Origin of the sequence: Pseudomonas sp. 1D4, from assembly GCF_001728925.1 — a bacterium.
In the GTDB taxonomy this organism is placed as follows: Bacteria; Pseudomonadota; Gammaproteobacteria; order Pseudomonadales; family Pseudomonadaceae; genus Metapseudomonas; species Metapseudomonas otitidis.
On sequence record NZ_LXJQ01000012.1, the window covers coordinates 56,187 to 105,404 of the forward strand.

Below are 49,218 nucleotides of genomic sequence, written 5' to 3' on the forward strand. Positions count from 1 at the left end.
CGCGGCCAGGAACGCGCCATCATGCAACTGTGCGTCCGTGACGCCCGCATGCCGCGTGCCGACTTCCTGCGCCTGTTCCCCGGCAACGAAGTCGACCTGACCTGGGCCGAAGACATCGCCAAGGGCAAGGCCAAGTACGCCGAAGCCATCGGCAAGCTGCTGGATGACATCAAGCGCAACCAGCAGAAGCTCGTGGACCTCGAGAAGGAAGTCGACCTCAAGGTCGCCGAGATCAAGGACGTCAACCGTCGCATGTCCATCGGCGAAGCCAAGGCCCGCCGTGCAAAGAAGGAGATGGTCGAGGCCAACCTGCGTCTCGTCATCTCCATCGCCAAGAAGTACACCAACCGTGGCCTGCAGTTCCTCGACCTGATCCAGGAAGGCAACATCGGCCTGATGAAGGCCGTCGACAAGTTCGAATACCGCCGCGGCTACAAGTTCTCGACCTACGCCACCTGGTGGATCCGCCAGGCGATCACCCGCTCGATCGCCGACCAGGCCCGCACCATCCGTATCCCGGTGCACATGATCGAGACCATCAACAAGCTCAACCGCATCTCCCGCCAGATGCTTCAGGAAATGGGCCGTGAGCCCACCCCGGAAGAACTCGGCGAACGCATGGAGATGCCCGAGGACAAGATTCGCAAGGTCCTGAAGATCGCCAAAGAGCCGATCTCCATGGAAACCCCGATTGGTGACGACGAAGATTCGCACCTGGGTGACTTCATCGAGGACAGCACCATGCAGTCCCCGATCGACGTCGCCACGGTCGAAAGCCTCAAGGAAGCCACTCGCGAAGTCCTCGCCGGCCTCACCGCCCGTGAAGCCAAGGTCCTGCGCATGCGTTTCGGCATCGACATGAACACCGACCACACCCTCGAGGAAGTGGGCAAGCAGTTCGACGTCACCCGCGAACGTATCCGCCAGATCGAAGCCAAGGCGCTGCGCAAGCTGCGCCACCCGTCCCGAAGCGAGCATCTGCGCTCCTTCCTCGACGAGTAAAAGACAAGACCCCCGGCCCGCCCGGGGGTTTTTCTTTCCACTACCAAAGCCTCAACTTCCACGACTACACTCTGGCCTGTATCCCCTTTGGAACAGGACTGTCATGGCGCGCCTGTCTGCCATCCTCGTGTTGTGCCTGTCACTCTGGATGCCCAGCGCAGGAGCGCTCACCCTCACGCAGGAAGAACAGGACTGGCTCCAGGCCCACCCGACGCTGCGCATAGGCGTCGACGCCTCCTGGCCCCCCTTCGAATTCCGCGACAGCCAAGGTCGCCACCAGGGCCTCGCCGCTGACTACACCCGGCTCATCCAGGACCGCCTCAACATTCGCCTCGACCCCATCGAACCCGGCAACTGGAGCGAAGTCCTCGAACGTGCCAAGCGCAACGAAGTCGACCTGCTTCCCGGCATCATGTCCACGCCCGAGCGCCAGGCTTACCTCAACTTCACCCGCCCCTACCTCGACTTCCCCATCGTCATCCTCGCCCGCGAAGATGGCGCCAATCCCAGGACACTCGATGACCTGTACGGCCTCAAGGTCGTCGTCGTTGAAAACTACGCCCCCCACGAACTGCTCCACACCCGCAATCCCGACCTCAACCTGCTCACCGCGCCCACCGTCGCCGCCGCCCTCCAGGCCCTCGCCACCGGCAAGGCCGACGCCTTCGTCAGCGACCTCGCCTCCAGCGTCTGGAGCCTCCGCCAGCTAAAGCTCGACGGCCTCTTCATCAGCGGCGAAACGCCCTACCGCTACCAGCTCGCCATGGCCACGCCCAAGAGCGAACCGATCCTCGTCGGCATCCTCGACAAATTCTTCACCGAACTCACACCCGAACAGATGAACGCCATCCAGGACCGCTGGGTCGGCGGCGTCATCGACCGCCGCCCCGTCTGGACCGACCAGCTCATCTACGTCATCCCCGCCCTGCTCGGCGCCTTGCTCGTCCTCGTCTTCGTCCTGCGCATCAACCGCCGCCTGCGTGGCGAAATGAGCCGCCGCGCCCTGCTCGAAGAAGAAATCCGCAACAGCGAACAGCACTACCGCGGCCTCGTCGAAAGCCTCAACGCCATCGCCTGGGAAATGAGCCTCGACAACTACTGCTTCACCTACGTCTCACCCCACGCCGAACGCCTGCTCGGCTACCCCCTCGACGAATGGAAAGAGCCCGGCTTCTGGCAGCGCACCCTCCACCCCGAAGACGCCAAACACGCCCAGCACTTCTGCCGGGAAGAAACCCAGGCCGGCCGCGACCACAGCTTCGACTACCGCATGCTCGCCGCTGACGGCCGCATCCTCTGGATTCGCGACATCGTCACCCTCATCCACCACGGCCACGTCCCCGTCATCCGCGGCCTCATGATCGACATCACCGAAGCCAAGCACACCGAAGAAGCCCTACGCCTCTCCGAACAGAAGTTCGCCACCGTCTTCCACCACTGCCCCGACGTCATCGCCCTCGCCCGACGGAGCGACAGCCGCCTGCTCGAAGTCAACCAGACCTTCGAACAGCAGACCGGGATCAGCGCCGCCCAGGCCATCGGCCACACCGCCACCGAGCTCGGCCTCTGGGCCGACCCTGGCCTCGCCGCCAGCCTGCTCCAGCATCTCCAACACGAAAACCTGCACAACCTCGAAATGGCCTTCCGCCGCAGCGACGGACGATGCTTCACCGGCCTCCTCTCCGCACAGCACACCGAAGTCGAAGGCATCCCCGCCCTCATCATCGTCGTGCGCGACATCACCGTCCTGCAGGAAACCCAACAGCGCCTGCGCCTCTCCGAAGAGAAATTCGCCCGCGCCTTCCACGCCTCCCCCGACGGCCTCCTCATCACCCGTCTTTCCGACGGCTGTCTCATCGAAGCCAACGAAGGCTTCACCCGCATCACCGGCTACGACCTACAGGAAGCCGCCCAGCGCACCACCCTCGACCTCCGCATCTGGGAAAGGCCCAGCGACCGCGACCACATGGTCAAAGCCATTCGCGAAGAAGGCGGCCTGCGTGACTTCACCGCCCCCATCCGGCGCAAGGACGGCAGCCTGCGCGTCTGCGAACTCTCCGCGCAGCCCCTGCCCGTCGGCGGCGAAGCCTGCATCCTCACCATCGCCCGCGACGTCACCGACCGGCAGAAGATGCAGGAAGAGCTCCTCCAGGCCGCCACCGTCTTCGAAAGCACCGCCGAAGGCGTCATGATCACCGACACCCAGCAGCGCATCATCGCCGTCAACCGCGCCTTCACCACCATCACCGGCTACGAACAACACGAAGCCCTCGGCCAGACCCCGCGCCTGCTCGCCTCCAACCACCACGAACGCAGCTTCTATGCCGGCATGTGGGACCAGCTCAACCGCGAAGGTCACTGGCAAGGCGAAATCTGGAACCGCCGCAAGAACGGCGAAACCTTCCCCGAATGGCTCACCATCAACGCCGTCCGCAACCCCGAGGGCCAGATCACCCACTTCGTCGGCGTCTTCGCCGACATCTCACCGCTCAAACAGGCCCAGGCCCGGCTCGACTACCAGGCCCACCACGACCCCCTCACCGGCCTGCCCAACCGTATCCTCTTCGAGAGCCGCCTGCGCCAAGCCCTCGCCGCCTGCGAGCGCGAAGGCCACGAAGGCGCCGTCCTGTTCCTCGACCTCGACCGCTTCAAGCACATCAACGACAGCCTCGGCCACCCCATCGGCGACGTCCTCCTCAAAAGCATCGCCGACCGCCTCGGCAACCAGCTCAGCCGCAACGACACCGTCGCCCGCCTCGGCGGCGACGAATTCATCATCCTCCTGCCCCACCTGCGCCACCCCGAAGACGCCCAGCGCCTGGCCGAAGGCCTGCTCGCCTGCTTCCAGGCCCCCTTCCAAACCCAGGACCACGAATTCTTCATCAGTGCCAGCATCGGCATCAGCCGCTTCCCCGAACACGGCAGCGACACCGCCACCCTCGTCAAGAACGCCGACGCCGCCATGTACCTGGCCAAATCCAAAGGCCGTAACCGCTTCGAGCTCTACACCCGCGACCTCACCTTCCAGGCCACCGAACGCATGGCCCTGGAGAACGAACTGCGCCGCGCACTCGAACGCAACGAACTCTGCCTCTACTACCAACCCAAGCTCTGCCTGCGCAGCGGCCGCCTCATCGGCGCCGAAGCCCTCCTGCGCTGGCAGCACCCCCTCTTCGGCGACATCTCACCCGACCGCTTCATCCCCCTCGCCGAAGAGAACGGCTTCATCCTCACCCTCGGCGACTGGGTCATCAGCGAAGCCTGCCGTCAGATGCGCGAATGGCAGGACCAGCACGCCCCCTTCGGCCCCCTCTCCGTCAACCTCGCCGGCGCCCAACTGCACCAGCCCGGCATCGTCCAGCGCATCGACCAACAGCTCAGGAGCGCCGGCATCCCCGCCGAACGCCTGCAACTGGAAATCACCGAAACCTTCATCATGAGCCAGGCCGAAGAAGCCCTCGCCGTCCTCCACGCCCTCAAGGACCTCGGCCTGCAACTGGCCATCGACGACTTCGGCACCGGCTACTCCTCCCTCAGCTACCTCAAGCGCCTCCCGCTCGACATCATCAAGATCGACAAATCCTTCGTCCGCGGCCTCCCCCACGAACAGGAAGACGCCGCCATCGCCCGCGCCATCATCGCCCTCGGCCACAGCATGCAGCTCACCATCATTGCCGAAGGCGTCGAAACAGCCGACCAGGAAGCCTTCCTCCGCGCCGAAGGCTGCGAACAGATCCAGGGCTACATCGTCAGCCGCCCACTCCCCGCCGACGTCTTCGCCCGACAATTCCTCAGCCCCAGTCAAACGGTTGGCGCCCCCGACAAGGCGCCGGTATAATCCGCCCGCCTTCTGAGGGCCTATAGCTCAGTCGGTTAGAGCAGAGGACTCATAATCCTTTGGTCCACGGTTCGAGTCCGTGTGGGCCCACCAAACAAAAAGCCGCGCAGTGCGCGGCTTTTGCTTATCTATAGTGCGTTACCCATTGGCTTCAAAAAGCTGCAACGGCCACAAAACGTCCACACCGATGTGCGATTACAGCTTGGACAGATACGTCACTATGCTATTTGCCTCTTCCCGGGAAACGGTCAGGGGAAGGCGAGCGCCATCGGTATTAGCGTGGGCGACATACAAAATACCCCCGATGTCATCATCCTCACTTAGCTTAAACGCGACTATGTAATCAGCGTTGACGTAGTACCGAACGTCATCGATCGTGTCCACAGTCAGAAATCGATTTCCACTCATGTCGCTTTTCCTTTGCCGTTGATAAAGGTAATTGGATTCAGGTTTACCACATCAGCCAGGTGGCCTGGGCTGAAGTGGGCGTACTTCTGCGTCATGGCCAGGGTGGCGTGGCCCAGGACGCGCTGTAGGGTCAGGATGTCGCCGCCGTTCATCATGTAGTGACTGGCGAAGGTGTGGCGCAGGACGTGGGTCAGTTGGCCGTCTGGCAGCTCAAGGCCAATCTGCTCCACCACCTTGCGGAAGATGTTGTAGCCAGGCCGGAACGGCAGTGCGGAGTCGAGGCGCTTCTGCAGGTCGTCGCTGATCGGCACCGTGCGGTTCTTGCTGGATTTCGTCTTGCTGTAGTGGATCAGGCGGTTGCGTACCTGGCGCGGCTTCAGCGCTTCGGCTTCGCCCCAGCGGGCGCCGGTCGCCAGGCACACCTCGGCGATCAATGCGGCGTCTGATTCCTCTGCTGCGAGCGCCTGCAGCAGATCCTGGATCTGCTCGGCCGACAGATAAGCCATCTCGGCTTCGTCGAACTTCAGCGCGCGCACCTTGGCCAGGGGGTTGTCCCCCGACCACTCGCCCAGGCGCTCCAACTCATTGAACACCGCCCGCAGGTAGGCCAGTTCGTGGTTCAGCATGTTGGCGCTGATCGGCTTGGGCTTGTGGTCGGCCTTGCTGCGCCCCCGCCCTGGGGTCGCCCTGGTGTGCTTGCCCTCGGCACGCTCGGCCCGGTAGGTGGCAAAGTGGTTCGCGCTGAACTTGTGCGCCTTGGGATCCCCCATGCGCTCGGCCATAGCCAGCAACAGGGAAAGCCGCTGTTCGCCCGTCTTGAGATTCTGGCCGTGCAGCTTGTACCAGAGGTCGATCAACTGGCTGAGCCGGCGCTCGTCCAGCTTCGGCGCCTTCTCGAACTCGCCCCTGGAACCATCGCCCATGATGCGGCGCTCCAGGTGCATGGCTTCGTTCTTCGACTTCACCCGCCGCCGAATGCGGGGGCCAGCACGGCCCTCTGGCCGGCAGTCCACCAACCACTCACCGCTGTCCAGTTTCTTGATTGACATCGGATTACAGAGGGCTGACCTGTTCCCCGGAGTAGGTGGTCTCTCCGGTCAAAAGCCAGAGAGCGTACTTCCGGTAACGGCGATGGGACGTGATCTTTTGCAGTGAGACCAAGCTGATCTCCAGTCGTAGGCTCGCCTCGTACTTTTTCAAGGTACTGAGAGGAAGCCCGACGTCGGCGCTTAGCTGAGCCTGGGTAATCCCCTCCCTGGCCCGCATCGCTTTCAACCTCGCCGCCATGTTCATGGTTGCAGCGGACTGAACTGCCCGCATTCCGGCGCAGTTTCATCGGTTACCAACCACAGAGCGTACTTTTTGAAACGCGGATGCTTGGTGATTTTCAGCAGCTCGATGGAGCTTACCGACTTGCTCTTCCCGTACTCGTAACCCTTCCAGGTCGGCAGGCTGATACCTGCCAGCTCGCATATTTCTCCCTGAGTAAGGCGCTCAGCCAAACGCACCTCCTTGAGCTTCTGACCCATCTCCATCGGTTTCCCCTCTTGACTTCAAGTATGTGTACGGATACTTTACGGATGTATTCGCATACTTTGCTAGGCAATATCACTTGAGAGGTTATCAGAATGCAGATCACCATCGACACGCCGTACGTGACTGTTCAGGAGTTCGCGCGACGCTCGGGACTGTCTGATCGTTCGATCCGCCGTGAGATCGAACAGGGTCACTTCATCATTCGCCCGAAGGAGGGAAAGGGCGAGAAGTCCACCGTCTTCATCAACATGATTCACCTGGCCATGGAGGCCGCCGAACAAGCCGAGCGCGTGCGCGGCCAGCAACGCGCCACTGCCGCCACCCAGGGTTAAGGGGTCGGCATGAACTTCGAGGACATCTACCGGCTCGACGTGATCCAGGCCCTGGAGAACGACCCGCAGCTGGACTTCAAGGACATCGGCGACACCTACCTGCAGAAGGGCCTCTGCCCCAACTGTGGCCACCGCACCCTGTACGTCAGCCGCAAGCAGCCCTTCCAGCTGGCCTGCAACCGGCTGAACGAATGCCGCCACACCGAGAAGACCCGCGAGCGCTACAGCTACCTGTTCGAGAACCTGAGCGAGCGCTTCCCCAGCACCGAGGCCAATCCCACCGCCACCGCGGACGCCTACCTGCAGCGCAATCGGGGCTTCGACATCAGCAAGATGCAGGGCTGGTACACCCAGGCGCGCCGCAAGCTGGCCGATGAAAGCTGGGGGGACACCGTGCGCTTCCCGCTGTGCGATGGCTACTGGGAACGTCTGATCGACGCCCGCGCGGTCGCCCGCAACGACGGCAACAAGGCCGGCATCAAGTGGAAGATGAACTACAAGGGCCAGGGCTGGGTGCCACCGGGGCAGACCTTCGAGAAGGGCGACCGGGTGTATGTGGTGGAAGGGATCTTCCACGCCATCGCCCTGCACCTGGCCGGCTACAAGGCCATCGCGGCCATCAGCTGCAACAACTTCCCCTGGCAGATCATCGAGGATAACAAGGGCAAGCTGATCACCTGGTGCATCGCCCTGGACAACGACAAGGCCGGGCGCGCGGCGGTGCCCAAGTACCTGGCCCAGCTGCGCAAGCTGAAGGAAATCGGCTGGGTAGCGCTGGGCGAGCCCGGCCGCGACTGGGACGACGTGTACCGCGACGGCCAGCTGGACGACGCCTACCTGCAGGAAGCCTGCTACCAGGGCCGCCTGTTCTGCGCCACCTCACCGATGAAGAAGGCCTATCTGCTGTACCTGAAGAAGCGCACCGGCTTCTTCCTGGTGGAGTTCGGCAGCTGCCTGTACGCGGCACGGGTGAACCTGACCGAGCTGCAGAAAGACATCGAGGGCGACGACATCGAGGGCCACCAGCCTGAGTTCGCCAAGCACACCACCATCAGCGAGGTAGCCAACTGCCTGCCGCGCTTCGAGTACATCGAGCGCGATGCCGTCACCGGCGAGCAGCGCTTCTTCTTCAGCTTCGAGTTCCCCAACGCCCGGCGCAGCTGCCGCGAGGCACTGCCGCCCAGCTCGGTGAACGACCCGCGCAACTTCGCCAAGGCCCTGATCGAGAAGACCCCCTTCGGCACCTTCGACGGTGGCGAGAAGGTGCTGGCCATGCTCCGCAAGGAGTGGCAGCGCGACGCCCGCACCGTGCGCACCCTCCCCTACATCGGCTTCGACGACGACACCGCCGCCTACTGCTACCCGACCTTCGGCTACCACAAAGGGCAAGAGATCATGAACAACGAACACGGCTACCTGGACGTGAATGGCGAGGGCCTGAAGACCTCGGTGCGCAGCTTGCCGGTGGTGCGCGGCGGCGACTTCGACCCGGAGTGGTTCGCCGACTTCGTGGCCGTGTTCAGCCTCAACGGCTTGGCCACGTTGTCCTGGTGGACGGGCACGCTGTTCGCCCAGCAGATCCGCGCGGCGCAGGCATCCTGGCCGTTCCTGGAGCTGACCGGCGATGCCGGCGCGGGTAAGTCCAGTCTGCTGCGCTTCCTCTGGATGCTGGTCGGCCGACGCAATGAGGAGGGCATCAAGCCCAGCGGCAGCGGCGCTTCAGCCATCGGCCTGCTGCGCGCCATGGCGGCCGTCAGCAACCTGCCGGTGGTGCTGCTGGAGTCCGACAAGACCACCACCGACGCCATGGGGCGTGAAGTGGTGGTGCAGTACAACTGGGAGGACATCAAGCCGCTGTTCGACTACAACGCCAAGCTGCGCGTGACCGGGGTCAAGAGCACCAACGCGGACACCGAGGCGCTGCTGTTCCGGGGCGGCATCTGCATCTCGCAGAACGCCAAGGTGGAAGGGCACGAGGCGATCATCACCCGCATCGTCTACCAAAACATGACCCGCGCCCACCACAGCCCGGCGCTCAAGCCACTGGCCCAGCGCCTGCGCGGCATGGACGTGGAAGACGTCGCCGGCTTCCTGCGCGCGGTGCTGTGCGACGAACGCGGCTGGCTGGAACGCTACTTCACAGCCTTCGCCCACTACGAACAGCGCTTTCAGGCCATCAAGGGCGTGGAGCACAGCCGGATCGTGCAATGCCATGCCCAGGTGATGGCTGCCGCCAAGGCTACCCAGGCGCTGTTCCCCGCCTGGACGGACAACGACCTCGAGGCCCTGGCCAAGCACATGGAGGGCTGCGCCCTGGAGCGGCAGCAGTGCATCGGCGCCGAGAACCGCAGCGCCGCCCAGTTCTGGCAGATCTATCACTTCCTGAACGAAGACGTGGTGACCATCACGGACGGCGACGGCACCCGCGAAGAGATCCGCGAAACCCTCAACCACAGCAGCGACAAAGAACTGATCGCCATCAACCTGGAGCACTTCCAGCAGGCCTGCCGCCAGGCCGGCATGGAGGTCATCCCCGCCGCGACCCTGCGCCGTGTGCTGCCGCTGAGCACCACCCACCGCTTTATCGAGGTGCGCAAAGTGCGCTCGAAGCTGGAGAAGCGCCCCCTCAACTGCTGGGTGTTCGCCAAGCGGGGGAAAGAGTGATGGAGCGGGGGATGAAGTGCCGTCTGGGTAGGCCTGCAGGCTGTATCAGCAGTTTGTGCGTACTGCCTCATTCTGTCCGGAACATCCGGAACATTAGATTTAATAAGAAAAATCCTCATAAGAATCAGGTAGTTACAAGTAAAAACCTGTTCCACCACTACCGGAACAAACCAGAACCAACCGGAACAAGTTTGTTCCTGCATGTTCCGGTATTTCCAACACAACCGGAACATTTCAAAAACTGCTACAGGCCTAGTGCCACGCGGCTTTCAGAGGGGCGGGGGAAAATCGTGTTCCGGAATGTTCCGGTAGCACCGGAACATTTTCAGAACCCTGAAAGCCCCGAACGGCGCGGGCTCCAGACTTTCACCCCTATGCATGTTCCGGATGTTCCGGACGTTCCGGGGGCATACGCGGGGTTTTGGTTTTTCTCGCCCCTCTGCAGCCCGGCGAGGTGACCGCCATGGCCGAGCTGAGCCCCTCCGAAATCCACCGCCGCGACTGCCTGGCCCGCCACTTTCTCAACCACTGGACGCGCCAGGACATCGTGGACTGGCTGGATCACCCCAAGCGCGGCAAGGCCCTGCGCGACGACATGCGCGCCCGCCTCAACCGACTGAAACAGGAGTACCGCAAGCGATGAACGCCATCACCCAAGCCCCCGAGCGCTGCCCCCTGGACCCAGTACGCGGTCGTGACTTCCCCCGCTGGTGGCAGCGCGCCGCGCAGCTGGTGGAACTGCCGCCGGGCCAGCGCGACCTGGACGTGTCCGGCACCGGCCTCGCACTGCTGCTCAAGCGCCTGCAAGCCCTGGACACACCACGACGCGCCCTGCTGCTGACCATGGCCTGCCTGGCCAACCCACAGCGCGCCGAATGGCTGCAGGCCGAGGTCGGCCTGCACGTCGGCCAACTGACCGCCACCGACCTGGGCGCCGAGGTGTTCCAGGTGCTGGTCGGCCTGCTGGCCACCTTTCACACCACCCCCAGCAACTGAGAACGGAGCCACTCATGAACGAGTTCAACCTGCGCGATCAGATCGCCAAACAGCAGGCCTACCAGGCCCAGCGCCACGCTGTGATCACCAGCGGGATGCAGGCGCTCAACCGGCTGATTCCCGTAGCCGTGCGGCCAACCGGCCAGGGCCGCGCCGTCGGCCGCTTCCTGCTGGGCCTGTACAACGGCCCGGACTACCGCTTCGACCTGACCGAGCTGCGCGGCCTTGACCTGAGCAAGTTCGAGGACTGCCTGCGCGTGCTGATGATGGATTACAGCCCAGAAGTGGAGATCCATGAACGGGTGCCGAACGGGCAGGCCATCTGGGCCGAGCTGGTGGCCATGTGGGGCAGGGAGGTACGGGCGTGATCGTTTACTACGGCGCGAACGGCATCAGCGGCGAGCTGCCCTTGCCTTCGATCTACCTGGAGAACGCCACGGCCACGGATCTGGCCGAGCTGGCCGCCAGCGACTTCTGGCGACACCGCCCAGGCGAACAGCCGTCCCTGGTGACCTTGATTCACCTGATGGACGTGGACGGTAACGATCTGGGGATTTTCGAGGTTCGGCGCGATATGCGCCCGGTATTCACCGCCACGGCACTGCCGGTGGCGTGAAAGAGAAGTGCTGGAGGAGCGGCAACTCCCCCGGCACCAACCACCACTTAGGAGAGACGTGTATGCAAGCACAACACCCACGCGGTAGCGCCGTGAAGGCTACCACACCGGCCATCCACCTGCTGGGCCAGGCCCTGATCGGCTTCCAGGTGAGCCGCAGCCAGGCCTCCCGCGAGCACCTGGAGCAGTTGGCCACCCAGGCACAGCAACGCGGCGAGCTGAGCGCCGCCGACGCACGGGTGATCGCCACCCTGCTGACTGCCCCGAGAAAGCCCCGTCCCGCCACTTTGCGCGCCGTCTGAAGGAGATCCGCATGATCATCACCACCCGACTGAGCGCCGGCAGCTACGTGGCCCGCGCCAAAGGCCAGAAGGCCACCGCCAGCAGCGCCGAGAGTGCGCGCCGTGCTGCCGAAAACCTGGCCACCAAGCTGGGCTTTCACCCCGACCTGGTGGAACTGGAAGACGAAGCCAGCGGCGTCTGCACCTTCTCGCTTCCGGAGGCCGACGATGCGTAACCGTTCCCTGCGCGGCTGCTGTGAAGACGTGAAGCGGCTGGTGAGCTTCGCCGAGGCAGCAGGCTGGATGGTCGCCAAGACCAGGAACCTGCACCTGATGTTCAGTAAGGCTGGGCGTCGTGCGGTGTTTTTCAGCGGCACGCCCGGCGACCGGCGCGCCTGGCTCAACGCCAGATCGCGACTGATCCAGGCCGACAAGCTGGCGAGCTGACCGGCAGCCAAACCCGAATCTGGGGTTTGGGACGCTCAATCCCACCACTTCAACGGGGCGCTTCGGCGCCCCATTTTCTTGCCATAACTCGCTGTCGAGAATGAGTGATCGAGCACAAGCTGTACGGTGCAGTATCGTTATATCGACACTGCAACAGTAAACACCGGTCAATGCGCAACTCCGCGAAAACCCTGGCACCCCCGTTGTCCCTTTGTACTTTTGGCCATTTGCGCCTTTTTACTTTTGTACATTTTCAGACGTGCACTATCACTATATCGAACACGAGAATTCGCGAACTACCGAATTCGGGATTACGTAACTACGTAATTACTTAAGTACGTAAATAAGCACTTACTTAACACCCCGCAAGCCCCGCCAAGCCTAGCTTTCAGGCCCCAATATCGGATATGAGCAAACTTCACGCCCTAACATGGGAAATTAAATAAGCAAGCTGAAAAAAAGTGCTTGACCGCACAAAATTTCTATAAGTAAAGTTCGCCCCACTCACACACACTGAAATGGAGCTGCAACGATGTGCGCCGTAGCTAAGGAATTAAATTCACTGCGTGAAAAATTCGAGGAAAGCCGCAACTACCTTGCGTTTTTCATTGAATTAGCAGCGTCGGGCATTGAACTTTCAGAGCGCGGAAAAGCGGGGCTACTGGATCTAGGGATGTGCCGTTTACGCCACCTCGACGAGGCGGCGAACGGTCAGATTGAAACGGCGGCGCCGAGCTGTGCAAACAGCTCTCGCTGCTGATTCCGGGGCATGTCTCGCAAGCGGTCGAACAGCAACTGGTCGACCGCTTTAGCCCCCGGCCTGGTGGTGTGGGAGTAGGACAGGTTCACAACGAACTGATGGCCACATTCCAGGCACAGGCAATACAGATTCACGAAATCCACCGATAGCTCATTGCGCGAAGCGATTCGAGCCTTCCCGCGACACTCCCTACAGATGATCCGCATTGCCCCTTCCCGAATGGTTCCCAACCAGGAACCATTCTGCCACAACATCTAGTGGTCATCCGCTTCCGCGAACGCTATTCGCCGGTCCTGCCGCAGCACCTGGTTCAGCTCCAGGAAGAGCAACTGGATGGGGCGGATCTCGTTGTTGGTGTACACCCGGTCGATCTTCTCGATATCCCCGAAGCCGCCCACGTTCTCCGGCATGATGCCGGCCAGCGCGGGGTTCATCCGGTGCGCGGCGATCACGTCGTTGCGGGTGATGTTCTTCACCTTCTCCAGTTCGTCCTTCGCCTGGAAGTCGCCCACGGGGATGATCTGAATCGCCTTCTCGGCACCGCCGGGGATGTTCACGAACATCGAGCGGAAATTGCCCACGCCCTTGCTCGCCCCGATCTGCGCCTTCATTTCCTCTTCATCCTCTTCGGTCAGGTCGGGGTCGTTGGTGTAGAAGATGAAGCCCGCGTGGGCGCCGTTGCTGTAGTAGCGGCGCCTGAACAGGGTGGCCGCCTCGTTCAACAGCAGCGCCTGCATGCCGCCCAGGTAGTCGGGCACGCCGTAGATGTTCTGCTCCACGTCGTAGTCCATGACATGAACCACTTCGTCGGCGTCGAACTCCACTTCCTGGCCGTTGGGCAGGAGCATGACGAAGCCGCCATCCACCTTTACCCGCATGTTGATCGCCGGCAGGTGCTGCAGCTCGATCACCTGCCCGAAGGCGTTTTCCAGCCCGAGGAAATAGGCCTCGCCGAACACGATGAAGTCCAGCACCCCGCAGCCCAGGGTGCGCGTGCTGCAGCCCAGCGACGGGATGAAGTCACGCAACAGCAGGTTGCGCTTGAACTTCGGGATGGCGCCGTGGTGCGCGTTGGCGCGCAGCAGCTTGGCCAGCCCGGTGCGCGACACCGGGGGCACGTACAGCCGGCCGTCGTGACTGGGGAAGACGCCCAGGTACTCGCCTATGTTGCCGGTCAGCACCTGCTCCGGCGCTCCGAACGAGAACGCCCGGGTGCTGCGCTGTTGTTCCCGCTTGCTGTGCTGTCTTCTTTGCTTTGCCATGGCTGCCCTGGTCGAGTGTCGAGTAGCGGCTGCGCCGCCGCTTGTTGGTGTTGAGGGGTTCGTGGTGCAGCGCGTGCATCACCGCCCAGGCGATATCCGCGTGGCCGGTGGCATCGGTGCGCGATGCGCTGTAGGTGATCTGGCCGCTGGCCGTGGTGCCGCGCTTGATGGTGAGGAAGGCCTGGGCGACGTCGGTCCAGCCGGCGTCCCACTGGATCCGCCCGGCCTGGATCGTGTCCTGGGCTTTGAGCACCAGGGCGTTCTTCGCTTCCAGGCTGTAGTGGATGGGCGTTGCGCGGGGGAAGAAGTCCCGCACGATGTCGAACACCCCATAGCCGACGCCGGTCACGTCGATGCCGATGTGCTGGACGTTGAAGCGCTCGCAGAGCTTCTTCACCTGGGCGGCCTGGTACGTGAAGGAGTGGCCCCGCCAGCTGTGCTTCTCCAGGATCCGGAAGCGCGCCCCCGGCTCCAAGGGCGGTGCCACGACAACACACGTCGCATCGTCGCGGGTGCGGCTGGGGTCATAGCCCAGCCAGACCGGCGCATTGCCGTAAGGGCGTTCGTCGTCGGGGTCGTAGTCGGTCCACAGGCCAAGGTCGGAGTAGCAGCGTTCGAGGTCCGCCAGGGCGAAGACGCTCTGTGTGCTGTCGATGAATTTGCACATGTAGAGCTGGTCGAAGCGCTCTTCGTCGTTCTCCAGCCTGAGCCGGTCGATGTCGAACAGGGTGCAGCCACCGGCCTGGGCGTCCAGGATGGTGATCACCTTGCGCCATTGGCCGTCCGGGCAAAGCGCCCCCTGGTGGATGGCGGCCTCGCTCGGCCAGTCTTTGGCCAGCTTCTTGCCGCGCTTGCTGTTGCGGAATTCCTCGCCGGTCCAGAACGGATAGGCCTGGTGGGTGACGGCGCTGGGTGTGGAAAAGTAGGTCTTGCGCCACCGCGCGTGGGAGGCCATGGCGCCAGCCAGGCCGTCCAGCTTGGCGAAGTCGCGGATCCAGAAGTATTCGTCGATGTAGACGTGGCCGTGGTGCCCCTGGGCGGTGCTGCTGTTGGTGGAGAGGAAGCGCAGCTCGGCCCATGGCTTGCCGTCTTTCGACAGCTGGATGGGGTTGCCGGTGAGCTGCAGACCGAACCACTCGGCCGCGAAGCCGACGATGTAGCTGCGGAAGATCTCGGCCTGGGCGCGGCTGGCGGACAGGAACATCTGGTTGTCCCCGGTCAGCACTGCATCCATGAAGGCTTCGGCGGCGAAGTAGTAGGTCAGGCCGATCTGTCGGCTTTTGAGAACGTTGCGGATCCGCGCCGTCAGCGGGTTCTTCTTCGCCTCGAACAGCTCCAACTGGTAGCCGAACATCTTGCTGGTGAACTTCTCTAGGAAGTCCACCTCGGTCAGGGCGCTGATGTCGTTCTTCGCCGGCTTCTCGCGGCGCTTGCCGCGTTCCTTGCGCCGCCCTCCCCCGTCGCCCTGGCGCTCGCCCTGAGCCTCGGCCGCTGCCTCCGGGTGGGGCTGCAGCGACGGCTTGGCGGCCTGCTTCTGCAGGCGCTCGCGCACGGCGGTGAGGCGGTCCAGCTCGTTCAGGTCGTCTTTCGAGAGGTTGCCGGGCTTCTCCAGCAGCAGGGTGATGCGGCGGCTGACGGCAGTCAGCGGCTCTTCGTCCGTGAGCATCTCGTCCCAGCCGCCTTTGGCGATCCAGTAGTAGATGATCCGAACGTTCGGCAGGCTGAGCTGTGCCTGAATTTCGCGCGGCTTGGTGCGGCGCAGGTACAGGCGTTTGGCGGTTTCCTTGATTTCGGCTGAGTAGGGCATGGGCCGCAGTCTATGCGGCGAAATGCGCCGAAACGCGCCCTATCGTTCCGATAAACTCCTATTTCTATCAGATAGTTACAGCGCAAAAGCAAAGCGTTTGTTCACGCTTTTCGGGGTGCCTATGGTGGCGGCAACTGAACCGCCACCGAGCTTTGAGCCCATGCCCCGTTCCCTCGTCTCCTACTGGAAGCGCGTCGCCGTCAGCGGCCCAACCGTGGACGGCCGCGAGATCACCCCGCAGGAGCTGCGCGATATCGCAGAGACCTACAAGCCGTCTCGCTATACCGCCGTGATCTGGGCTGAGCATGAGCGCTGGTATGGCTCGCACGGCACCGTATTCGCCGTGCGCCTGGTCGAGGACGACCCGGAGCTGGAGGAAGGCCAGGTTGCCCTCGAAGCCCAGCTCAAGCCCAACGACAAGCTGCTGCAGCTCAACGACCGGGGCGAGAAGCTGTTCACCAGCATCGAGATCTGGCCGAACTTCGCCAACACCGGCAAGGCCTACCTCACCGGCCTGGCCGTCACCGATGAGCCGGCCAGCCTGGGCACCCAGGAACTGTACTTCTCCCGCCGTACCCACAAGGCCACCTATTTCGCAGCTTCCGTCGAGCTGGGCCAGCTGCGCGACGGCGACACCGACAGCACCGATACCAAAGGGCTGATCAACGCACTGACCACTTTCTTCAAGCGCTTCTCAGTCGAGGCCGCGCCCACCCCTCCCCCGCAAACCACAACCGAGAGCACCCCACCAATGGATGAAGCCACCGCGAAAGCGTTGAAGGCCCTCCTCGAGCAGCTGCTGATCGTCGCCGCCGGTATCCAGGCAGTGATCGAACCGGCCGCCGAGGAAGTCGACGACACCGAAAACGAAGACCTGGTCGAAAGCGTCGAGGAGGCCGTGACCGAGATCGTCGAGCAGGCCGAAGCAGATCGCGAGTTCAGCCGTCGCAGGAAGGCAGGAAAGAGCCTGGAAAAGCGCTTCTCGAATCTGGAACAGCAGATGACCAAGCTGCTCAACACCGCCCAAGCCCGCCAGTTGCCGCGCACCACCGGTGCCGTCACCCCGGCCAAGAAGAAGGTGTTCTGACATGGCCCAGCCGCTGAGCACCCAAGGTGCAGAACGCTACGCCCAGCTGCAGGCGGACATCGCCGAGACCTACGGCGTCGAGAACCCCACGCGCCAGTTCGCGGTGGAGCCCAGCATTGCCCAGGAGCTGAACGACGCGATCACCGCCCGCGCCGACTTCCTGGAACGCATCAACATCGTGCCCGTCACCGAGATCAAGGGCGAGAAGGTCTTCATCGGCGTGAATGGGCCGGTCACGGGTCGCACCAACACCAAGGTGAAGGACCGCGAGGCCAAGGATGCATCCGGGCTGGATAACACCCAGTACGAGCTGCAGGACACCCATTCGGACGTGGGCCTGCCCTACGCGAAGATCGATGCATGGGCGAAGTTCCCCGACTTTGCCGACCGCTATTCGGCCGCCGTGCAGAAGCGTATCGCCCAGGACCGCATCATGATCGGCTTCCACGGCACCCATGCGGCTGCCGACACCGACCCGCAGGCCTACCCGAAGCTCCAGGACGTGAACAAGGGCTGGCTGCAGCAAGCCCGTGAGCAGATCCCCGCCCAGGTCCTGCGCGAGGGCAAGGTGGCCGGCAAGGTCACCATCGGCAAGGGTGGCGACTACGCCAACCTCGACGCCGCCGTGCATGACACCAAGCAGATGGTGGATGAAGTCCTGCGCGATGACGGCGACCTGGTGGCGATCATCGGCAGCGACCTGCTGGCCGCCGACAAGGCCAAGCTCTACACCAAGCAGGGCGACACCCCGACCGAGAAAGAGCGCATCGAGCTGGCCCAGGTGATCGCCACCTACGGCGGGCTGCCGGCCTACAGCGTGCCGAACTTTCCGGTGAACGCGATTCTGGTCACCAGCTTCGACAACCTGTCGATCTACTTCCAGGACTCCAGCTGGCGCAAGCAGACCGTCGACAACCCGAAGCGCTCCCGTGTCGAGGACTACAACAGCCGCAACGAAGGCTACGTGATCGAGCAGCTGGAGAAGTTCGCGCTGACCGAGAACATCGAAGTGCTGCCGGAGGCCGCGCCGTGAGCCTCGCCCTGGCCCACAAGCGCCGCGTCCTGGCGGGCAGCGACCCTGCCAGCTCGGCCCCGGCCGCCCAGCCCTACAGCGCCGCCAACGCCCTGAGCAGCCCGGCCAACGCACAGAAGCACCTCAAGCTGATGGAGTCGGCGCTTGCCGTGGACCTGGAGCGCATCAGCCGGATCGACAGCCGCGAGCAGCGTCAGCTGCTCAAGCGCGACGAGCTGCTGCCCAAGTACCTGGAGTACGTGCAGCGCTACCGCGAAAGCGGCCTGAACTACCCCAACCCGGTGCTGGTGTACGTCCTGGTGTGGCTGTTCGACACCGCCCAGTTCGAGCAGGGAATGGAGCTGGCCACCTTCGCCATGGCGCAAGGCCAGGAACTGCCCTTCGACCGCAACATCCCGACCTTTGTAGCGGATGAGGTGATCGACTGGGCCGAAGCCGAGCACAAGGCCGGCCGCAGCCCCGAGCCCTACGTTTCCAACCTGCTGCCCCTGGTGGATGGCGAGTGGAAGCTGTTCGAGCGGATCCCCGCGCGCTTCCACAAGCTGCTGGGCGTGCTGGCCATGGAGCGCGACGAGTGGGCCCCGGCCATCGAGCACTTCACCCGCGCTGAAACCCTTTACCCCGAGATCGGCGTGAAGACCCGCCGCGAGGCCTGCGAGAAAGCACTGCGCAAGGCCGAGCAGGGTAACGCCCCCGAGTAACCGTCTACCCACCCCCAGCGGGGCCTGCCCTGGTGTAACGGCTGCCTGCAGCCAGGACCACCACCGGCATTCACCCCGCCCTATTAACGAAAAAGCCCCGCACTGGGCGGGGCTCTGAGGATTGATGATGGCTTACGCAGCAGACGCATACGCCGCAAATGGATCGCTCGGGTCTAAATCCGGGTCGATGCGTACGGCGATGTATTGCAGGTTGTCGTCGATCAGCGACAGCCAGCGGATCAGCCCGCGCACGGCGCGCTCATCCATCATCAGCACGCCGTCCTCGGTGTGTAGCAGGCTGGTCAGCATGATGAGCTGGTCGCGGGTGTCTTCGGTCATGTCCAGCGCATCCAGGATGTTCTGTGTGCGCCGGCTGACGACGGCCTGGGTGGCGGCTTTGATGTTGGTGCGGCGGGCTTTGATGGTCTTGCGTGCCATGGTGGCAGTCTCCTTGGTGATTTCTTTCAGGGTTCACACCGCATCTGTTTTCAGCAGATGGGTGCCGGGAGCTGAAAAGGCCCACCAAGCGGCCCGGACTTCTTCCCCTTGCGGGTCTTGTATCCGTCGCACTCCCGACATAGAGCATACGCACGCAAAACGCGGGCGCAAAAATACCGCAACTCTCGTGGCGGGGCGACGCTTGGTGGGTGTAGGTGTTTTCAGCACCTGGAGGCGAAGCATAGGGGCTGTTTTTGGCTTTCGCAAGGATATTGGCCGGCAATATTCCCCAATCCGGGGGGCAGCATGAGCTTCTCCGGCAAGCCGACCACCCTGGTGGAACAGGTGATCGAGAACGACGGTTTCTGGCCGGATCTCGGCGTGGCCGAGTTCCAGAGGGGCTACCGCCTGCCGGCGGAGTACCTGGTGGAGCTGCTGGCCGATGGCATCACCGCTGCCATGGGCGAAGTGAACCGCGACCTGGCCAAGCGCAAACGGGCCTGGCTGGCGGCCGGCGTCACCCAGGTGGCGAGCGCCGACCCGCTGCTGCTGCCGGAGCGCGGCTTCTACGTGGCCATCTACAAGCGCGCGGTGTACTGCCGCGCCAAGGCCTACCTGCTGCAGCAGTTCGCCACGGTGAACCGCCGCGCTGAGGCCGCCAACCTGGCCAAGGAAGCCCCGGAGACCCACGAAGCCTTCCTGGCCTACAGCCAGCAGGCCGTGCGCCAGATCCAGGGCCGTGGCCGTGTGACGGCGGTGCTGCTGTGATCAAGCTGCGCGCCCTGACCGCCTTTCTGATCGAGCGCCGCCTGGTCGCTGCCGAGCAGTTGGACAGCTGGACCGAACAGGTCTCCCTGCCGCTGTACTGGAAGCACACCGAGAACGGCCTGCACATGGGCGATATGCGCTACCGCGCGGTGATCGTCCTGGAGCGCTTCGCCGACCATCCGGGCCGCCTGATGGCGCTGGTCGGTTCCTGGCTGGAGCGCAACGACCCCAACCGCGAGGACGACGCCCTGCCGGCCCCGGTGTTCGAGGTTGACCAGCTCGACCCGGACCTGGCCGACGTGGAGCTGCAGCTGGAGTTCATCGAGCCGCAGCACCTGGCCGAGGACGCCGATGGCGAGATCGAGGCCTTCGGCAAGCGCTGGGCGTTCGTGCCCTTTGATCTGTGGATTGCCCACGACGGGAGGGTGACCGATGGCCATACCGACCGTTGATTTCGACGTGCGCGGCCTGCTGGGCGCCGAGCAGCTGCTGGCAGCGCTGGCCCTGCCGCCGACGAAGCGCCGCCGCCTGCTGAACACCATCAGCAAGCGCGTGCGCACCGGCAACCGCAAGCGCATCCGCGAGCAGCGCAACGTCGACGGCACGCCCTACGCGCCCCGGAAGAACGGCAGCAAGCGAAAGATGATGCGCGGCCTGGCCAAGGCGCTGCAGGTGGTCAGCCTGAGTCCTGACGAGGCCGTCCTGGGCTGGGGCAACCGCCTGATGGGCAGCATCGCTGGCGACCACCAGCACGGCCGGCCGCAGTCCATGAGCGCGGCCCGGATGCGCCGTGCCGGCGCGACGCCCGACTACGACGAACCGGCCTCCCGCTTCCAGGCCCGCGCCCTGCTGAAAGCCGGCTACCGGATCCGCGCCGCCAAGCGCTGGAAGCGCCCGAGCCTCGGCTGGATCCAGGCGAACCTCACCAACGGCCGAGCCGGCCTGATTCTTTCCAAGCTGCTCGACGAAACCAAGAAACACCGCTGGCAGATCGAGCTGCCGGCCCGCGCCGTCCTGGGCGCGGATACGCAGGACGTGCGCGAGATCGCCGGCACCGTGCTGCAGCAAACCCTCAACGCACCCCGATAGCGAGGCCTCGCATGGCTCAAGGCAAAGTCAGCGTCAACAACCTGAACCTGGGTCAAGGCCCGGTGACGGAGATCGAGCGCTATTTTCTGTTCATCGGCCCGGCGTCCAAGAACGTCGGCAAGCTGATCCCCCTGAACACCCAGAGCGATCTGGACACCGAGCTGGGCATCCCCGCCAGCGACCTGAAAACCCAGGTGACAGCCGCACGCCTGAACGGCGGCGACCGCTGGGCCTGCATGGCCGCCCCCATCGCTGCAGACGGCAGCTGGCAAGACGCCCTGGACAAGGCCCAGCGCGAAGGCGTGTCGGTGGAAATGGTGGTGGTCACCCAGCCGATCACAACCGGTGCCGAGCTGAGAGCGATGCACGACAAGGCCGTGGCGATCAACAACCAGTATGGCCGTCGCGTGATCTTCATCGCCGCATCCGTGGGCATCACGGCCGTCCAGGACTGGGCGACCTACTTGACCGAGCAGCGTGTGATCACCGCAGACCTCTTGGCGCCGCGCGTGATGGTCGTGCCGCAACTGCATGGCAACGACCTGGGCGTGCTGGCGGGCCGCCTGGCCAATGCGACCGTGAGCATCGCCGACAGCCCCATGCGCGTGGCCACCGGGGCGCTGCTGGGCCTGGGCACCACTCCGGTGGACAAAGACGGCATCCCGCTGCCGTCCGCGATCCTGGCCGAACTGGACAGAGCACGCTTCTCGGTGCCGCAGACCTACCCGGACTACCCCGGCGTGTACTGGGGCGACGGCAACATGCTGGACGCCCCCGGCTCCGACTTTCAGGTGGTGGAGTACCTGCGGATCACCGACAAGGCCGCCCGCCGCGTGCGCATCCTGCTGATTCAGCGCGTGGCCGACCGCAAGCTGAACAACACCCCCAACAGCATGGCGGCCAACAAGTCCGCGCTGATGCGCCCGCTGCGCGAGATGTCGCGCTCGGTGCTGTTCGCCGGCATCCAGTTCCCGGGCGACATCGAGCCGCCGAAGGACGACGCCATCACCCTGGTGTGGATGAGCAAGACCAAGGTGGAGGCCTACATCTCCCTGCGCCCCTACAACTGCCCCAAAGACCTGACCGCAAACATCGCGCTGGACCTGTCCAGCGGCGACGAGGAGTAAGCCATGGCCCGAATCAGCGGCATGAACTTCGACGTGAACCTGGGCGACCTCCTGGTACACGTCGAGAAGGCCACCCTGGACATCACCGACAACAGCGCGGTGGCCCAGACCGGTGGCGTTCCCGATGGCCATGTGGATGGCGACGTGTCCGGCAGCGGTGAACTGGAGCTGGACAGCGCCAACTTCGGCCTGCTGATCGAGGCCGCCAAGCGCGCCGGCAGCTTCCGCGCCATGGAGCCGTTCGACGCGGTGTTCTACGCCAAGGCCGGCGACGACGAACTGCGCGTGGAGGCCTTCGGCCTGAAGCTCAAGGTCTCCAGCCTGCTGGACATCGACCCGAAGGGCGGCAGCAAGTCGGTCCACAAGGTGCCCTACGACGTCACCAGCCCGGACTTCATCCGCATCAACGGCGTGCCGTACCTCGACGCCAGCGAGATCGAAGGCCTGCGCTGATGCCGGACTGGGTAGACCGCGCCGTGGCGCGCGAGGAACTGGAACTGGCGCGCGCCCTGGCCGCCCAGCTCGCCAGCAACCGCCCCGCCGGTCCCAGCCTGGACGACTGCATCGACTGTGGCGACGAGATCCCCGCCGCACGCCGCGCGCTGGGTGGGATCACCCGCTGCGTGCCCTGCCAATCCACTTTCGAGAAAGGACACCGCCGATGACCAGCCCCTGGCCGAACTTCTCGCTGGCTGAACTGCGCTGCAAATGCGGCCGCTGTGGCAGCACGGGCGCCGAGATGGATCCGGCGTTCATGGACCGGCTGCAGCGCCTGCGCACGGCCCACGGCAAGCCTCTGGTGCTGTCCAGCGCATACCGCTGCCCGAAGCACCCGGTGGAGGCGAAGAAGGCCCAGCCCGGTGAGCACTGCACGGGCAAGGCCGTGGACGTGGCGATTCGCGGGCCGGAGGCGTTGCGCGTGCTCCAGCTCGCCCTGGAACTGGGCTTTACCCGCATCGGCGTGAGCCAGAAGGGCACCGCGCGCTTCCTGCACCTGGGCACGTCCGCTGACGGGCGTTTCCCCTCCCCCGCCATCTGGAGCTACTGAGCATGACCAAAGCCGTGATCGTCGCCCTCGCGCTCGCCCTGTCGGGCGCCACCCTGCTGCTCGCCGCCTGCAGCAGCCAGAACCTGGTGGGCAGCACCGCCGCCACCCTGGTGCAGCGCTACTGCGACACGCCGGAGGTCGGCCGCGTGGTGCTGCGCGAGGCCATCGCCACCAGCACCGCCCCGAACCGGATCCGCGTGGAGTGCGCCGCCGATGCCCTTTAAGTCCGACCTGGAACTGCGCTCGCTGCCGGTGGATGACGCCTGGGAGGTGATCCAGCCGCTGGCCTACGTCACCCGCGACGACCGCCTGGTGCTCGTTCCGGTGGGCTATCGCACCGACCTCGCCAGCGTGCCCCGCCTGGCCTGGCGCATCGTGCCGCGCGACCACGCCCTGGCCCGCCGGCCGGCGGTGGTGCATGACTACCTCTACACCCACCAGACCCACCGCTTCACCAAGGCCGAGGCCGACCAGGTCTTTCATCAGGCCTTGCTGGAGGAAGGCATGGGCAAGGCCCTGGCCTGGCTCATGTGGTGCGCCGTGCGCATTGGCGGCCGGGGCAACTGGGGGCGCATCTGATGGAGCTGTCCGCCATGGCTATCAGCGTGCTGCTGATGCTCACCGAGCTGGTGTTAACCGGCGTGGTGGGCTTCCAGGTGTACCTGTTCAAGCAGGTCAGCGCGGCCCGCCGCGAGCACCTGGAGTTCCGCATCGAAGTGGCCGAGCGCTACGTGCGCGCCGAGCACATCGACAAGGCGATGGAGAAGCTGGAGGACCGGCTGGAGCAACGCCTGCAACACCTTTTCACCCAACCCCCGCAGAGGAAAAGAACATGAGCGAGGTCCGCGAGATCACCCTGGAAGTCAGCGAGAAGGAATTCACCTTCACCCTGGATCCGCAGCTGGTCACCAAGTACTTCAACGGCCTGACCGCCACCAACAAGGTGGCGCCGTCGCACAACCTGCTGACCACCGCCGTGAAGCAGGAACAGCTCGCCAGCCTGCGCCCGCTGCTGGTCAATCCGCTGACCACCATGAAGCTGGCCGGCGCGCTGCTGGAAGAGTACGCCCCCGACGTTGAAGTGACCGTAAAAAAGCCCTCGCCCGCGCCGAGCGCCTGACCGAGGACGGCCTGGGCCAACTGATGGCCCTGGTCGAGCGCTGGCTGCCTGGCGCGGCGCCCACGGCTGACAACCTGGGCACCGCCAAGTGGCTGGAGGACGAACACTGGCGCCGCATGGAGATCGCCGTGGCCAACGGCATCGCCAAGGCGCTGAACGGGTGACGAAAAGCCCCGCACAAGGCGGGGCTCGGATGACACGATGATGGCTTACACCGTTACCAACTGCACGGGCGCTGGGTGCTCAGGATCGCTTTCAGGGTCTATGGCCCGGGCAATGCCGAGCAGGTTCGCGTCGACGATGCGTAGGATGCTGCCCAGACCGTCGATGGAGTTCATCGAGAGCTCAAGTCGGTCGCGGTCGGTGGTCAGCACGTCGTCGAGAAATTGCACGATGCCGCGCGTGTCACGGGCTAAATCCATCGCCCAGATGATGGCGGGGGTACGGCGGCTGACGGGTGCTTCGGTGGCTTTGGTGGTGCGGGGCTTGACTGCTTTGCGTGCCATGGTGGCAATCCTCGTTTGGTTTTTTTCGAAGTTGGCGCCTATTTCGATTAGGCGCCGGGAGCTCGAAAGGCCCCAAACGAAGGCCCGGACTTATTTCCCCGAAAGGTCTTGTATTCGTCGCACTCCCGACCTGAAGAACAGGCAGAATACAGGCGCAAAAATACCGCAACTATCGGGGCGGGTCACCGCGTTTGGGATCAATGGGAGTTTCGAGCTCCGCGGGGCAGAGCGTAGCGGCGGGGTGTCAGCAAAGCAAGGATATTGCCACGCAATATTGGCATATATTCCAGAGAGCCTATTCTGCAGCGGCTGCCTGAGCGCACAGCTTCACCATGTTGATAAGCACCGCCTCCTTGGAGCCAGGTGTTTTCGGACGAATGGGGATAAGCCCTCGCTCAATCTCCCTGCGCACAGAGCGGGGGGATTGCCCCGTGCGTTTGGCGTACTCGGTGACGGTCAAGTACGGCGTATCGATCGTGAACGACAGTTCGAGCTTCGGCATGCGGTATTCATCCCTGATGAGAAGGTAGAAAAAACCCCGCGCGGGGCGGGGTTCATTGAGCTACGGGCGGTATTACAGCGCCGGCTCCAGGTCATTCATCTCCTCGATCCGCAACATGCGGATATCACGCACGCTGGCTTTGAACCATTCCAGTTGGCGGCTAACAGCTTGGGCGGCCAGAACACATTTGACCGCCGTCATTTTCTCGTCACCGAAGTAGACGCTGCCCTGCTGCCAGTTGAAACCCAGTGGCTCCAGTACCTTGCGGATATCGCCGTAGGCGTTGTTCCAAGACGGAGTGGGGTAGGCCTGTTTGAGCGTTTCGGTGTCGAGGTCAAAAGCAATTGCGTACATGAGGTGGCCTCAAGAAAGGATCATCGCGCCCAAATATACACAAACCCAAAGTACTTGGCTGCCAACTGCGGCGAGATGAACCATGGCTGATCGTGGCGCCAAACTCGACTTCATCCTGCGCCTGGTCGATCAGGTGACGGCCCCGGCCGCCAACATCGCCAGGCAGTTGCAGGACGTGGCCGAGGTCGGCAAGAACGGCTTCGTGCAGATGGGCGCCGGCATGGCGGGCGTGGTCGGCACCATCGTGGCGTTCAAGGAAGGCCTGCAGCCCGCGCGGGACCAGCTCCGCGCACTGGGCGAGGTGCGTTCCCTGGGTGTGGCCGAAGACGCTCTGGACTCGCTCCAGGCGAAGTCCTTCGAGTTCGCCGTGGCCTACGGCGAGAACGCGACCGCCTTTGTCCAGTCCGCCTACAGCATCGAAGGCGCGGTAAAGGATCTGACCGGCTCGCAGCTGGCCCTGTTCACCAACGCCTCCAACGTGCTGGCCAAGGCCACCAAGACCGACAGCGAGACGATCAGCGCCTACATCGGCACGCTGTACGGCCTGAACAAGGCCCAGGCGGACGCCATGGGCAAAGGCGAGTGGGTGGAGATGCTGGCCGGGCAGAGTGCTCTCGCTGTCCAGCTGTTCCGCACCAGTGGCCAGCAGTTGAACGACGCCTTCAAGGCCACCGGCATTGGCGCTTCGGCGGCCGGGGTGAGCCTGGCCGAGCAGATGGCCGTCCTGGGCACGCTCGGCACCACCCTAGAAGGCGGCGAGGCGGGCGGGCTGTACAAGTCCTTCTTCGAGAACATCGCCGGGGCTTCGGAAAAGCTCGGCATGAAGTTCACCGACAGCAACGGCCGGCTGCTGCCCATGCTGTCGATCCTGGACAAGCTGAAAGGGAAGTTCGGGGACCTGGATACCCAGGCGAAACTCGACGCCATCACCGGCGCCTTCGGCGGCGAGGCCTCCCGCTTGATCGTCACCCTGATGAAGGACACCGACCGGCTGCGCGGTGGCCTGGACAAGCTGGGCAAGGTGAAAGGCATGGAGCAGGCCGAGCAGATGGCCAAGGCCATGGTGGACCCGTTCGATCAGTTCGCCGCCATGCTGCAGAACCTGCGCATCGTGATGGGCCAGGTGCTGATGCCCGTGCTGACGCCGCTGATTCAGCGCATCACCAAGATGGGGACCACCTTCCAGCGCTGGCTGACCATGTTCCCGAACATCGCGCGCTGGCTGGGCTACATCACCCTCGGCCTGCTCGCCCTGGTCGCCGCTGCGGGCCTGCTGACGGTGCTGGGCGGTGTGATGTCGGTGCTGTCGATTCTGATCAGCCCCATCGCGCTGCTGGTCCTGGGCATCGTCCTGCTGATCGTGGCAGTGGGTGCCGCCATCATCTGGTGGGACCAGTTGAAGGCCAAGTTCGGCAACAGCGCGTGGTTCCAGGCGCTGCTGACGATCATCAGCCCCGTGGTGCTGGCGTTCAAGATATGGGTGGCGGTGCTGCAACTGGGCTGGGCTGCCCTGCAGAAGCTGTGGAGCATCGGCGCCAACGTGGTGGGCTGGCTCGCTGAACTGACGGGCGCGACCAGTGGCGCGAACAGCGTGTGGGACACCTTGCTGTGGGCCTTCACCAACCTGTCGCCGTTCGCGCTGCTGGGCAAGGCGCTGAAAGGCCTGATCGAGCTGCTGAACAAAATCCCCGGCGTTTCGATCGATACCAGCTTTGCGGAGCTGCCGAAGGTTCCAGAAGTCCCGGAAGCCACTCAAATGATCCGGAGCGTCGAAACCCTCGAAAGCCCAACAGCCCCGATAGTCCCCGAGGTTCCAACAGTGGCGCGGTTTGCCGAGCCGGCCGGTGCTGAACAGGCCATAGCCACGGTGGACCAAGCCAACGCCGCGCAGAAAGCCCAGCAAACGATTCGGGCAGCTATCCCTAGCCTATCGCCATCTCGTCCGGCATCGGTGCCGCCCGGTGGGCTGCTGACCAGCATCCAAAACACCACCACCCAAAACAAAGGCACCCATGTGGAAAAAGTGGAGATCCACACCGGCAAGGCCATGACCTCGCTGGAACTGGAAAACATGCTGGGGATGGCGGCCGGATGAGCCTCTACATCGATCTGCTGATCCAGGGCAACGACCTGGCGCTGGACCCGTCTCGCCAGCCGCGGCTGGTGGATGACCGCGCGAGCATCGCCCAGGACATCGCCCACATGATCCGCGAGAGCGGTCTGCTGGTGACCCTGGTGGCCGAGCGTGACCGCCTTCGGCAGCGCGACTGCATCCAGCAGTTGGAGCTGCTGGTGGAGGCCGACGAACGCCTGGTACCGGGCACCGCGAAGATCCGCGAAGTGGACGCCGGTCAGTACCTGGTGACCGCGCGCACCGTTGAATTTGGAGTGATTGAGGTGACCCTGTGACCGTAGATTTCAAGCAGGCGCTCCATGACGCCGGCATTCCGACCACCGAGCAAGGGCTGCGCCAGGCCTGGGAAAGTGAAGTGGCGGCCCAGGGCAGTGCGCTGAGCAACACCAGCGCCTATTCGCCGTTCTGGCGGATCGTCACCGCCCTGGTGACCAAGCCCGTGCTGTGGCTGATCACTTTCATCAGCGGCACCGTGCTGCCGAACTTCTTTGTGAAGACCGCCTCCGGCGCCTGGCTGGACATGCTGGCCTGGGCCGTGAACGTGGAGCGCAAGGGCGCAACCAAGGCCAAGGGCCTGCTGCTGTTCACCCGCCTGGCGGCCGGCGGCGCCCTGGAGGTGCCCGCCGGCACAGTGGTGCAGTCCGCTTCGATCAACGGGCACATCTACCAGTTGGTGACTACCGCCGATGGCATGTTCACCGACGGCGTGATGCAACTGGAAATCCCGGCCGAGGCGGTGGATACCGGCGCCGGTTTCAACCTGGCGCCGGGCTACTACGCCATCCTGCCGGAACCCGTACCGGGCATCGTCCAGGTGGTGAACGCCAACGGCTGGCTGGCCTCTCCCGGCGCGGATCCTGAGCCCGACGACGAGCTGCGCCTGCGCGTGCGCAACCAGTTTTCGGCGGTCAACCAGTGGCACACCGATGCCGTCTACCGCGCATTGATTTCGGCTTTCCCTGGGGTGCGCCCCGATGGCGTTTACTTTCTGCACGGTGCGCCGCGTGGCCCTGGCAGCGCCAATGCCTATGTGCTGTTCGAGGCGGACGTGCCGGCAGCCACCTACCTGGAGCAGATCAACGCCCACATCCGCGATCAGGGCAACCATGGCCATGGTGATGACCTGCTGGTGATGGAGATGCCGGAGACTCTGCACGCCATCCAGCTGGACGTCTGGCCCCGTTCGACGCTGACCACCGAACAACGCCAGAGCCTGCTGGCGAACATCGCGCTGTTCGTGCGCGCCGCATTCCGCGAGAGCACCACCACCGACTACCAGCCAACCCTGACCTATCCGCAATCGCGCTTTTCCTTCAGCCGCCTGGGCGAGGAACTGCACCAACAGTTCCCAGGCATCGAGTCGCTGCGCTTCCGGAACGCCGACATCGTGTCGGAGCTGGCCATCCCCCGCATCAAGAGTTTGCAGGTCGTGCAACATGATTAAGCTCGGGCTGCCCTTCTGGCTGGACGGCCCCGAGCTGGCAAAGCTCAAGGCTGCCGCACAGGCCTGGTGGACAAAGGTGGAAGGCTGGCTGCGCTGGCCGCTGCTGCAGATAGACGCCGACACCTGCCACGTCACCATCCTAGATCTGCTGGCATGGCAGCGCGACATCACGCGCTTCAAGGGCGAGCCCGAGGCCCTGTATCGCCTGCGGGTGAAGCACGCCTTCATCAACGCTGTGGACGCCGGCAGCGTCGCCGGCATGAAGCGCATTCTGCAGCGCTTGGGCGTGGGCTATGTGGAGATCGAGGAACGCCACCCCGACCGCGACTGGGACGTGGTGCTGCTGCAACTGAGTAACACCCAGTTGGCCGAGAACCCCGAGCTGCTGCGCGTGCTGATTCAGCAGTACGGCCGCACCTGCCGCCGCTACGACTTCGTGACCATCACCCCGGTGACGCTTGGCCTGGTCGCGGTCGATTTCAACGACGACCAGCAGACGCTGGTCGCCAGCCTGTAGGAGACCCCCATGGGTGCCAGCATTACCCTTGCCGGTGAACGCCTGATCGCGCAGAAGCATGGCGCGCAACAGATCCTCACCGTGTCCCGTTTCATCCTGGCCAACGTGCCCGGCCTCGATCCCAGCGGGCCGGTGGACCGCGCTGCCGGCAAGCCGGCCGCCGAGCAGGTCGTCGGCACCTACGACGTCACCCAGGCCGGCTACGTGAACCCCAATCAGGTGGTCTACAGCCTGATGCTGGGCAGCGATATCGGCGACTTCGACTGGAACTGGATCGGCCTGGAAACCGCCGAGAACGTGCTGCTGATGGTGGCCTACGTACCCACCCAGCAGAAGCGCCGCAACATCCCGCCGCTGCAGGTGGGGAACAACGTCACCCGTAACTTCCTGGTGGTGTTCGACGGCGCCCAGGCGCTGACCGGCCTGACCATCGACGCCAGCACCTGGCAGCACGACTTCACCGTGCGCTTGGCAGGCATCGACGAGCGCGAGCGCCAGAGCAACCGCGACATCTACGGGCGCGCGTGCTTCTTCGGCAGCGCGCTGCAGCTGGAGAAAGTGGGCGGGGTGTATCAGCTCAAGCCGGGCACCGCCTACGTGGAAGGCGTGCGCCTGCAGCGTTCTGCAGCGCTGCCTGTGGTGCCGACGGCATTCCCCACCACCGCCTGGCTGGACGTGGCCCTGACGCGCGAGCTGAACGACGTGGTGGCGTCCTGGAGCGTGGTTTGGGGGACGGGAAAGGTGGACTACGTGGACAGTGCCGGTGTGCAGCACTACTGCGTGGCCCTCGCAGAGCTGCCGAACAGCAACACCGTCACCGATAGCCGCCCGGTGGAGAGCATCGCCGGACCTCTGGTGGCGCACTTCGCCGCCCGCGTGGGCGACTACGCCGGCCTGCGAGCCAGGGCGACCACCAAGGACGACGTGGGGCTGGGCAATCTGCCCAACGCCAAAAGCGACAACCCTTCAAGCGATAGCAGCGAGATCCTCGCAACTACCGCCGCACTCACTTCAGCCATGGCGCAGGTGGTGTACCCATTGACAGGCATGGTCGCAACCTTTGCCCGCAGCACACCGCCTGCTGGCTGGCTCAAGGCCAACGGCGCGGCAGTCAGCCGCACCACCTACGCGGCATTATTTGCCGCTATCGGCACCACCTATGGCGCAGGCGATGGCAGCACATCGTTCAACTTGCCTGACCTGCGAGGCGAGTTCATACGTGGTTGGGACAATGGCAGAGGCGTCGACGCCAATCGGGGCTTCGGCACTGCCCAGGCAGGGCAGAACGAATCACACAGCCACGGTGCCTCAATAGGTGAGGCTGGCGGACATACACACACGGCATCGGCTGCTAGTAATGGCGAGCACACCCACCCGATCAGCGGCGTAACAGCCAGTAACGGGGCGCACGTTCATAGCGTGAGCGGCACCGCTGCGAGCGCAGGGGCGCACACTCACACGCAGCTGGTCCGTGGTACCGGGGCATGGGACGGCACATCAGGCAACCGGGGTTCAGATCAGGCCAACAACTCGGCAGGTGGCGGGCAGACCGGGGTAGATGGTCAACACTCCCACAGCGTCAGCGGTACGGCTGCCCGCGCAGGAGAGCACAACCACACCGTCAGCGGCTCTGCTGCAAACGCCGGGGCACACAGTCACACCCTCACCGTCAACAGCGTGCCCAATCACAGCCACAACATCACAGTCTTCGTCAACGGTGGCATCGAGGCACGCCCGCGCAACATTGCGCTGCTGGCCTGTATCAAGTTCTGAGGTGATCCATGGATTACAAAACTGTCTATCAGACCGACGCCCTCGGTATTTTCACTGGCATAACCACTGCAGACCCGTCACCGCTTGAGGACGGCGTGTGGCTCTTACCCGCAGGCTGCGTCGAAGTCGAGCCACCTGTGCACGGTGAGCATCTGGTTCCTCGCTGGGATGGTCAGAGCTGGCAGTTAATCAGCTCATACAAGGGGCTGACCGCCTACAACACCAGCACCCGCGAGCCGCTGCTGATTGAGCGTTCGGGCACACTCCCGACAGGCTACACCCTGAGCGTCCCGCGCCCAGGGCAAGTGTGGCGCGACGGTGAGTGGGTCGACGACACTCCCGCTACTTTGGCGCGCCTGTATGCCGAACGGACCAAAGAGATCAACGCCGCGTGCGAAGCCGATATCACCGGCGGGTTCTGGTCGGAAGCTCTTGGCGAGCCCCATTCCTACGGCTCTGATCTGGAAGCCCAGCTGAATCTGACCGGGGCCATCCTGCGCGGGCTAGACATGCCGTATGCCTGCCAAGACGAGCAGGGAGCCAAGGCCTTCCGTCTGCACACCGCCGCGCAACTACGCCAGGTGGGCGACGACTTCACACTGTACAAGCTGAAGTTGCTGCAGCGCGCCCACGAACTGAAACAGCAGCTGGATCTGGCACTGGCTGCCGGTGATGTCGAGGCCATGCAAGCCATCAGTTGGGAGGCCGCTGCATCGTGACCTGGGCACCTGTGACCATGCGCTGGCCTGAGCAGGCCACCCAGTGGATGGGTGGCCTGGCGGCGGCCAAGGATCTGGCCGGCGGTGAGCTGGCCAGCACTGCCATGCGCCTGGCAGGTCTGGACGGTATGGCCACCACCAACCCTGGCCCGGTCGGCAGCGCCGCGCAGGCCGCAATCGCCGCCGGGCGTGCTGCGCTTTCCGCGCAGCTGGGCGAGGCGCCGGCCTGCCTGGCGGTGACGCCTTTCCAATCGGGCATCGGCCAGGGCCGTGGCCACCAGCGCTTCCTGTCGGCACCCAACCTGCTGCAGCACCTGGCCGACAAGCTGGTGGACAACACCGATGCCGGCCGCCCCACCGGCCCACAGTTCGCGCTGTCGATACTGTTCCTGGCCACCCGCTACGACCAGTTGGCGAGCACCCTGGCGCGCTTCAACGCGCTGCTGCCGGTGCCGGACCTGGTGCGCACCGAACGGCGCGCCCGACATCTGTCCCAGCTGGAATCGGAAAAGTGGGTGACGCCCTCCGCTGGCCCGCTGCCGCGCTGGGGCACACTGCCCCTGGAGCGCTGCACCATCACCAAGGCTGCCAAGCAGTCCATGGCGGGCCAGTTGGCCGTCCTGGAGGGCTATGCCGCCGACAGCTCGCCCATGGCAGATCTGGTCGCGCTGGCCGGGCGCAAGGCCACCCAGCAAGCGGCACGCGACCAGAAGCTGACCGACCTGCAGGCGCTGCTGGCCGGCGGATCCGCTGACGACAGCATGCGCGCCCGCCTGGTAGGCCCTGGTACGCCGGCCCAACTGCGCGCCGCCATGCTCGACGGCCAGCCACCTGGCCATGAATGGGTGCTGAGTGCCGGCCTGGTGCTGACGGGATCGCTGGATGGGCTGAGCTTTGTGCGTGAGCTGGTGGGCCTATGACGCTGCTACTCGACGGCAAGAAGGTGCGCGGGAAGGGGCTCAAGGTGGCAGCATCGCTGCGCATCGAGAGCGACGACCTGTCGGGACAGACCAGCAACACCGACGCGGCGCACAAGGGCTTCAAGCCCAAGACGCTGACCGTCACCCTGCTGATTCCCTACCGCGACCGCGCGCACCTGGTGGAGCTGATGAGCTGGGCAGAGGCCACAGCAGCCGGTGGCCAGCGCCGCACCTATCGGGTGGTGAACGACACCGCTGAGGCCTTCGGCGTCCGGCAGGTGGAGTTCAGCGACGGCGTAAGCGCCCGCGAGGACGACACGCTGTCGGCGTGGCGTGTCCAGTTCACCCTGGCCGAGAAGCTATCCACAGCCGAGCGCGTGGAGAAACGTCGCCCCGGCAACCCAGTGACGCAGCAGGCAGGCCCTGGCCAGCCTATCGGCGGCACCGACACCAGCGAAGGCGGCGCCCAGCAGGGTGAACTGACCGGCTTTGAAGCCGTTCTGAAACGCCTGGATGACGCCCTCGCATGAAGCTGCACAAGGTCCTGACCATCGCCGGCAAGGTTTACCCCCTGGTGAAAGACGAGGTGCGCCTGGATCTGCGCAGCCCCGGCCGGGCCAGCCTCACCATCAAGGCCGAAGCGCCCGTACGCGGCCTGGTGACCCTGGACCTGGGCTACAACGAGCGCGCGCTACAGCGGCACTTCATCGGCCACGTCGAACGCTGCACCGCCGCCAACAGCCAGCAGCAGGTACTGTTCTGCCGCGAGCTGACCAGCGTGCTGGCCATGCCGCTGCCCATGAACCTGCGCCATGTGGATCTTCGGCAGGTCCTGACCGAGATCAGCACGCGCACCGGCCTGCGCTTTCGCGTGCCGGACCAGCCCTACGCAAAGGTGAAGACACCCTACTTCTACAGCCTCGCCGCCGGGTATCAGGCCATGGACAGCCTCGCCCAGGTGTTCGGCATCCCGGACTTCATCTGGCAGCAGCAGGGCGACGGCGAGGTGTACGTGGGCAGTTGGGCACACAGCTTCTGGGGCGTGCGCGATCCCCTGCCGCTCCCGCCCGAGCTGTTCGACACCTACCAAGGCAACCAGAGCGCCATGGTGGCGGCCCTCCCAGGCCTTCGCCCTGGTGCATCTATCAACCAAGGCGAGAGGATCACGTCCGTGACCCTCGCCGATTCGCAGATGGCCCTCCGATGGAAGACGCAATCCGCCGCGCAGTAGAGCGCCAATTTCCCGAACTGACCGGGGGCTATCACCTGCCCCGCTTGGGCCGTGTGGTCGCCGTCCCGGATGCTCCGGACGCCCCAGGCCTGTGCGACGACTTCCGCCCGCGCTTCGGGGTGGATGTCGAAGTGCTGCGGCCAGACGGCGAGCCGGATCCTGACCTGCCGATTCTCCACAGCCTGCCCCTACCCGCGCCCAATGGCGGCCAGGAAGCGGGCTTCTTCGGCTTCCCCGAAGAGGGTGCCACTGTAGTGGTGTGCTTTGCCTACGGCCTGCCCCACAAGCCCTATATCGCGCAGATACTCCCGCACGGGCTGAGCCTGCCGAAGGTCTCAAAGGGGGATCAGCTGTGGCAGCACAGCGAGGCCAGCCAGCAGCGAGTGGACGCCAATGGCAACTGGACTCGCCAGACGGATGGGCAGATCCGCGATCAGGCCGTAGAGCGCGAGGTGGAGGCCCTGGAGAACACCGAGCACTACCAGATCACCACCGTGGACGTGGACGACCACAGCACCGAAACCGTGGGCGGGGTGAAGAAGCTGCAGGCGCTGGGCGCGCTCAAACTGCTGTCCGGCGGATCCGCGAGCCTCGCCGCCGTGGGCGACCTGCACCAAGCCACCGGGCGCGACCTGAACCTGGTGGTGGGACAGAAGCTGAATGCCACCGTGGGCGGTGACATGACCGAGGCCATCGTGGGGATCCGCCGCAGCATCGCAGCCCAGACCTGGCTGGGCTCCCCAGGCGTCAACGTCCTGCAGGTGCTGCTGGATCTAATCGACCTGGTGGAGCAGATGAACACCCAGCTGGCCGCCCATACCCACGTTCCAGGGCCTGCGCCGAGCTTTGGCGATATCGCAGGCTTCACCACCAAAGCGGCGACCGCTGGGCAGCTAACGGCCAAACTCGCCCCCATCACTGCATGAAAAAAGCCCGCCGATTGCGGGCTTTTCTTCATCAGGAGATCAGTGCGCAGCGGCTAGTTCACGCAATGCCGCAGTGGCCAGAAAGCCCGACCGAGACGCATAGCGGTGGTCACGCTTCACTTTGTCATCAATGCGCTGCAGCAGGTTCTCCGGCAGCGTGGCATTGAAGCGCACCGCCTTGCCCAAGTATGGGGTCACATCAAAGTCAACCACCGCCCACACACCGCCGGCATAGTCCGGATTCTCCATATGGGCATCCACTTCCAACGCCTGGGGCAGTTCCTCACCATCAGCCACCAGCCCCTCGAAATGCAGCGCCAGGGCTTCCTGGACGTTCTCCAGCGCTTCCGCAACGGTGGCTCCGGCAGAGAAGCAGCCGGGCACATCGGGCACGGTCACGCCGTAGTCCGAATCAGCGTCTTTGTGTAGTACGACTGGGAATTTCATCTCTTACAATCTCCGAAAGGGTGAACCGGCAAGCGACCGATTCCGGTGTAGCGACCGGCCTCACTTGAGGCCGGCTTGTTTCAAAATGCTGTGTACGGTTCCCACTGGTAAATCGCTCTTGGGGTGGGGAACCGTTACCCGCCCCTTCTTCGTTGGGTGCTTGAACTGGTGATGGCTGCCCTTCACCTCTACTTCGTACCACCCATCCGCCACGATCAGTTCGATCACCTCTCTACTTCGCATCACCCCCTCCATCGGCCTCTTTATGGTGTGTATCGTACACACCGGATCATCTCCTGTCAACGGTTTTATACATACCATACACACAACTATTTCACGCCTGGGAAATCCAGCTGATCCAAGAAAACGACGGCTAAATCGGACTTATCCCCCTCCCGCCGACGGGCCGTGCATGATTTTTTTGCGCAATCCGGGGTGGGGTGAAAGAGGGGCGCACCGGCAGCGGCAGCGCGGGGTCTGGCGGTTAGGCTCGCTTTTCACGCTGTGAAAGGAATTGTCAGGGTGTGCAAGACGGTACAGTCCTGAGTGTCCACATAGCGTCCACACAGCGACGAGACATTGGCAGAACGTGCCCGGCAATATCCCTAAAAACCTGGCTTCCAGGTAGTTTTCCCAGAAGGAATGGCATCCTTATGCGGGCTCATAATCCTTTGGTCCACGGTTCGAGTCCGTGTGGGCCCACCAAACAAAAAAGCCGCGCATTGCGCGGCTTTTGCGTTTCCGAGATGGCGAATTCCCAGGCACCACACGAGCAGAGCCCCTTCGCCAACTTCAGCCGGGTCAGCACAAGCAGCGCAGGCACCCCGCGTAACATCGGCCCTTACCTGATCAAGGGAAACTCACCATGAGCGAAAATCCGGCGGCTCGATCCCGTGAACTACGCATACCGTTCAAGCTATGCGTGCTCCTAGCAGGAGCTCTGATGCTGTCCGGCTGCGAGGCCATCATGCAGGGCAACGTACTGGTCGGCTGCTCAAGCAGGACACCGCCGGAACTCATGCCCAAAGAGCTGCCAGCAGCCAAAGTGGGGGCGCCTTACATTGCCCGCATCGAAGTGAGAGGGGCTGATACCGCCGTCAGCAAGTTGCTGGTAGCACCGGCTCATCCATTACCCGATGGCCTGGTGCTGAACCACCAGGCACCAGAGCCACTTGGCGTCATTCAGGGCACGCCCACCCGGGCCGGAACCTACGAGGTGCTGCTTTACGGCAACACCTTCGGCACCCAATGCACCGGACAGGACATGGAGCACCTCTACAGACTCGAAGTGAACTGACCGGCACACCGTAGGGACAGAGAACAGCCACCTGCACTGGCATGTGAGCCCACACAACACAAAGCCGCGCACTGCGCGGCTTTTGCGTTTCTGGCCCCAGGCCACCCCCAACCAAAGGAGCCCCCGGCCGGTACGCAATCCCATAGTGCCAGCACGGCCTTTTTCGCTACTATCCGGCCACTCACGACTCATGAGTGACGGAAATGGACTTCACACCGCTCATCACCCAGGTCTGGACCACCCTCGCCTGGTTCATCCCGCTGATGATCCTCATCGGCCTGCTCAAATCCCCACTCGGCAAAGGCTATGTCGGCGAACTCCTCGTCCGGCTCTTCGCCCACTGGCAACTGGACAGACAGACCTACCGCCGCCTGCACAACGTCACCCTCGCCACCCCCGACGGCACCACCCAGATCGACCACGTCTTCCTCTCCCGCTACGGCATCTTCGTGCTGGAGACCAAGAACATGAGCGGCTGGATCTTCGGCAGCGAACAGCAGGCCCAGTGGACGCAGAAGCTCTACAAGCACAGCTACAAGTTCCAGAATCCGCTGCGGCAGAACTACAAACACCTCAAGGCCCTGGAAGCCACCCTCGGTATCGCCCCCGAGCACCTGCACTCCGTCATCACCTTCGTCGGCGGCAGCACCTTCAAGACCGCCATGCCCGCCAACGTCACCCAGGGCATCGGCTTTATCCGCTACATCAAGTCATTCCAGCAGCCGGTGTTCAGCGACGCCCAGGTCGCCACCCTGGTCCGCACCCTGCAAACCGGTCGCCGCGCGCCCACCCTCGCCACCCACCGCGAACATGTGCAGAACCTCCAGCGCCGCAATGACCCGACCGCCGAGCGGCAATGCCCCAAATGCGGCAATGCGCTGGTGATTCGAACGGTGAGGTCGGGGCCGAAGGCGGGGCAGAGGTTTTGGGGGTGTTCGGGGTTTCCGAAGTACAGGACTGTGCAAAGCTGTTAAACAAAATAGGACTTGAGTAATTAAATTAAAAATATAAATAGATTTTTAAGCCCCCCCAAAATTAGCTCCGAGGTAAAAATGTCGACTGCAAAAAGAAAGAATTTTGAACTAGCCGTCAAGAATATTGCCAAATTCGGCGATACTGACATTTTCCCTTACCCGATAGAAAACCATATATTTAATGACATGAGCACAGATGTAATTGACATTCTCGAAAGTATTGACAAAAACTTTGAGGATTCAATAAAAGACATTCCAATGCTCACATCGAAAAACCTATCTGTCGTTGGATACAGTGGTTTTAGATGGGGGGCACAGATCGATCCAATTTGGAACGCCTATCTTTTGGCCCTAGTCATAAGTATCGCAGACGACACGGAAAAGAAGAGAGCCTCACCACAGATAGTGTTCTCATACCGATTCAAAAAAGATCAGAAAACTGGCTCACTCTTCGACAAAAATATTGGATGGCAAAACTTCCAGAGCACTGCACTGGAACACGCAGAAAAATTCCCATATGTCTTGCGCTGTGACATATCAGACTTCTATCCAAGAATCTATCATCACAGACTCGAGAATGCTTTAAAAAAAGCCACCAAAAATGGTGAAGCAATAAAAAGAATCATGGCGATCCTCCAACTGATCTCTGACAACGTTTCATATGGCTTACCTGTAGGCGGCCCTGCATCAAGAATCTTAAGCGAGCTACTATTAAACAGGGTAGACAAACTATTAATCTCCGAGTCAATAACATTCTGCAGATTCGTAGACGATTTCATAATATTCGCCGAAACAAAAGAAAAAGCCTACTCAGCACTTATATTGCTAACAGACCTACTCCTAACAAACGAAGGTCTAGCATTGCAAAAAACCAAAACCAGAATAATGACATCCAAAGAATTCGTATCAACCTCAGACTTCTCCACACCTGAAGAACACGAAAACGCTAGAGATAGTGAAGAGCGTGCATTTCGGAGACTTCGGGTTTACTACGACCCATATTCACAAACTGCCGAAAGTGATTACGAGGCACTAAAGCAAGAACTAGAAAAATTTGACATTGTTGGAATGCTAGGAAGGGAACTGGCTAAAAGCCGAATTGACGAAGGACTTTCTCGCCGTCTAATTTCGGCGCTAAAGCACTTAAAAAGCACAGTTCAAAACGACGCAATAAAATCCATCATAAGCAATCTAGACCTTTTATATCCGATCTTCCCCTCTGTAATGCTTCTCTGCCGTGGCTTATTAAAAAACCTCGAACCCCAAGTAAAGGCAGAACTATTCACAAAGCTAAGAGAGCTAATAACTTCAAACTCCTATATAACACAAGTACCAACCAATCTTGCTTATGCACTAAGAGTTCTTACAGAAGATGACTCAGAGGAAACTGAAATTCTTATCTCCTCCCTTTATAAAACCCAAAGCAGCATGATGATAAAACGTGACATCATATTAATGATGGCTCACAGAGAAGCAGATCACTGGATATCAAATTGCCGAAGAAGTTACTCCACGCTTACAACCTGGGAAAAAAGAGCAATGCTAATTAGCTCATACATCCTTGAAGACGAGGGAAAACATTGGCGAGAGTCCATAAAAAGAGATCTCAACTTATTTGACAAGCTGATCCTGAAGTGGACCTCAGAATCAAAGCAGAAAAATCAAAATAGCTGGAAGGTTCCAGTATGATATCCGAGCAAAATTTCTCCTCAAACTTCGCATCGGTCTGGAACAAAATAACCCCACTAGCGGACACTTATTGGCGAAAAGAAAATCTTAAACTAAAGAGAGAGCTATCACCAATTCAAAATGAAGCCAGCCCAAAGTTACGCGGCTTCATAAATGAACTTTCATTTGAGACCTTCAAAGAAGCAAAGAAAGCCAAAATACAGCCACGCAGCGAATTAATAATACCTATTGCAATAGGGCTAACAGAAAAAATAGGCGATTACATTTTTAGAATAACAAACGACCAAGAATCAATTACAAAAAACTTAGACAACCGCACTCAACGCGAAGTATTTAACCTGACTCATAATTTAATGCTGTTCTTCCCAAAAAATGATGAGATCAACTTCAGACCAAAATTCTCAGGGTGCGGAATAATTTCGGCATGTGAAGGAGACTTAATTTATGAAGACTGCCTCTACGAGGTAAAAGCAGGCGATAGAAAATTTAGAGTCAACGATATAAAACAGCTATTGACGTATACAAGTTTAGCCTTCTCAAAAGGACAGTTGCATTTCTCAAAAGTTGGGCTGTTTAATCCTCGAAATGGTTATCACTGGGAGCGAACTGTAGATCAACTCTGCCTAGAGCTAAGTGGCATGAGGGAAAGCGATGTTCTTTCGAATGTGATAGCGCACATGACACAACTAGCAATATCCAGATAATTAATATTTAAATCTATTCTCAACAGCCACCCAAATAAGTCAGCATATTGAGCACATAAATTCCTGGGGACTTTAGAAACAGTGCTTAACTCCGACAATTCCTACCCTCCCTCGGCATTGCCGTCCTACACACTCGGCTCGTAGCGTCTCCCCCGTCGCAGCGCAGGCTGCGACCGGGAGTGGAATCCCGAAATTGGATGCCAACGCAACATCGCCATAAGCAGGATCAGCAAGTGGAAACTCGACTCGCTGACGCCTGGCAATCTATGGCGGACCGTGCGAGGGGGGCGCGAGCCCACCGGTCTTGGCATTCAAACCGGTATTCCACACCTCGCACGGTCCGCCACCCTCATGCAGTCAGGAACCGGTGGCGGGCTCCCCCTACAAGGAAGGAGTCTCACCATGTCCTACGAGTGCTACATCCCCACGGTTTTCCACCGCCATCACCGCGCATTGCGTGCCCTGTTGATCGACGACCAGGTCTGGTTCGTCGCCCAGGACCTCGGCCCCCTCACCAACCACCGCTTCGACGAACGCCTGTCGCGCAAGCTGGACCCGGACCAATGGCGCCACGCCCGCGTGGAGTACGTACAGGGCGGCGAGCAGGACGTGCTGCTGATCAACGAAAGCGCGGTGTTCGAGCTGCTCAAGGTCAACTTCTACCACCCCGAACACCGCGCCCTGCGCCAATGGCTGACCCAGGACGTGGTGCCCGCGCTGCGCTCCGCCGCCACGCCGCAACTGCCCCGCCAGCGCCGGGTGACCTGGCAGGGACGCGAGTTCAGCCTGATGGAATGGCAGGGCCGCCAGTGGGTGCGGGTGCGCGACGTGGCCGACCTGTTCGAAGGCCGCGAATTCGCCACGCGGCACTAACCCACCGTTTCAACGCCACAGCGGCAACGCAGTTGTCCAACCGCCTGCTGGACCGGCACCGGGGGCCCACAGCGCCCCCGGTGCCTCAGCGCTTGGCGATGATGTACACCGCATGGGCGCTGCCGTAGCGAGCCTGAGCCTCGTTGTAACTCATCTCGCCTTTCTCGACCTGATCGACCACGGCCAGCTTGAAAACCTGCGTGTAATCACCCTGACTGCGACGGATACCTTCTGCCATCGGGGCTCTCCTGAAACAAGGGCGAAGGTGCAACCCTTACTCAGGACGGGCCATTCCTTTGGTCAGGCGGCAGGCAGGCAGTGCCAGCAGCACCTAGTATCAAGGCACTTCCTGCATTTCAGGAGCGTCCATGCTCAAGCTGATGGCTGCACTGTGGCTAACTCTAGGTGTGGTGCACTGTGCCGTTGCCGAGCAGACCCTGCGAATCCTCACCTGGGAGGGTTATGTCAGCGCTAAAGACCTGGTGGCTATCAACCATGCTCTGGCCGAACAGGGGCTGCCGGTGAAGGCAGAGGTCATCACCCCCTACGCCGAAGGCCCTGAACAGATGTTCATGCTGCTGCGCAGCGGCAGAGCCGACCTGAGTTTCCTGACCCTCAACTATCTGAAGATGCAGCAAGGCCGGATGACGGGTTTGCTGCAGGCCATTGATCCCACGCGCCTTAAACGTTTCAAGCAGCTATTGCCACAACTGGCCCGCCTGGGCATGGGGATGGACGGCGACCGCCTGCTCTATGTGCCCTTCGGTGGAGGGACTTACGGCATCTGGGCAAACATGCAAAAACTGAACAAGGACGAGTTGCCACGGCACCTGGGCGATCTGTTGCAGCCGCGCTGGAAAGGCAAGCTATCGCTCACCAGCGGCCAGGTGCAGCCTAATGTCGCCTTGGCGTTTCTCGCTCTTGGTGACCCCCCCTTTCTCCTGCACGACCTGATGCGCAGCGGCAAACGCAAAGACGCCAAGCGGCTCGCTGCAGAGGGCAGCCCCGCGCAGGATTTCCTTAATCGCCTGTACGGCCAGGTCGACGAATTCTGGGTAAGCGCACCACAGTTTCGCGACAAGCAACTGCTAGTGGCCAGCTACGGCCCAGAGATAGCCGCTCGGCGCGCACGTGGCGAGAACTGGCAGCGGGTAGAGTTTGCCGAAGGTGATACCGCCTGGCTGGACACAATGAACATTGTCAAAGGAGTGAGTGGCGAAAAGCTGCAATCCGCCTACCTGGTGATTGACTACTTTCTCTCCGAGGAAGTGCAGCGCCGCGTGGTACGGGAGCTGAACATGGTCGCGGTAGTCTCCACTGTGGATAACCCGATGTTAGCCAACGACCCCAAGCTGTTCAGCACCGAACGTTTCTGGCCAGCCTATGACCGAACCGCCGACAACCTGATGCATAAAATGTCCACGCAGGCCATGCGGGTGCGCTCGCAGGACCCATGACCGTTTCCGAGCTACGCCGTCGCCTCCATCCACAACTCGCCAGCCAGCGCCGGTGACCTGGCAGGGGCGCGACGTCGCCGACCGGTCCGAAGGCCGCGAATTCGCCAAGCGGCAACGCAGCCCGTTCAACCACCGACAGGGCCGGAGCCGGGGGCGCAGGGTGCCCTGGTGCCTCAGCGCTTGGCGATGATGTACACCGCGTGGACGATGCCGGGGATGTAGCCCAGCAGGGTGAGCAGGATGTTCAGCCAGAAGGCGCCGCCAAAGCCCACCTGGAGGAAGACGCCCAGCGGCGGCAGGAGGATGGCGATGAGGATGCGGATCAGGTCCATGACGACTCCGTGCAAGACAGTGGGTACCTGCAGTCGACCGCCGCTGCGCCAGCGGAGTTCAGGCTTTCTTGCCGGGCCGGCGACGCGGCTTCCATAATCGCCGGCGTTTCCCTTCCGGAGCCGTGCCCATGGCGATCTCCCGCGACGACCTCGACCCCCACGGCCTGATCATCGGCGTCTCCCCCGAGCGTTTCCGCGAAGTGGCGATGCCGCTGCTGTTCGACCACCTCGACGCCCAGTGCGAGGGCACCATCGCAGTGAACCGCCAGGCGCGCATCGTCTGGATCAACGACAAGTACGCCCGGAAGCTCGGCATCGCCGACCCGCGCGCGGTGCTCGGCCGCGAGGTGGAGGACGTACTGCCCGCCAGCCGCCTGCGCGAAGTGGTGCAGAGCGGCGCGCCGAGCATGCTCGACCTGATGGCCTTCGGCGACGAGCACTTCGTGGTCACCCGCATCCCCCTGCGCGACGCCGACGGCACCCTGGTGGGCGCCCTGGGCTTCGTGCTGTTCGACCGCGCCCGCCACCTGCAGCCGGTCATGGCCAAGTACACCCAGTTGCAGAACCAGCTCGCCGCCGCCCAGCGCGAGCTGGCCCGCGCCCGCCGTGCGCGCTACACCATCGCCGGATTCATCGGCACCAGCGCCGCCGCCAGCGAAGTGAAGCGCCAGGCCCGCCGCGCCGCCCAACTGGACGCCACCGTGCTGCTGCGCGGCGAGACCGGCACCGGCAAGGAGCTGCTCGCCCAGGGCATCCACAACCTGTCGCTGCGGGCCAGCGGCCCCTTCGTGGCGGTGAACGTCGCGGCGATCCCGGAATCCCTGGTGGAGGCCGAGCTGTTCGGCACCGCGCCGGGTGCCTACACCGGCGCCGAGCGCCGCGCGCGGGCCGGCAAGTTCGAACTGGCCGACGGCGGCACGCTGTTCCTCGACGAGATCGGCGACCTGCCCCTGCCGCTGCAGGCCAAGCTGCTGCGTGTGCTGCAGGAGCAGGAGGTGGAGCCGCTGGGCTCCAACCAGGTAAAGGCGCTGAACGTGCGGGTGATCGCCGCCACCCATGTGGACCTGGAGGCCAAGGTGGCCGCCGGCGAATTCCGCGAAGACCTCTACTACCGCCTCAACGTCCTCGCCCTGCGCCTGCCGCCCCTGCGCGAGCGCCGGGAAGACCTGCCGGCGCTGATCGAGCACCTCGCCGACGACATCGCCAGCCGCTCCAGCCAGCCACCGCTGGAGCTGGCCGACGACGCCCTCGCCCTGCTCCGCGCCCAGCCCTGGCCGGGCAACGTGCGCGAGCTGCGCAACCTGCTGGAGCGGGCGCAACTGCTGGGCGAGGGCACCCAGCCCCTGCATGGGGCGGAGCTGGCCGAGCTGCTGGTGGACCCGCTGCCGCCCGGTGCCGAGCCTGCACCACCGCCCGAGCCGTCCACACCGAGCGATATCCGCCCCCTGGCGGACAGCCTGGCCGAAGCGGAACGCGCCGCCATCCTCACCGCCCTCGCCGCCTGCGACGGCAACCGCACCCGCGCCGCCGAACGCCTCGGCATCGCCCGCGCCAGCCTCTACAACAAGCTCCAGGCGCACGGCTTGTAGCCGGGCTACGGGCACGTTTCCCCGGGCTACGGGCCGGTACGTCGGTGGATGGAGAAGCGGCATCCACCACACGGCACTCCCAGTCCGGTGTAGGGTGGATCGCGCTTCATCGATCCACGCGGTGCGGGGTTGGTCGCCGGGCAGGGCGTGCATTTACCTGCGGCCACGGTGTTTGGGGGCGGGCGCGGTGGTGCCCCGGGCTGAAGCCCGGGCTACGGGTCGGTACGTCGGTGGATGGAGAAGTGGCATCCACCTCACGAAACTCACAGGCCGACGTAGGGTGGATCGCGCTTCATCGATCCACGCGGTGCGGGGTCGATCACGGGCAGGGCGTGCATTTACCTGCGGCCACGGTGTTTGGGGGCGGGCGCGGTGGTGCCCCGGGCTGAAGCCCGGGCTACGGGTCAGTACGTCGGTGGATGGAGAAGCGGCATCCACCCCACGGAACGCCCAGACCGGCGTAGGGTGGATCGCGCCTCATCGATCCACGCGGTGCGGGGTCGATCACGGGCAGGGCGTGCATTTACCTGCGGCCACGGTGTTTGGGGGCGGGCGCGGTGGTGCCCCGGGCTGAAGCCCGGGCTACGGGTCGGTACGTCGGTGGATGGAGAAGCGGCATACCCCACGGAACTCCAAGGCCGACGTAGGGTGGATCGCGCTTCATCGATCCACGCGGTGCGGGGTCGATCACGGGCAGGGCGTGCCTTTACCTGCGGCCACGGTGTTTGGGGGCGGGCGTGTTGGTGGATGGGTAAAGCGCCATCCCCCCTACAACCCGGGGGCTCGGGTTAAGGGGCGTCCATATTCTTGGACATCACTCGAAATAGGCGTCCAACAAACAGGACACCGTCCACTCATGTGGACACCTGAATCGCTTCGCTCCCCTTCCTGCTAACGGCTCAAACCCACTACCAGCGCCTTCCCCAGGGCTTTTCAGCCCACCTGGCACAGCTTTCGCTCTATACCGGCAAAGGGCCGACCCAGGCCCGGCCGCTGCGGCGGTTCAAAACAACAACAAGAAGGAAATCCCATGGGTACCCTCGGAATCCTGCTGTCCCTCGCACTGCTGATGTTCCTGGCCTATCGCGGCTACAACGTGCTGATCCTGGCGCCGCTGATGGCGCTGCTGGCGGTGCTGTTCGCCGGTGATGCAGCGTTGATGCTGCCCACCTACACCCAGGTGTTCATGAAGTCCCTGGGCGGCTACCTGATCCAGTTCTTCCCGCTGTTCCTGCTCGGCGCCATCTTCGGCAAGTTGATGGACGACTCCGGCTCCGCACGCGCCATTGCCCAGGGCATCGTCACCCGGCTGGGGCGCGAGCGGGCCATCCTCGCCATCGTGCTGGCCTGCGGGCTGCTGACCTACGGCGGCGTGTCGCTGTTCGTGGTGGCCTTCGCCGTGTACCCCATCGGCACCGCGCTGTTCCGCGAGGCGGGCATTCCCAAGCGCCTGCTGCCCGGCGCCATCGCCCTGGGCGCCTTCACCTTCACCATGACCGCCCTGCCCGGCACCCCGGCGATCCAGAACGCCATCCCCAGCCCCTTCTTCGGCACCGACGCCTTCGCCGCGCCCATCCTCGGGCTGATCGGCGGGCTGCTCATGCTCGGCCTCGGCAGTTGGTGGCTCGCCGCCCAGGCCCGCAAGCTGATGGCCGCCGGCGAAGGCTACGGCAGCCACAAGGACGACCCGACCGAGCAGAGCGGCCTGCCAGTGACCGGCTTCTGGCTGGCGCTGCTGCCGATCCTGCTGGTGATCGCGCTGAACTTCCTGATGGCCAAGCAGGTGCTGCCCAACCTCGACACCAGCTACCTGGCCAAGCCCGAGTTCGGCGGCCTGCAGGACGCCAAGTCGGTGATCGGCATCTGGTCGATCATCGTCGCCCTCAGCGCGGCGGTGCTGCTGCTCATCGGCCTGCACTGGCGGCGCTGGGCGGACCTGAAGCAAAGCCTCAACGACGGCACCTTCGGCTCCATGCTGCCGATCCTCAACACCGCCTCCGAGGTGGGCTACGGCACGGTGATCGCCTCCCTCGCCGGCTTCGTGGTGATCCGCGACCTGGTGCTGAGCGTGCCGGGCAACCCGCTGGTGTCCGAGGCGGTGGCGGTGAACATCCTCGCCGGCATCACCGGCTCCGCCTCAGGCGGCATGTCCATCGCCCTCAAGACCCTTGGCGCGCAGTACCTGGAGATGGCCAACGCCGCCGGCATCAGCCCCGAGCTGCTGCACCGGGTCGCCGCCATGGCCTCCGGCTGCATGGACACCCTGCCCCACAACGGCGCGGTGATCTCGCTGCTGGCCATCTGCAAGCTGACCCACCGCGATTCCTACAGATTCATCTTCATGAACACGGTGATCTTCCCGCTGCTGGCCCTGGTGGTGGTGATCACCCTCGGCAGCCTGTTCGGCAGCTTCTGATGAGTAGAAGCAGGCAGCCCCCAATTCCACGCTCGAGGTACGACATGAGCAAAGTGATGAGCGCCGCCGAGGCGGTGGCGCGTATCCCTGACAACGCCCACCTGGCCACCGGCGGCTTCGTCGGCATCGGTTTCGCCGAGGCCATCGCCATCGCCCTGGAGCAGCGCTTCCAGGCCGAGCAGGCGCCGCGCGACCTGACCCTGGTCTACGCCGCCGGCCAGGGTGACGGCAAGGGCCGGGGCCTCAACCACCTGGCCCATGAAGGGCTGGTGCGCCGCGTCATCGGCGGCCACTGGGGCCTGGTACCGGGGCTGCAGAAGCTGGCGGTGGAGAACCGCATCGAGGCCTACAACCTGCCCCAGGGGGTGATCTCCCAGCTGTTCCGCGACATCGCCGCCGGCAAGCCGGGGCAGTTGTCGCGGGTGGGCCTCGGCACCTTCGTCGACCCGGCCCACGGCGGCGGCAAGCTCAACGCCCGCACCACCGAGGAGCTGGTGCGCCGCATGCCCCTCGACGGCGAGGACTACCTCTTCTACAAGACCTTCCCCATCCACGTCGGGGTGGTGCGCGCCACCAGCGCCGACGAGGACGGCAACCTGACCATGGAGCGCGAGGCGCTGACCATCGAGAGCCTGGCCATCGCCATGGCCGCACGCAATTCCGGCGGGCTGGTGATCGCCCAGGTGGAGCGGGTTGTCGCCCGTGGCTCGCTCAACCCGCGCCAGGTGAAGATCCCCGGCATCCTCGTCGACTGCGTGGTGGTGGCTGCACCGGAGCACCACCAGCAGACCTTCGCCACCGCCTACAACCCGGCCTTCGCCGCCGAGGTGCGGGTGCCCGAGGGCAGCCTGCCGCCCATGCCGCTGGACCTGCGCAAGCTCATCGCCCGCCGCGCCGCGCTGGAACTCAAGCCCGGCGCAGTGGTGAACCTGGGCATCGGCATGCCCGAAGGCGTGGCGGCGGTGGCGGCGGAAGAAGGGGTGATCGACCTGCTGACCCTCACCGCCGAGCCCGGGGTGATCGGCGGCGTGCCGGCCTCGGGCCTGGACTTCGGCGCGGCCTGCAACCACAGCGCGCTGATCGACCAGCCCTACCAGTTCGACTTCTACGACGGCGGCGGCCTGGACCTCGCCTTCCTCGGCCTGGCCCAGGCGGATGCGGCGGGCAACCTCAACGTGTCGAAGTTCGGCACGCGCCTGGCCGGCGCCGGCGGCTTCATCAACATCAGCCAGAACGCCAAGGCGGTGGTCTTCGTCGGCACCTTCAGCGCCGGCCCGCAGGACATCCGCATCGAGAACGGCGCCCTGCGCATCGTGCAGGACGGCGCGCTGCGCAAGTTCGTCCGCGAGGTGGAGCACCGCACCTTCGCCGGCCGGCTCGCCGCCGAAGCCGGCAAGCCGGTGCTCTACGTCACCGAGCGCTGCGTGTTCCGCCTGACCACCGAGGGCCTGGAGTTGATCGAGGTCGCGCCGGGCGTGGACATCGAGCGCGACATCCTTGCCCGCATGGACTTCCGCCCCCTCGTCGACAAACCCCAACTGATGGATGCGCGGCTGTTCCAGGAGCCCCGCCTGGGCCTGCGCGCCATGATCGACGGTTGTGCGTGAAACCACGGGCCCACCCTTGGGCCCGTGGCTTTTTTCAGGTGCATCCCGTAACACCCCGTGGGAGCGGCTTCAGCCGCGATGCTCGTGCTTCACCTCGTTCGCGACTGAATTCGCACCCACCGAGCCAGAGCGCTCCGTAGCCCGGGCTTCAGCCCGGGAATCCCTCCGGCTGGTACCAACCTCGTAGGAGCGAGCTCTGCTCGCGAACGCCCACCCCAGGCAGCACCGCCGGTCCCGGACTGAAGTCCGGGCTACAGGTGGCCACCCTGAGGGAGCAGCTTCAGCCGCGATGCTCTTGCTTCACCTCGTTCGCGAATGAACTCGCTCACACCGAGCCAGGGCACTCCGTAGCCCGGGCTTCAGCCCGGGAATCCCACCGGCTGGCACCGACCCCGCAGGAGCGAGCTCTGCTCGCGAACGCCCATCCCAGGCACCACCGCCGTCCCC

60 protein-coding genes and 1 tRNA gene (1 of these 61 cut by a window edge) are annotated in these 49,218 nt (G+C 63.4%); 47 read left to right on the forward strand and 14 right to left on the reverse strand.

From position 1 onward, the window contains the following. The 3 genes from rpoD to A7D27_RS08795 all read left to right on the forward strand — a co-directional run. Positions 1–1,002, forward strand: the 3' portion of a protein-coding gene (gene rpoD, locus A7D27_RS08785; RefSeq protein WP_069562527.1) for an RNA polymerase sigma factor RpoD. 852 nt of this gene lie to the left of the window's left edge; 1,002 of the gene's 1,854 nt are visible here — the last part of the coding sequence; its start codon lies off the left edge, out of view; its stop codon occupies positions 1,000–1,002. 103 nt (positions 1,003–1,105) lie between these two features. Continuing rightward, positions 1,106–4,840, forward strand: a complete 3,735-nt coding sequence (locus A7D27_RS08790) for a bifunctional diguanylate cyclase/phosphodiesterase (RefSeq protein ID WP_069564634.1) — start codon at positions 1,106–1,108, stop codon at positions 4,838–4,840. A 16-nt stretch (positions 4,841–4,856) separates the two neighbouring features. Continuing rightward, positions 4,857–4,933, forward strand: a tRNA-Ile gene (locus A7D27_RS08795). Positions 4,934–5,244: 311 nt separating this feature from the next. Here A7D27_RS08795 and A7D27_RS08805 read toward each other — a convergent pair. From A7D27_RS08805 to A7D27_RS08815, 3 genes are read right to left on the reverse strand one after another with little or no spacing between them, the layout of a single operon-like run. Next, a complete protein-coding gene (locus A7D27_RS08805; RefSeq protein WP_069564636.1) occupies positions 5,245–6,297 on the reverse strand; it encodes a tyrosine-type recombinase/integrase in 1,053 nt (350 codons plus the stop codon). Between the two features lie 4 nt (positions 6,298–6,301). Next, entirely contained in the window at positions 6,302–6,568 is a 267-nt protein-coding gene (locus tag A7D27_RS08810; RefSeq protein ID WP_371914809.1) for a helix-turn-helix domain-containing protein, read from the reverse strand. Then, a complete protein-coding gene (locus tag A7D27_RS08815; RefSeq protein ID WP_240922948.1) occupies positions 6,538–6,777 on the reverse strand; it encodes a helix-turn-helix transcriptional regulator in 240 nt (79 codons plus the stop codon). The genes A7D27_RS08810 and A7D27_RS08815 overlap by 31 nt, the downstream gene beginning before the upstream one ends. 99 nt (positions 6,778–6,876) lie before the next feature. On the opposite strand from A7D27_RS08815, the gene A7D27_RS08820 reads away from it, so the two are divergent. From A7D27_RS08820 to A7D27_RS28300, 10 genes are all read left to right on the forward strand, one after another. Continuing rightward, positions 6,877–7,116, forward strand: a complete 240-nt coding sequence (locus A7D27_RS08820; protein WP_069564639.1) for a hypothetical protein — start codon at positions 6,877–6,879, stop codon at positions 7,114–7,116. A 9-nt stretch (positions 7,117–7,125) separates the two neighbouring features. Beyond that, positions 7,126–9,780 carry a toprim domain-containing protein gene (locus A7D27_RS08825; protein WP_069564640.1) on the forward strand — a complete coding sequence of 885 codons (2,655 nt, stop codon included), beginning with the start codon at positions 7,126–7,128 and terminating at the stop codon, positions 9,778–9,780. A gap of 463 nt (positions 9,781–10,243) precedes the next feature. Continuing rightward, positions 10,244–10,423, forward strand: coding sequence for a hypothetical protein (locus tag A7D27_RS08830; RefSeq protein ID WP_069564641.1), 180 nt, complete (start codon positions 10,244–10,246; stop codon positions 10,421–10,423). Beyond that, entirely contained in the window at positions 10,420–10,776 is a 357-nt protein-coding gene (locus tag A7D27_RS08835; protein WP_069564642.1) for a hypothetical protein, read from the forward strand. The genes A7D27_RS08830 and A7D27_RS08835 overlap by 4 nt, the downstream gene beginning before the upstream one ends. Before the next feature lie 14 nt (positions 10,777–10,790). Further along, complete coding sequence (locus A7D27_RS08840) at positions 10,791–11,144, forward strand: hypothetical protein (protein WP_069564643.1); 354 nt, start codon at positions 10,791–10,793, stop codon at positions 11,142–11,144. Further along, the gene (locus A7D27_RS08845) at positions 11,141–11,392 is read left to right on the forward strand and encodes a hypothetical protein (RefSeq protein ID WP_069564644.1); all 252 of its coding nucleotides are present in this window, start codon (positions 11,141–11,143) and stop codon (positions 11,390–11,392) included. The genes A7D27_RS08840 and A7D27_RS08845 overlap by 4 nt, the downstream gene beginning before the upstream one ends. A 62-nt stretch (positions 11,393–11,454) precedes the next feature. After that, positions 11,455–11,694 (forward strand): hypothetical protein, encoded by a 240-nt coding sequence (locus A7D27_RS08850; protein WP_069564645.1) that lies wholly within the window; start codon positions 11,455–11,457, stop codon positions 11,692–11,694. A gap of 11 nt (positions 11,695–11,705) precedes the next feature. Next, positions 11,706–11,909 (forward strand): hypothetical protein, encoded by a 204-nt coding sequence (locus A7D27_RS08855; protein ID WP_069564646.1) that lies wholly within the window; start codon positions 11,706–11,708, stop codon positions 11,907–11,909. Then, positions 11,902–12,120, forward strand: coding sequence for a hypothetical protein (locus tag A7D27_RS08860; RefSeq protein WP_069564647.1), 219 nt, complete (start codon positions 11,902–11,904; stop codon positions 12,118–12,120). Before A7D27_RS08855 ends, A7D27_RS08860 begins: the two co-directional genes overlap by 8 nt. A 532-nt stretch (positions 12,121–12,652) precedes the next feature. Beyond that, positions 12,653–12,880, forward strand: coding sequence for a hypothetical protein (locus tag A7D27_RS28300; protein ID WP_170832284.1), 228 nt, complete (start codon positions 12,653–12,655; stop codon positions 12,878–12,880). On the opposite strand, the gene A7D27_RS08865 is transcribed toward A7D27_RS28300, so the two are convergent. The 3 genes from A7D27_RS08865 to A7D27_RS08875 are packed head-to-tail and all read right to left on the reverse strand — an operon-like array spanning position 12,832 to position 15,949. After that, on the reverse strand, positions 12,832–13,086 hold the full coding sequence (locus tag A7D27_RS08865) for an ogr/Delta-like zinc finger family protein (protein WP_069564648.1): 255 nt from the start codon (positions 13,084–13,086) through the stop codon (positions 12,832–12,834). The genes A7D27_RS28300 and A7D27_RS08865 overlap by 49 nt on opposite strands. 48 nt (positions 13,087–13,134) lie before the next feature. After that, the gene (locus A7D27_RS08870) at positions 13,135–13,989 is read right to left on the reverse strand and encodes a phage portal protein (protein ID WP_069564685.1); all 855 of its coding nucleotides are present in this window, start codon (positions 13,987–13,989) and stop codon (positions 13,135–13,137) included. After that, on the reverse strand, positions 13,901–15,949 hold the full coding sequence (locus A7D27_RS08875) for a terminase large subunit domain-containing protein (protein ID WP_069564649.1): 2,049 nt from the start codon (positions 15,947–15,949) through the stop codon (positions 13,901–13,903). The genes A7D27_RS08870 and A7D27_RS08875 overlap by 89 nt, the downstream gene beginning before the upstream one ends. A gap of 160 nt (positions 15,950–16,109) precedes the next feature. Between A7D27_RS08875 and A7D27_RS08880 the strand changes: the two genes are divergently transcribed. The 3 genes from A7D27_RS08880 to gpM are packed head-to-tail and all read left to right on the forward strand — an operon-like array spanning position 16,110 to position 18,770. Next, positions 16,110–17,036, forward strand: coding sequence for a GPO family capsid scaffolding protein (locus A7D27_RS08880; RefSeq protein WP_069564650.1), 927 nt, complete (start codon positions 16,110–16,112; stop codon positions 17,034–17,036). Between the two features lies 1 nt (position 17,037). Beyond that, positions 17,038–18,069, forward strand: coding sequence for a phage major capsid protein, P2 family (locus tag A7D27_RS08885; protein ID WP_069564651.1), 1,032 nt, complete (start codon positions 17,038–17,040; stop codon positions 18,067–18,069). Further along, on the forward strand, positions 18,066–18,770 hold the full coding sequence (gene gpM / locus A7D27_RS08890; protein WP_069564652.1) for a phage terminase small subunit: 705 nt from the start codon (positions 18,066–18,068) through the stop codon (positions 18,768–18,770). Before A7D27_RS08885 ends, gpM begins: the two co-directional genes overlap by 4 nt. 132 nt (positions 18,771–18,902) lie before the next feature. Here gpM and A7D27_RS08895 read toward each other — a convergent pair whose 3' ends face one another. Then, on the reverse strand, positions 18,903–19,208 hold the full coding sequence (locus tag A7D27_RS08895; RefSeq protein WP_069564653.1) for a hypothetical protein: 306 nt from the start codon (positions 19,206–19,208) through the stop codon (positions 18,903–18,905). Positions 19,209–19,514: 306 nt separating this feature from the next. On the opposite strand from A7D27_RS08895, the gene A7D27_RS08900 reads away from it, so the two are divergent. Genes A7D27_RS08900 through A7D27_RS28305 form a run of 12 tightly spaced genes read left to right on the forward strand, consistent with a single transcriptional unit; the run spans position 19,515 to position 24,524 of the window. After that, positions 19,515–19,976 carry a head completion/stabilization protein gene (locus tag A7D27_RS08900; protein WP_069564654.1) on the forward strand — a complete coding sequence of 154 codons (462 nt, stop codon included), beginning with the start codon at positions 19,515–19,517 and terminating at the stop codon, positions 19,974–19,976. After that, on the forward strand, positions 19,973–20,428 hold the full coding sequence (locus tag A7D27_RS08905) for a phage tail protein (protein WP_069564655.1): 456 nt from the start codon (positions 19,973–19,975) through the stop codon (positions 20,426–20,428). Before A7D27_RS08900 ends, A7D27_RS08905 begins: the two co-directional genes overlap by 4 nt. After that, the gene (locus tag A7D27_RS08910) at positions 20,409–21,065 is read left to right on the forward strand and encodes a phage virion morphogenesis protein (protein ID WP_069564656.1); all 657 of its coding nucleotides are present in this window, start codon (positions 20,409–20,411) and stop codon (positions 21,063–21,065) included. Before A7D27_RS08905 ends, A7D27_RS08910 begins: the two co-directional genes overlap by 20 nt. Before the next feature lie 11 nt (positions 21,066–21,076). Continuing rightward, the gene (locus A7D27_RS08915; protein WP_069564657.1) at positions 21,077–22,192 is read left to right on the forward strand and encodes a DUF2586 domain-containing protein; all 1,116 of its coding nucleotides are present in this window, start codon (positions 21,077–21,079) and stop codon (positions 22,190–22,192) included. A 3-nt stretch (positions 22,193–22,195) separates the two neighbouring features. Continuing rightward, positions 22,196–22,645, forward strand: a complete 450-nt coding sequence (locus tag A7D27_RS08920) for a phage protein (protein ID WP_069564658.1) — start codon at positions 22,196–22,198, stop codon at positions 22,643–22,645. Further along, a complete protein-coding gene (locus A7D27_RS08925; RefSeq protein WP_069564659.1) occupies positions 22,645–22,857 on the forward strand; it encodes a TraR/DksA C4-type zinc finger protein in 213 nt (70 codons plus the stop codon). The genes A7D27_RS08920 and A7D27_RS08925 overlap by 1 nt, the downstream gene beginning before the upstream one ends. Next, the gene (locus tag A7D27_RS08930) at positions 22,854–23,240 is read left to right on the forward strand and encodes a D-Ala-D-Ala carboxypeptidase family metallohydrolase (RefSeq protein ID WP_083265569.1); all 387 of its coding nucleotides are present in this window, start codon (positions 22,854–22,856) and stop codon (positions 23,238–23,240) included. Before A7D27_RS08925 ends, A7D27_RS08930 begins: the two co-directional genes overlap by 4 nt. Positions 23,241–23,242: 2 nt before the next feature. Next, on the forward strand, positions 23,243–23,464 hold the full coding sequence (locus A7D27_RS08935) for a hypothetical protein (protein ID WP_069564660.1): 222 nt from the start codon (positions 23,243–23,245) through the stop codon (positions 23,462–23,464). Beyond that, entirely contained in the window at positions 23,454–23,819 is a 366-nt protein-coding gene (locus A7D27_RS08940; RefSeq protein WP_069564661.1) for a DUF1353 domain-containing protein, read from the forward strand. Before A7D27_RS08935 ends, A7D27_RS08940 begins: the two co-directional genes overlap by 11 nt. A gap of 14 nt (positions 23,820–23,833) precedes the next feature. Next, the gene (locus A7D27_RS08945) at positions 23,834–24,076 is read left to right on the forward strand and encodes a hypothetical protein (RefSeq protein WP_232104258.1); all 243 of its coding nucleotides are present in this window, start codon (positions 23,834–23,836) and stop codon (positions 24,074–24,076) included. After that, entirely contained in the window at positions 24,073–24,360 is a 288-nt protein-coding gene (locus A7D27_RS08950; protein WP_069564663.1) for a putative phage tail assembly chaperone, read from the forward strand. The genes A7D27_RS08945 and A7D27_RS08950 overlap by 4 nt, the downstream gene beginning before the upstream one ends. 23 nt (positions 24,361–24,383) lie before the next feature. Next, positions 24,384–24,524 carry a hypothetical protein gene (locus A7D27_RS28305; protein WP_044409718.1) on the forward strand — a complete coding sequence of 47 codons (141 nt, stop codon included), beginning with the start codon at positions 24,384–24,386 and terminating at the stop codon, positions 24,522–24,524. A gap of 45 nt (positions 24,525–24,569) precedes the next feature. Here the strand turns inward: A7D27_RS28305 and A7D27_RS08955 are convergent, their stop codons facing one another. The 3 genes from A7D27_RS08955 to A7D27_RS08965 form a co-directional block, all read right to left on the reverse strand. Beyond that, positions 24,570–24,866: a hypothetical protein gene (locus tag A7D27_RS08955; protein ID WP_069564664.1), complete on the reverse strand. Its 297-nt coding sequence runs from the start codon at positions 24,864–24,866 to the stop codon at positions 24,570–24,572. 295 nt (positions 24,867–25,161) lie between these two features. Beyond that, the gene (locus A7D27_RS08960) at positions 25,162–25,368 is read right to left on the reverse strand and encodes a hypothetical protein (RefSeq protein WP_069564665.1); all 207 of its coding nucleotides are present in this window, start codon (positions 25,366–25,368) and stop codon (positions 25,162–25,164) included. 72 nt (positions 25,369–25,440) lie between these two features. Beyond that, positions 25,441–25,722, reverse strand: coding sequence for a virulence factor (locus A7D27_RS08965; protein ID WP_069564666.1), 282 nt, complete (start codon positions 25,720–25,722; stop codon positions 25,441–25,443). An 82-nt stretch (positions 25,723–25,804) separates the two neighbouring features. Here A7D27_RS08965 and A7D27_RS08970 point away from each other — a divergent pair, with 82 nt between their 5' ends. The 10 genes from A7D27_RS08970 to A7D27_RS09015 are packed head-to-tail and all read left to right on the forward strand — an operon-like array spanning position 25,805 to position 35,386. Continuing rightward, positions 25,805–27,817 (forward strand): phage tail tape measure protein, encoded by a 2,013-nt coding sequence (locus tag A7D27_RS08970; protein ID WP_069564667.1) that lies wholly within the window; start codon positions 25,805–25,807, stop codon positions 27,815–27,817. Next, positions 27,814–28,131, forward strand: coding sequence for a DUF2590 family protein (locus A7D27_RS08975; protein ID WP_069564668.1), 318 nt, complete (start codon positions 27,814–27,816; stop codon positions 28,129–28,131). Before A7D27_RS08970 ends, A7D27_RS08975 begins: the two co-directional genes overlap by 4 nt. After that, positions 28,128–29,300 (forward strand): baseplate J/gp47 family protein, encoded by a 1,173-nt coding sequence (locus tag A7D27_RS08980; RefSeq protein WP_069564669.1) that lies wholly within the window; start codon positions 28,128–28,130, stop codon positions 29,298–29,300. Before A7D27_RS08975 ends, A7D27_RS08980 begins: the two co-directional genes overlap by 4 nt. Further along, the gene (locus A7D27_RS08985) at positions 29,293–29,817 is read left to right on the forward strand and encodes a phage tail protein (RefSeq protein ID WP_069564670.1); all 525 of its coding nucleotides are present in this window, start codon (positions 29,293–29,295) and stop codon (positions 29,815–29,817) included. The genes A7D27_RS08980 and A7D27_RS08985 overlap by 8 nt, the downstream gene beginning before the upstream one ends. 9 nt (positions 29,818–29,826) lie before the next feature. Next, positions 29,827–31,590 carry a phage tail protein gene (locus A7D27_RS08990; RefSeq protein ID WP_069564671.1) on the forward strand — a complete coding sequence of 588 codons (1,764 nt, stop codon included), beginning with the start codon at positions 29,827–29,829 and terminating at the stop codon, positions 31,588–31,590. 8 nt (positions 31,591–31,598) lie between these two features. After that, positions 31,599–32,309, forward strand: a complete 711-nt coding sequence (locus tag A7D27_RS08995; protein ID WP_069564672.1) for a phage tail protein — start codon at positions 31,599–31,601, stop codon at positions 32,307–32,309. Then, positions 32,306–33,229, forward strand: coding sequence for a hypothetical protein (locus A7D27_RS09000; RefSeq protein ID WP_069564673.1), 924 nt, complete (start codon positions 32,306–32,308; stop codon positions 33,227–33,229). The genes A7D27_RS08995 and A7D27_RS09000 overlap by 4 nt, the downstream gene beginning before the upstream one ends. Further along, positions 33,226–33,759: a DNA-binding protein gene (locus A7D27_RS09005; protein ID WP_069564674.1), complete on the forward strand. Its 534-nt coding sequence runs from the start codon at positions 33,226–33,228 to the stop codon at positions 33,757–33,759. Before A7D27_RS09000 ends, A7D27_RS09005 begins: the two co-directional genes overlap by 4 nt. After that, positions 33,756–34,460, forward strand: coding sequence for a hypothetical protein (locus A7D27_RS09010; protein WP_069564675.1), 705 nt, complete (start codon positions 33,756–33,758; stop codon positions 34,458–34,460). The genes A7D27_RS09005 and A7D27_RS09010 overlap by 4 nt, the downstream gene beginning before the upstream one ends. Next, entirely contained in the window at positions 34,433–35,386 is a 954-nt protein-coding gene (locus A7D27_RS09015; RefSeq protein WP_069564676.1) for a hypothetical protein, read from the forward strand. Before A7D27_RS09010 ends, A7D27_RS09015 begins: the two co-directional genes overlap by 28 nt. 39 nt (positions 35,387–35,425) lie before the next feature. On the opposite strand, the gene A7D27_RS09020 is transcribed toward A7D27_RS09015, so the two are convergent. Together A7D27_RS09020 and A7D27_RS09025 are read right to left on the reverse strand one after the other, a co-directional pair. After that, positions 35,426–35,833: a type II toxin-antitoxin system HicB family antitoxin gene (locus tag A7D27_RS09020; RefSeq protein WP_069564677.1), complete on the reverse strand. Its 408-nt coding sequence runs from the start codon at positions 35,831–35,833 to the stop codon at positions 35,426–35,428. 60 nt (positions 35,834–35,893) lie between these two features. Then, complete coding sequence (locus A7D27_RS09025) at positions 35,894–36,076, reverse strand: type II toxin-antitoxin system HicA family toxin (protein ID WP_043103663.1); 183 nt, start codon at positions 36,074–36,076, stop codon at positions 35,894–35,896. Between the two features lie 622 nt (positions 36,077–36,698). Between A7D27_RS09025 and A7D27_RS09030 the strand changes: the two genes are divergently transcribed. The 5 genes from A7D27_RS09030 to A7D27_RS09040 all read left to right on the forward strand — a co-directional run bounded on the left by A7D27_RS09030 (position 36,699) and on the right by A7D27_RS09040 (position 41,370). After that, positions 36,699–37,130, forward strand: a complete 432-nt coding sequence (locus A7D27_RS09030) for a hypothetical protein (protein WP_139134068.1) — start codon at positions 36,699–36,701, stop codon at positions 37,128–37,130. Between the two features lie 203 nt (positions 37,131–37,333). Then, the gene (locus A7D27_RS09035; RefSeq protein ID WP_069564679.1) at positions 37,334–38,104 is read left to right on the forward strand and encodes a nuclease-related domain-containing protein; all 771 of its coding nucleotides are present in this window, start codon (positions 37,334–37,336) and stop codon (positions 38,102–38,104) included. Positions 38,105–38,182: 78 nt separating this feature from the next. Then, positions 38,183–39,793, forward strand: coding sequence for an RNA-directed DNA polymerase (locus tag A7D27_RS27085; protein ID WP_083265570.1), 1,611 nt, complete (start codon positions 38,183–38,185; stop codon positions 39,791–39,793). Next, positions 39,790–40,497 (forward strand): hypothetical protein, encoded by a 708-nt coding sequence (locus A7D27_RS27780; protein WP_139134069.1) that lies wholly within the window; start codon positions 39,790–39,792, stop codon positions 40,495–40,497. The genes A7D27_RS27085 and A7D27_RS27780 overlap by 4 nt, the downstream gene beginning before the upstream one ends. A gap of 402 nt (positions 40,498–40,899) precedes the next feature. Continuing rightward, positions 40,900–41,370: a Bro-N domain-containing protein gene (locus A7D27_RS09040; RefSeq protein ID WP_069564680.1), complete on the forward strand. Its 471-nt coding sequence runs from the start codon at positions 40,900–40,902 to the stop codon at positions 41,368–41,370. Positions 41,371–41,455: 85 nt separating this feature from the next. Here the strand turns inward: A7D27_RS09040 and A7D27_RS28310 are convergent, their stop codons facing one another. Next, on the reverse strand, positions 41,456–41,608 hold the full coding sequence (locus A7D27_RS28310) for a hypothetical protein (protein ID WP_165665614.1): 153 nt from the start codon (positions 41,606–41,608) through the stop codon (positions 41,456–41,458). 130 nt (positions 41,609–41,738) lie between these two features. On the opposite strand from A7D27_RS28310, the gene A7D27_RS09045 reads away from it, so the two are divergent. Further along, positions 41,739–42,827 carry a PotD/PotF family extracellular solute-binding protein gene (locus A7D27_RS09045; RefSeq protein ID WP_069563543.1) on the forward strand — a complete coding sequence of 363 codons (1,089 nt, stop codon included), beginning with the start codon at positions 41,739–41,741 and terminating at the stop codon, positions 42,825–42,827. A gap of 173 nt (positions 42,828–43,000) precedes the next feature. Here A7D27_RS09045 and A7D27_RS09050 read toward each other — a convergent pair whose 3' ends face one another. Further along, on the reverse strand, positions 43,001–43,159 hold the full coding sequence (locus A7D27_RS09050; protein WP_003084988.1) for a YqaE/Pmp3 family membrane protein: 159 nt from the start codon (positions 43,157–43,159) through the stop codon (positions 43,001–43,003). A 128-nt stretch (positions 43,160–43,287) separates the two neighbouring features. Between A7D27_RS09050 and A7D27_RS09055 the strand changes: the two genes are divergently transcribed. The 3 genes from A7D27_RS09055 to A7D27_RS09065 all read left to right on the forward strand — a co-directional run bounded on the left by A7D27_RS09055 (position 43,288) and on the right by A7D27_RS09065 (position 48,771). Next, on the forward strand, positions 43,288–44,748 hold the full coding sequence (locus tag A7D27_RS09055; protein WP_069564681.1) for a sigma-54-dependent Fis family transcriptional regulator: 1,461 nt from the start codon (positions 43,288–43,290) through the stop codon (positions 44,746–44,748). 1,030 nt (positions 44,749–45,778) lie between these two features. After that, entirely contained in the window at positions 45,779–47,164 is a 1,386-nt protein-coding gene (locus tag A7D27_RS09060) for a GntP family permease (RefSeq protein WP_069559024.1), read from the forward strand. A gap of 44 nt (positions 47,165–47,208) precedes the next feature. Then, entirely contained in the window at positions 47,209–48,771 is a 1,563-nt protein-coding gene (locus tag A7D27_RS09065; protein ID WP_069564682.1) for an acyl CoA:acetate/3-ketoacid CoA transferase, read from the forward strand. Positions 48,772–49,218: the final 447 nt, after the last annotated feature.

Bases quoted from the DNA above. Each gene is read 5' to 3' on its own strand.
- A7D27_RS08790 (WP_069564634.1), top strand. From the start codon at position 1,106: ATGGCGCGCCTGTCTGCCATCCTCGTGTTGTGCCTGTCACTCTGGATG.
- A7D27_RS08805 (WP_069564636.1), bottom strand. From the start codon at position 6,297: ATGTCAATCAAGAAACTGGACAGCGGTGAGTGGTTGGTGGACTGCCGG.
- A7D27_RS08810 (WP_371914809.1), bottom strand. From the start codon at position 6,568: ATGCGGGCAGTTCAGTCCGCTGCAACCATGAACATGGCGGCGAGGTTG.
- A7D27_RS08815 (WP_240922948.1), bottom strand. From the start codon at position 6,777: ATGGGTCAGAAGCTCAAGGAGGTGCGTTTGGCTGAGCGCCTTACTCAG.
- A7D27_RS08820 (WP_069564639.1), top strand. From the start codon at position 6,877: ATGCAGATCACCATCGACACGCCGTACGTGACTGTTCAGGAGTTCGCG.
- A7D27_RS08825 (WP_069564640.1), top strand. From the start codon at position 7,126: ATGAACTTCGAGGACATCTACCGGCTCGACGTGATCCAGGCCCTGGAG.
- A7D27_RS08830 (WP_069564641.1), top strand. From the start codon at position 10,244: ATGGCCGAGCTGAGCCCCTCCGAAATCCACCGCCGCGACTGCCTGGCC.
- A7D27_RS08835 (WP_069564642.1), top strand. From the start codon at position 10,420: ATGAACGCCATCACCCAAGCCCCCGAGCGCTGCCCCCTGGACCCAGTA.
- A7D27_RS08840 (WP_069564643.1), top strand. From the start codon at position 10,791: ATGAACGAGTTCAACCTGCGCGATCAGATCGCCAAACAGCAGGCCTAC.
- A7D27_RS08850 (WP_069564645.1), top strand. From the start codon at position 11,455: ATGCAAGCACAACACCCACGCGGTAGCGCCGTGAAGGCTACCACACCG.
- A7D27_RS08855 (WP_069564646.1), top strand. From the start codon at position 11,706: ATGATCATCACCACCCGACTGAGCGCCGGCAGCTACGTGGCCCGCGCC.
- A7D27_RS08860 (WP_069564647.1), top strand. From the start codon at position 11,902: ATGCGTAACCGTTCCCTGCGCGGCTGCTGTGAAGACGTGAAGCGGCTG.
- A7D27_RS28300 (WP_170832284.1), top strand. From the start codon at position 12,653: ATGTGCGCCGTAGCTAAGGAATTAAATTCACTGCGTGAAAAATTCGAG.
- A7D27_RS08865 (WP_069564648.1), bottom strand. From the start codon at position 13,086: ATGCGGATCATCTGTAGGGAGTGTCGCGGGAAGGCTCGAATCGCTTCG.
- A7D27_RS08875 (WP_069564649.1), bottom strand. From the start codon at position 15,949: ATGCCCTACTCAGCCGAAATCAAGGAAACCGCCAAACGCCTGTACCTG.
- A7D27_RS08880 (WP_069564650.1), top strand. From the start codon at position 16,110: ATGCCCCGTTCCCTCGTCTCCTACTGGAAGCGCGTCGCCGTCAGCGGC.
- A7D27_RS08885 (WP_069564651.1), top strand. From the start codon at position 17,038: ATGGCCCAGCCGCTGAGCACCCAAGGTGCAGAACGCTACGCCCAGCTG.
- A7D27_RS08895 (WP_069564653.1), bottom strand. From the start codon at position 19,208: ATGGCACGCAAGACCATCAAAGCCCGCCGCACCAACATCAAAGCCGCC.
- A7D27_RS08900 (WP_069564654.1), top strand. From the start codon at position 19,515: ATGAGCTTCTCCGGCAAGCCGACCACCCTGGTGGAACAGGTGATCGAG.
- A7D27_RS08910 (WP_069564656.1), top strand. From the start codon at position 20,409: ATGGCCATACCGACCGTTGATTTCGACGTGCGCGGCCTGCTGGGCGCC.
- A7D27_RS08915 (WP_069564657.1), top strand. From the start codon at position 21,077: ATGGCTCAAGGCAAAGTCAGCGTCAACAACCTGAACCTGGGTCAAGGC.
- A7D27_RS08920 (WP_069564658.1), top strand. From the start codon at position 22,196: ATGGCCCGAATCAGCGGCATGAACTTCGACGTGAACCTGGGCGACCTC.
- A7D27_RS08925 (WP_069564659.1), top strand. From the start codon at position 22,645: ATGCCGGACTGGGTAGACCGCGCCGTGGCGCGCGAGGAACTGGAACTG.
- A7D27_RS08930 (WP_083265569.1), top strand. From the start codon at position 22,854: ATGACCAGCCCCTGGCCGAACTTCTCGCTGGCTGAACTGCGCTGCAAA.
- A7D27_RS08935 (WP_069564660.1), top strand. From the start codon at position 23,243: ATGACCAAAGCCGTGATCGTCGCCCTCGCGCTCGCCCTGTCGGGCGCC.
- A7D27_RS08940 (WP_069564661.1), top strand. From the start codon at position 23,454: ATGCCCTTTAAGTCCGACCTGGAACTGCGCTCGCTGCCGGTGGATGAC.
- A7D27_RS08945 (WP_232104258.1), top strand. From the start codon at position 23,834: ATGGCTATCAGCGTGCTGCTGATGCTCACCGAGCTGGTGTTAACCGGC.
- A7D27_RS08950 (WP_069564663.1), top strand. From the start codon at position 24,073: ATGAGCGAGGTCCGCGAGATCACCCTGGAAGTCAGCGAGAAGGAATTC.
- A7D27_RS28305 (WP_044409718.1), top strand. From the start codon at position 24,384: ATGGCCCTGGTCGAGCGCTGGCTGCCTGGCGCGGCGCCCACGGCTGAC.
- A7D27_RS08955 (WP_069564664.1), bottom strand. From the start codon at position 24,866: ATGGCACGCAAAGCAGTCAAGCCCCGCACCACCAAAGCCACCGAAGCA.
- A7D27_RS08960 (WP_069564665.1), bottom strand. From the start codon at position 25,368: ATGCCGAAGCTCGAACTGTCGTTCACGATCGATACGCCGTACTTGACC.
- A7D27_RS08965 (WP_069564666.1), bottom strand. From the start codon at position 25,722: ATGTACGCAATTGCTTTTGACCTCGACACCGAAACGCTCAAACAGGCC.
- A7D27_RS08970 (WP_069564667.1), top strand. From the start codon at position 25,805: ATGGCTGATCGTGGCGCCAAACTCGACTTCATCCTGCGCCTGGTCGAT.
- A7D27_RS08975 (WP_069564668.1), top strand. From the start codon at position 27,814: ATGAGCCTCTACATCGATCTGCTGATCCAGGGCAACGACCTGGCGCTG.
- A7D27_RS08985 (WP_069564670.1), top strand. From the start codon at position 29,293: ATGATTAAGCTCGGGCTGCCCTTCTGGCTGGACGGCCCCGAGCTGGCA.
- A7D27_RS08990 (WP_069564671.1), top strand. From the start codon at position 29,827: ATGGGTGCCAGCATTACCCTTGCCGGTGAACGCCTGATCGCGCAGAAG.
- A7D27_RS08995 (WP_069564672.1), top strand. From the start codon at position 31,599: ATGGATTACAAAACTGTCTATCAGACCGACGCCCTCGGTATTTTCACT.
- A7D27_RS09005 (WP_069564674.1), top strand. From the start codon at position 33,226: ATGACGCTGCTACTCGACGGCAAGAAGGTGCGCGGGAAGGGGCTCAAG.
- A7D27_RS09010 (WP_069564675.1), top strand. From the start codon at position 33,756: ATGAAGCTGCACAAGGTCCTGACCATCGCCGGCAAGGTTTACCCCCTG.
- A7D27_RS09015 (WP_069564676.1), top strand. From the start codon at position 34,433: ATGGAAGACGCAATCCGCCGCGCAGTAGAGCGCCAATTTCCCGAACTG.
- A7D27_RS09020 (WP_069564677.1), bottom strand. From the start codon at position 35,833: ATGAAATTCCCAGTCGTACTACACAAAGACGCTGATTCGGACTACGGC.
- A7D27_RS09025 (WP_043103663.1), bottom strand. From the start codon at position 36,076: ATGCGAAGTAGAGAGGTGATCGAACTGATCGTGGCGGATGGGTGGTAC.
- A7D27_RS09030 (WP_139134068.1), top strand. From the start codon at position 36,699: ATGAGCGAAAATCCGGCGGCTCGATCCCGTGAACTACGCATACCGTTC.
- A7D27_RS09035 (WP_069564679.1), top strand. From the start codon at position 37,334: ATGGACTTCACACCGCTCATCACCCAGGTCTGGACCACCCTCGCCTGG.
- A7D27_RS27085 (WP_083265570.1), top strand. From the start codon at position 38,183: ATGTCGACTGCAAAAAGAAAGAATTTTGAACTAGCCGTCAAGAATATT.
- A7D27_RS27780 (WP_139134069.1), top strand. From the start codon at position 39,790: ATGATATCCGAGCAAAATTTCTCCTCAAACTTCGCATCGGTCTGGAAC.
- A7D27_RS09040 (WP_069564680.1), top strand. From the start codon at position 40,900: ATGTCCTACGAGTGCTACATCCCCACGGTTTTCCACCGCCATCACCGC.
- A7D27_RS28310 (WP_165665614.1), bottom strand. From the start codon at position 41,608: ATGGCAGAAGGTATCCGTCGCAGTCAGGGTGATTACACGCAGGTTTTC.
- A7D27_RS09045 (WP_069563543.1), top strand. From the start codon at position 41,739: ATGCTCAAGCTGATGGCTGCACTGTGGCTAACTCTAGGTGTGGTGCAC.
- A7D27_RS09050 (WP_003084988.1), bottom strand. From the start codon at position 43,159: ATGGACCTGATCCGCATCCTCATCGCCATCCTCCTGCCGCCGCTGGGC.
- A7D27_RS09055 (WP_069564681.1), top strand. From the start codon at position 43,288: ATGGCGATCTCCCGCGACGACCTCGACCCCCACGGCCTGATCATCGGC.
- A7D27_RS09060 (WP_069559024.1), top strand. From the start codon at position 45,779: ATGGGTACCCTCGGAATCCTGCTGTCCCTCGCACTGCTGATGTTCCTG.
- A7D27_RS09065 (WP_069564682.1), top strand. From the start codon at position 47,209: ATGAGCAAAGTGATGAGCGCCGCCGAGGCGGTGGCGCGTATCCCTGAC.